General features: G+C 75.9%; 56 protein-coding genes (1 of these 56 running past the window's edge). 22 read left to right on the forward strand and 34 right to left on the reverse strand.

Features of this window, described 5'->3' with window-relative positions; genetic code table 11:
* Nucleotides 1-535 (reverse strand): ATP-binding cassette domain-containing protein (locus VEW93_01245; protein ID HYI60410.1); only part of this gene is annotated, 535 nt, incomplete at its 3' end.
* Nucleotides 536-617: 82 nt separating this feature from the next.
* On the opposite strand from VEW93_01245, the gene VEW93_01250 reads away from it, so the two are divergent.
* The gene (locus VEW93_01250; GenBank protein HYI60411.1) at nucleotides 618-3,842 is read left to right on the forward strand and encodes an AAA family ATPase; all 3,225 of its coding nucleotides are present in this window, start codon (nucleotides 618-620) and stop codon (nucleotides 3,840-3,842) included.
* A gap of 3 nt (nucleotides 3,843-3,845) precedes the next feature.
* Here VEW93_01250 and VEW93_01255 read toward each other — a convergent pair whose 3' ends face one another.
* Together VEW93_01255 and VEW93_01260 are read right to left on the reverse strand one after the other, a co-directional pair.
* Nucleotides 3,846-4,469, reverse strand: coding sequence for a hypothetical protein (locus VEW93_01255; GenBank protein ID HYI60412.1), 624 nt, complete (start codon nucleotides 4,467-4,469; stop codon nucleotides 3,846-3,848).
* Between the two features lie 52 nt (nucleotides 4,470-4,521).
* Complete coding sequence (locus VEW93_01260) at nucleotides 4,522-4,950, reverse strand: hypothetical protein (GenBank protein ID HYI60413.1); 429 nt, start codon at nucleotides 4,948-4,950, stop codon at nucleotides 4,522-4,524.
* 102 nt (nucleotides 4,951-5,052) lie between these two features.
* Between VEW93_01260 and VEW93_01265 the strand changes: the two genes are divergently transcribed.
* Nucleotides 5,053-5,775, forward strand: a complete 723-nt coding sequence (locus VEW93_01265) for a hypothetical protein (protein HYI60414.1) — start codon at nucleotides 5,053-5,055, stop codon at nucleotides 5,773-5,775.
* 28 nt (nucleotides 5,776-5,803) lie between these two features.
* Here VEW93_01265 and VEW93_01270 read toward each other — a convergent pair whose 3' ends face one another.
* Nucleotides 5,804-6,559: a ribonuclease HII gene (locus VEW93_01270; GenBank protein HYI60415.1), complete on the reverse strand. Its 756-nt coding sequence runs from the start codon at nucleotides 6,557-6,559 to the stop codon at nucleotides 5,804-5,806.
* A 22-nt stretch (nucleotides 6,560-6,581) separates the two neighbouring features.
* On the opposite strand from VEW93_01270, the gene VEW93_01275 reads away from it, so the two are divergent.
* Both VEW93_01275 and VEW93_01280 read left to right on the forward strand, forming a co-directional pair.
* Nucleotides 6,582-6,995, forward strand: a complete 414-nt coding sequence (locus VEW93_01275; GenBank protein HYI60416.1) for a hypothetical protein — start codon at nucleotides 6,582-6,584, stop codon at nucleotides 6,993-6,995.
* Complete coding sequence (locus VEW93_01280; GenBank protein HYI60417.1) at nucleotides 6,992-7,219, forward strand: hypothetical protein; 228 nt, start codon at nucleotides 6,992-6,994, stop codon at nucleotides 7,217-7,219. The genes VEW93_01275 and VEW93_01280 overlap by 4 nt, the downstream gene beginning before the upstream one ends.
* 4 nt (nucleotides 7,220-7,223) lie before the next feature.
* Here the strand turns inward: VEW93_01280 and VEW93_01285 are convergent, their stop codons facing one another.
* On the reverse strand, nucleotides 7,224-7,520 hold the full coding sequence (locus tag VEW93_01285; GenBank protein HYI60418.1) for a GYD domain-containing protein: 297 nt from the start codon (nucleotides 7,518-7,520) through the stop codon (nucleotides 7,224-7,226).
* 73 nt (nucleotides 7,521-7,593) lie between these two features.
* Between VEW93_01285 and VEW93_01290 the strand changes: the two genes are divergently transcribed.
* Complete coding sequence (locus VEW93_01290; GenBank protein ID HYI60419.1) at nucleotides 7,594-10,269, forward strand: hypothetical protein; 2,676 nt, start codon at nucleotides 7,594-7,596, stop codon at nucleotides 10,267-10,269.
* A 9-nt stretch (nucleotides 10,270-10,278) separates the two neighbouring features.
* Here VEW93_01290 and VEW93_01295 read toward each other — a convergent pair whose 3' ends face one another.
* The 4 genes from VEW93_01295 to VEW93_01310 all read right to left on the reverse strand — a co-directional run bounded on the left by VEW93_01295 (nucleotide 10,279) and on the right by VEW93_01310 (nucleotide 15,678).
* Nucleotides 10,279-11,070, reverse strand: coding sequence for a L,D-transpeptidase (locus tag VEW93_01295; protein ID HYI60420.1), 792 nt, complete (start codon nucleotides 11,068-11,070; stop codon nucleotides 10,279-10,281).
* 9 nt (nucleotides 11,071-11,079) lie between these two features.
* Nucleotides 11,080-12,303, reverse strand: coding sequence for an adenylate/guanylate cyclase domain-containing protein (locus VEW93_01300; GenBank protein HYI60421.1), 1,224 nt, complete (start codon nucleotides 12,301-12,303; stop codon nucleotides 11,080-11,082).
* A 118-nt stretch (nucleotides 12,304-12,421) separates the two neighbouring features.
* Complete coding sequence (locus tag VEW93_01305; protein HYI60422.1) at nucleotides 12,422-14,668, reverse strand: hypothetical protein; 2,247 nt, start codon at nucleotides 14,666-14,668, stop codon at nucleotides 12,422-12,424.
* Nucleotides 14,665-15,678, reverse strand: coding sequence for an NAD(P)H-dependent glycerol-3-phosphate dehydrogenase (locus VEW93_01310; GenBank protein ID HYI60423.1), 1,014 nt, complete (start codon nucleotides 15,676-15,678; stop codon nucleotides 14,665-14,667). The genes VEW93_01305 and VEW93_01310 overlap by 4 nt, the downstream gene beginning before the upstream one ends.
* A gap of 87 nt (nucleotides 15,679-15,765) precedes the next feature.
* Here VEW93_01310 and cofC point away from each other — a divergent pair, with 87 nt between their 5' ends.
* Genes cofC through VEW93_01325 form a run of 3 tightly spaced genes read left to right on the forward strand, consistent with a single transcriptional unit; the run spans nucleotide 15,766 to nucleotide 18,863 of the window.
* Nucleotides 15,766-16,365, forward strand: a complete 600-nt coding sequence (gene cofC / locus VEW93_01315; GenBank protein HYI60424.1) for a 2-phospho-L-lactate guanylyltransferase — start codon at nucleotides 15,766-15,768, stop codon at nucleotides 16,363-16,365.
* A complete protein-coding gene (locus VEW93_01320; GenBank protein HYI60425.1) occupies nucleotides 16,362-17,102 on the forward strand; it encodes a PIG-L deacetylase family protein in 741 nt (246 codons plus the stop codon). The genes cofC and VEW93_01320 overlap by 4 nt, the downstream gene beginning before the upstream one ends.
* A 51-nt stretch (nucleotides 17,103-17,153) precedes the next feature.
* A complete protein-coding gene (locus VEW93_01325; protein ID HYI60426.1) occupies nucleotides 17,154-18,863 on the forward strand; it encodes a CocE/NonD family hydrolase in 1,710 nt (569 codons plus the stop codon).
* A gap of 99 nt (nucleotides 18,864-18,962) precedes the next feature.
* Here VEW93_01325 and VEW93_01330 read toward each other — a convergent pair whose 3' ends face one another.
* Entirely contained in the window at nucleotides 18,963-19,268 is a 306-nt protein-coding gene (locus tag VEW93_01330) for an HU family DNA-binding protein (protein ID HYI60427.1), read from the reverse strand.
* A gap of 165 nt (nucleotides 19,269-19,433) precedes the next feature.
* Between VEW93_01330 and VEW93_01335 the strand changes: the two genes are divergently transcribed.
* A complete protein-coding gene (locus VEW93_01335) occupies nucleotides 19,434-19,679 on the forward strand; it encodes a hypothetical protein (GenBank protein ID HYI60428.1) in 246 nt (81 codons plus the stop codon).
* Between the two features lie 34 nt (nucleotides 19,680-19,713).
* Here VEW93_01335 and VEW93_01340 read toward each other — a convergent pair whose 3' ends face one another.
* The 3 genes from VEW93_01340 to VEW93_01350 are packed head-to-tail and all read right to left on the reverse strand — an operon-like array spanning nucleotide 19,714 to nucleotide 22,002.
* Nucleotides 19,714-20,349, reverse strand: coding sequence for a class I SAM-dependent methyltransferase (locus VEW93_01340; protein ID HYI60429.1), 636 nt, complete (start codon nucleotides 20,347-20,349; stop codon nucleotides 19,714-19,716).
* A gap of 46 nt (nucleotides 20,350-20,395) precedes the next feature.
* The gene (locus tag VEW93_01345; GenBank protein ID HYI60430.1) at nucleotides 20,396-20,833 is read right to left on the reverse strand and encodes an HIT family protein; all 438 of its coding nucleotides are present in this window, start codon (nucleotides 20,831-20,833) and stop codon (nucleotides 20,396-20,398) included.
* Nucleotides 20,830-22,002, reverse strand: coding sequence for an aminotransferase class V-fold PLP-dependent enzyme (locus tag VEW93_01350; GenBank protein ID HYI60431.1), 1,173 nt, complete (start codon nucleotides 22,000-22,002; stop codon nucleotides 20,830-20,832). The genes VEW93_01345 and VEW93_01350 overlap by 4 nt, the downstream gene beginning before the upstream one ends.
* A 239-nt stretch (nucleotides 22,003-22,241) precedes the next feature.
* On the opposite strand from VEW93_01350, the gene VEW93_01355 reads away from it, so the two are divergent.
* The 5 genes from VEW93_01355 (at nucleotide 22,242) to VEW93_01375 (ending at nucleotide 26,685) form a co-directional block, all read left to right on the forward strand.
* Complete coding sequence (locus VEW93_01355) at nucleotides 22,242-23,558, forward strand: PhoH family protein (GenBank protein ID HYI60432.1); 1,317 nt, start codon at nucleotides 22,242-22,244, stop codon at nucleotides 23,556-23,558.
* Nucleotides 23,559-23,666: 108 nt separating this feature from the next.
* The gene (locus VEW93_01360; protein ID HYI60433.1) at nucleotides 23,667-23,981 is read left to right on the forward strand and encodes a WhiB family transcriptional regulator; all 315 of its coding nucleotides are present in this window, start codon (nucleotides 23,667-23,669) and stop codon (nucleotides 23,979-23,981) included.
* A gap of 88 nt (nucleotides 23,982-24,069) precedes the next feature.
* Nucleotides 24,070-24,705, forward strand: coding sequence for a hypothetical protein (locus VEW93_01365; protein ID HYI60434.1), 636 nt, complete (start codon nucleotides 24,070-24,072; stop codon nucleotides 24,703-24,705).
* Nucleotides 24,706-24,829: 124 nt separating this feature from the next.
* Nucleotides 24,830-25,732, forward strand: a complete 903-nt coding sequence (locus VEW93_01370; GenBank protein HYI60435.1) for a hypothetical protein — start codon at nucleotides 24,830-24,832, stop codon at nucleotides 25,730-25,732.
* A gap of 23 nt (nucleotides 25,733-25,755) precedes the next feature.
* The gene (locus tag VEW93_01375) at nucleotides 25,756-26,685 is read left to right on the forward strand and encodes a hypothetical protein (protein HYI60436.1); all 930 of its coding nucleotides are present in this window, start codon (nucleotides 25,756-25,758) and stop codon (nucleotides 26,683-26,685) included.
* Nucleotides 26,686-26,698: 13 nt separating this feature from the next.
* On the opposite strand, the gene VEW93_01380 is transcribed toward VEW93_01375, so the two are convergent.
* The 5 genes from VEW93_01380 to VEW93_01400 form a co-directional block, all read right to left on the reverse strand.
* A complete protein-coding gene (locus tag VEW93_01380; protein ID HYI60437.1) occupies nucleotides 26,699-27,112 on the reverse strand; it encodes a hypothetical protein in 414 nt (137 codons plus the stop codon).
* Nucleotides 27,113-27,155: 43 nt separating this feature from the next.
* A complete protein-coding gene (locus VEW93_01385; GenBank protein ID HYI60438.1) occupies nucleotides 27,156-27,362 on the reverse strand; it encodes a hypothetical protein in 207 nt (68 codons plus the stop codon).
* Between the two features lie 17 nt (nucleotides 27,363-27,379).
* Complete coding sequence (gene bioB / locus VEW93_01390) at nucleotides 27,380-28,462, reverse strand: biotin synthase BioB (protein HYI60439.1); 1,083 nt, start codon at nucleotides 28,460-28,462, stop codon at nucleotides 27,380-27,382.
* Between the two features lie 52 nt (nucleotides 28,463-28,514).
* Complete coding sequence (locus VEW93_01395) at nucleotides 28,515-29,867, reverse strand: Fic family protein (GenBank protein ID HYI60440.1); 1,353 nt, start codon at nucleotides 29,865-29,867, stop codon at nucleotides 28,515-28,517.
* Between the two features lie 136 nt (nucleotides 29,868-30,003).
* Nucleotides 30,004-31,050: an LLM class F420-dependent oxidoreductase gene (locus tag VEW93_01400; GenBank protein ID HYI60441.1), complete on the reverse strand. Its 1,047-nt coding sequence runs from the start codon at nucleotides 31,048-31,050 to the stop codon at nucleotides 30,004-30,006.
* 73 nt (nucleotides 31,051-31,123) lie between these two features.
* Between VEW93_01400 and VEW93_01405 the strand changes: the two genes are divergently transcribed.
* Entirely contained in the window at nucleotides 31,124-32,173 is a 1,050-nt protein-coding gene (locus VEW93_01405; GenBank protein HYI60442.1) for a Rieske 2Fe-2S domain-containing protein, read from the forward strand.
* A gap of 29 nt (nucleotides 32,174-32,202) precedes the next feature.
* Here the strand turns inward: VEW93_01405 and VEW93_01410 are convergent, their stop codons facing one another.
* From VEW93_01410 to VEW93_01435, 6 genes are read right to left on the reverse strand one after another with little or no spacing between them, the layout of a single operon-like run.
* A complete protein-coding gene (locus VEW93_01410) occupies nucleotides 32,203-32,991 on the reverse strand; it encodes a glucose 1-dehydrogenase (protein HYI60443.1) in 789 nt (262 codons plus the stop codon).
* A gap of 11 nt (nucleotides 32,992-33,002) precedes the next feature.
* Nucleotides 33,003-34,172 (reverse strand): thiolase domain-containing protein, encoded by a 1,170-nt coding sequence (locus VEW93_01415; protein HYI60444.1) that lies wholly within the window; start codon nucleotides 34,170-34,172, stop codon nucleotides 33,003-33,005.
* Nucleotides 34,172-35,230, reverse strand: a complete 1,059-nt coding sequence (locus VEW93_01420; GenBank protein HYI60445.1) for a thiolase domain-containing protein — start codon at nucleotides 35,228-35,230, stop codon at nucleotides 34,172-34,174. The genes VEW93_01415 and VEW93_01420 overlap by 1 nt, the downstream gene beginning before the upstream one ends.
* Nucleotides 35,230-35,847 (reverse strand): Zn-ribbon domain-containing OB-fold protein, encoded by a 618-nt coding sequence (locus tag VEW93_01425; protein HYI60446.1) that lies wholly within the window; start codon nucleotides 35,845-35,847, stop codon nucleotides 35,230-35,232. Before VEW93_01425 ends, VEW93_01420 begins: the two co-directional genes overlap by 1 nt.
* Nucleotides 35,847-36,308 carry a DNA-binding protein gene (locus tag VEW93_01430; GenBank protein HYI60447.1) on the reverse strand — a complete coding sequence of 154 codons (462 nt, stop codon included), beginning with the start codon at nucleotides 36,306-36,308 and terminating at the stop codon, nucleotides 35,847-35,849. Before VEW93_01430 ends, VEW93_01425 begins: the two co-directional genes overlap by 1 nt.
* Nucleotides 36,309-36,364: 56 nt before the next feature.
* Nucleotides 36,365-37,447, reverse strand: coding sequence for a Zn-dependent alcohol dehydrogenase (locus tag VEW93_01435; GenBank protein HYI60448.1), 1,083 nt, complete (start codon nucleotides 37,445-37,447; stop codon nucleotides 36,365-36,367).
* 100 nt (nucleotides 37,448-37,547) lie between these two features.
* On the opposite strand from VEW93_01435, the gene VEW93_01440 reads away from it, so the two are divergent.
* Complete coding sequence (locus VEW93_01440) at nucleotides 37,548-39,095, forward strand: acyl-CoA synthetase (protein HYI60449.1); 1,548 nt, start codon at nucleotides 37,548-37,550, stop codon at nucleotides 39,093-39,095.
* Here the strand turns inward: VEW93_01440 and VEW93_01445 are convergent.
* The gene (locus tag VEW93_01445) at nucleotides 39,092-39,706 is read right to left on the reverse strand and encodes a DsbA family protein (GenBank protein ID HYI60450.1); all 615 of its coding nucleotides are present in this window, start codon (nucleotides 39,704-39,706) and stop codon (nucleotides 39,092-39,094) included. The genes VEW93_01440 and VEW93_01445 overlap by 4 nt on opposite strands.
* A gap of 147 nt (nucleotides 39,707-39,853) precedes the next feature.
* On the opposite strand from VEW93_01445, the gene VEW93_01450 reads away from it, so the two are divergent.
* Genes VEW93_01450 through VEW93_01460 form a run of 3 tightly spaced genes read left to right on the forward strand, consistent with a single transcriptional unit; the run spans nucleotide 39,854 to nucleotide 43,175 of the window.
* Nucleotides 39,854-40,399, forward strand: coding sequence for a sigma-70 family RNA polymerase sigma factor (locus VEW93_01450; GenBank protein HYI60451.1), 546 nt, complete (start codon nucleotides 39,854-39,856; stop codon nucleotides 40,397-40,399).
* Nucleotides 40,396-42,315, forward strand: coding sequence for a hypothetical protein (locus VEW93_01455; protein HYI60452.1), 1,920 nt, complete (start codon nucleotides 40,396-40,398; stop codon nucleotides 42,313-42,315). Before VEW93_01450 ends, VEW93_01455 begins: the two co-directional genes overlap by 4 nt.
* A 44-nt stretch (nucleotides 42,316-42,359) precedes the next feature.
* Nucleotides 42,360-43,175, forward strand: coding sequence for an aldo/keto reductase (locus tag VEW93_01460; GenBank protein HYI60453.1), 816 nt, complete (start codon nucleotides 42,360-42,362; stop codon nucleotides 43,173-43,175).
* A 12-nt stretch (nucleotides 43,176-43,187) separates the two neighbouring features.
* Here the strand turns inward: VEW93_01460 and VEW93_01465 are convergent, their stop codons facing one another.
* Genes VEW93_01465 through VEW93_01475 form a run of 3 tightly spaced genes read right to left on the reverse strand, consistent with a single transcriptional unit; the run spans nucleotide 43,188 to nucleotide 45,748 of the window.
* Nucleotides 43,188-43,874, reverse strand: coding sequence for a TIGR00266 family protein (locus VEW93_01465; protein HYI60454.1), 687 nt, complete (start codon nucleotides 43,872-43,874; stop codon nucleotides 43,188-43,190).
* A 31-nt stretch (nucleotides 43,875-43,905) separates the two neighbouring features.
* On the reverse strand, nucleotides 43,906-44,511 hold the full coding sequence (locus tag VEW93_01470; GenBank protein HYI60455.1) for a TetR family transcriptional regulator: 606 nt from the start codon (nucleotides 44,509-44,511) through the stop codon (nucleotides 43,906-43,908).
* 13 nt (nucleotides 44,512-44,524) lie between these two features.
* The gene (locus VEW93_01475) at nucleotides 44,525-45,748 is read right to left on the reverse strand and encodes an acyl-CoA dehydrogenase family protein (protein ID HYI60456.1); all 1,224 of its coding nucleotides are present in this window, start codon (nucleotides 45,746-45,748) and stop codon (nucleotides 44,525-44,527) included.
* 139 nt (nucleotides 45,749-45,887) lie between these two features.
* On the opposite strand from VEW93_01475, the gene VEW93_01480 reads away from it, so the two are divergent.
* Entirely contained in the window at nucleotides 45,888-47,306 is a 1,419-nt protein-coding gene (locus tag VEW93_01480; GenBank protein ID HYI60457.1) for a wax ester/triacylglycerol synthase family O-acyltransferase, read from the forward strand.
* Between the two features lie 73 nt (nucleotides 47,307-47,379).
* On the opposite strand, the gene VEW93_01485 is transcribed toward VEW93_01480, so the two are convergent.
* A complete protein-coding gene (locus VEW93_01485) occupies nucleotides 47,380-48,288 on the reverse strand; it encodes a DUF4190 domain-containing protein (GenBank protein HYI60458.1) in 909 nt (302 codons plus the stop codon).
* A gap of 139 nt (nucleotides 48,289-48,427) precedes the next feature.
* Between VEW93_01485 and VEW93_01490 the strand changes: the two genes are divergently transcribed.
* Nucleotides 48,428-50,092: an acyl-CoA synthetase gene (locus VEW93_01490; GenBank protein HYI60459.1), complete on the forward strand. Its 1,665-nt coding sequence runs from the start codon at nucleotides 48,428-48,430 to the stop codon at nucleotides 50,090-50,092.
* Nucleotides 50,089-50,775 carry a VOC family protein gene (locus VEW93_01495; protein ID HYI60460.1) on the forward strand — a complete coding sequence of 229 codons (687 nt, stop codon included), beginning with the start codon at nucleotides 50,089-50,091 and terminating at the stop codon, nucleotides 50,773-50,775. Before VEW93_01490 ends, VEW93_01495 begins: the two co-directional genes overlap by 4 nt.
* Nucleotides 50,776-50,822: 47 nt before the next feature.
* Here the strand turns inward: VEW93_01495 and VEW93_01500 are convergent, their stop codons facing one another.
* The 5 genes in view from VEW93_01500 to VEW93_01520 are tightly spaced (at most 54 nt apart) and all read right to left on the reverse strand, a layout consistent with a single transcriptional unit that may run on beyond the window.
* On the reverse strand, nucleotides 50,823-51,626 hold the full coding sequence (locus VEW93_01500; GenBank protein HYI60461.1) for a crotonase/enoyl-CoA hydratase family protein: 804 nt from the start codon (nucleotides 51,624-51,626) through the stop codon (nucleotides 50,823-50,825).
* Nucleotides 51,627-51,680: 54 nt separating this feature from the next.
* A complete protein-coding gene (locus VEW93_01505) occupies nucleotides 51,681-52,187 on the reverse strand; it encodes a hypothetical protein (GenBank protein HYI60462.1) in 507 nt (168 codons plus the stop codon).
* Nucleotides 52,184-52,894: an ABC transporter ATP-binding protein gene (locus VEW93_01510; protein ID HYI60463.1), complete on the reverse strand. Its 711-nt coding sequence runs from the start codon at nucleotides 52,892-52,894 to the stop codon at nucleotides 52,184-52,186. The genes VEW93_01505 and VEW93_01510 overlap by 4 nt, the downstream gene beginning before the upstream one ends.
* Nucleotides 52,891-53,676, reverse strand: coding sequence for an ABC transporter ATP-binding protein (locus VEW93_01515; GenBank protein ID HYI60464.1), 786 nt, complete (start codon nucleotides 53,674-53,676; stop codon nucleotides 52,891-52,893). Before VEW93_01515 ends, VEW93_01510 begins: the two co-directional genes overlap by 4 nt.
* A protein-coding gene (locus tag VEW93_01520) for an ABC transporter permease (GenBank protein ID HYI60465.1) crosses the window boundary here: on the reverse strand, nucleotides 53,673-55,520 show its 3' portion. It continues 222 nt past the right edge of the window; only the last 1,848 of its 2,070 coding nucleotides appear in the window; its start codon lies off the right edge, out of view; it ends in the stop codon at nucleotides 53,673-53,675. Before VEW93_01520 ends, VEW93_01515 begins: the two co-directional genes overlap by 4 nt.

Here is a 55,520-nt window from a genome sequence, read left to right on the forward strand (position 1 = left end):
TGACGACGATGCTCGCCGCGATGTCCAGCCGCCGGCGCATCCCGCCGGAGAAGTGCTTGACCAGCCGCCCGGACGCGTCGCTGATCCCGAACGCCTCGAGCAGCTCGTCGGCGCGTGTCCGCGCGCCCGCCCGGGTGAGCCCGAGCAGCCGGCCGAGCAGGACCAGGTTCTCCCGGCCGGTCAGCTCCTCGTCGACGGACGCCAGCTGGCCGGTGAGGCTCACCTCGCCCCGCACGGCGTCGCCCTCGGTGCGGATGTCGTGGCCCAGCACGCGGGCGCTGCCGGCGTCGGGCGGGATCAGGGTGGCCAGCATGCGGATCGTCGTCGTCTTGCCCGCCCCGTTGGGGCCGAGCACGCCGTAGACCCCCCCGGTGGGGACGACGAGGTCCAGGCCGTCGACGGCCCGGGTCTCCCCGAACGTCTTGACCAGGCCGCGGGCCTCGATGGCGGGTGGGGCCAGGGCCGCGGCCGGCCGGCCGCCCTGGGGTTGGGTGTCAGTGAGGGTCATCTCGGCCTCCGGATAGGGTCGGTCCACGCCCGGGAGGCGCCAGATCGGGCCTGGCACCCGCCAGGTCGCCCCCTGGCCGCCCCCTGACCAGGGACGGAGGCCACGGACGGTGTCGGAGCTGGTGGGTCGGGAGCAACCGGCGGCCGTCCTCGACGCCGAGCTGGACCGCACCCTGGCCAGCCACGGGGGCCTGGTCCTGGTGGCCGGGGAGGCCGGCATCGGCAAGTCGTCGCTGGTGGCCGGGGCGGTGGACCGGGCCCGCCACGGCGGCGCCGCGGTGGCCGTGGGCACGTGCTGGGACCGCGAGGGCGCCCCCGGGTACTGGCCCTGGGTCCAGGCCCTGCGCGCCCTCGAGCGCAGCGCCGGGCCCGAGACGTGGGCCGGGGCCCGGGCCGAGGCCGGCGGGGAGCTGGGCCTCCTGCTGGGCGAGGGGGGCGGGGCCCTGGGGCCGGCCGCGGGCGACGCCTTCGGCCTCCACGACGCGGTCACCACCCTGCTGGTGGCGCTGGCCCGGGCCCGCCCGGTGGTGGTGGTGCTCGAGGACCTCCACTGGGCCGATCCCCCCACCCTGCGGCTGCTGGAGTTCGCGGCCCGCCACGGCTGGTACGAGCGCCTCCTGCTGGTCGGCACCTACCGGGACGTCGAGGTCGAGGCCGGCGACCACCCCCTGGCCCCCCTGATCGCCCCGCTGGTGGCCAAGGCCCGGGCCGTGACCCTCACCGGGCTCTCCCCGGCCCAGGTGGGCGAGGTGGTGACCCGCACCACCGGCCGGACCGCGCCGCCGGAGGTGGTCGACGAGCTCCACCGCCGCACCGGCGGCAACCCCTTCTTCGTGGAGCAGACGGCCCGCCTGTGGCAGAGCACGGGCGTGGTGGACGGGGTCGCCCCCGGGGTGCGCGACGCCGTCGACCGGCGGCTGGCCCTCCTGCCCGAGCAGGTCCGCGACGCCCTGGCCACCGCCGCCCTGCTGGGCCGGGCCACCCACCGGCCGGTGCTGGGGGCGGTGCTGGGCCGGGCCGGGCCCGAGCTCGACGCCGTGCTGGGCGAGGCCCTGGCCGCCCGCCTCCTGGTGCTGGCCGAGGACGGCCGCCTGGCCTTCGTCCACGACCTGGTGCGCGAGGCGCTGGTGGCCGGGCTGGCCCCCGACGAGGCCCGCCGGCGCCACGCCGCGGTGGTGGCCGCCCTCGACCGCCCCGAGGCCGCCGAGGAGGTGGCCGCCCTGGTCGAGCCGGGCGACCTGGCCCACCACGCCCACCGGGCCGGGGACCGGGTCGACGCCGAGCGCACCGTCGGGCTGCTGCTGGCCGCGGCCCGGGCCGCGGCCAGCCGCATGGCCGTCGACGAGGAGGCCGGCCACCTGCGCCGGGCCCTGTCCGTCCTGCCCGCCGACCGGGCCCGCCCGCGGGCCTTCGTGTCGGTCGAGCTGGGTTGGGCGCTGTTGCGCACCGGTGACCTGGCCGCCAGTCGCCGGGCCTTCGAGGAGGCGGCGGCCACCGCCCTCGACCTGGACGACGCCGCCCTGCTGACCCGGGCCGCCCTGAGCCTGCGGGCCTCGGTGTGGCTGGTGGCCTCCGACGAGGACCGGCGCCGGGCGGCCGAGCTGGTCGACAGGGCCCACCGGCGCCTGGTGGTGGACCAGGGCCACCCGTCGGCCGCCACCAGTGCCCTCGGCCGCGAGCAGGAGCTGACCGCGGTGGCGCTGGAGATGTGCCGCCGGTCGGGCGACGAGCGGGCCCTGTGGGACGCCCTCGTGGCCCGGCACGACGCCCTGTGGGCCCCGGGGACGGCCGGGGACCGGATCGACCTGGCCGACGAGATGCTGGCCGTGGCCCACCGCACCGGCGACCTGTCCTCGGAGGTGGAGGCCAGCCAGCGCCGGGTGCTCGACCTGGTGGAGCTGGGCGACCCCCGGGCCCTGGACGAGCACGAGGCCTTCCAGGCCCGGGCCCGGCACCTGAGCTCGGGCATGTCCCGGGGCCTGGCCCGGTGGACGGGCGCCCTGGTGGCCGGTCTCCAGGGCCACTTCGACGAGGCCCGGGCCCTGCTCGACGAGGCCGCCGCCATCGACGCCCGGGCCGGCCACCAGCACGACGACGTGTTGGCCCTGGCCGTCCAGGTCCGGTGGTCGATCGAGCTCCAGCAGGGCCGCGACGACGCCATCGACACGCTGCTGGGCGCGGCCACCGAGGCCGGCCACCCCCACGCCGGCCTGCTGCGGGCCGTGACCGCCCTGGAGCGGGGGGCGGTCGACCGGGCCCGGGCCTACGCCGACGAGGTGGCCGGCACCGGGGCCGAGCCGGCCCGCTGGTTCGCCCCCCTGTGGCTGCGCTTCCGGGCCCAGCTGGCGGCGGCGACCGGCGACGCCGAGCGGCTCGACGGGGCCCGGGCCGCCCTGGCCCCGCTGCGGGGGTGCTGGGCCGCCATGGACCAGGGCCCGGTCGACGGGCCCTTCTCCCTGTGGGCCGGCCTGGTCGAGCTGGGGGCGGGCCGGTGGGACGAGGCCGCCGGGGCCTTCGAGGCGGCGGCGGCCGAGGCCGAGCGGCTGGGCGCCCGGCCCTGGGCGGTCGAGGCCCGGAGCCGCCTGGCCGAGGCCCGCCTGGCCCGCGACCCGGGCGACCCCGGCGCCGCCGCCCTCCTGCTTGCCGTGGAGGACGAGGCCCGGGCCCTGGGCATGGCCCGGGTGGTGGCCCGGGCCCAGGCCCTGGGCCGGGCCGCGGGCTCCCCCGGCCCGGTTCCCGCCCCCACCGCCGAGCCGGCGCCGCCGGGTGGCCCGCCGGCGACCGACGACGGCGGCCGCCCCACGTTCCGGCGCGACGGCGACGTGTGGGCCCTGGCCTACGCCGGCACCACCGCCCACGTCCCGCACGCCAAGGGGCTGGCCGACATCGACACGCTGCTGGCCCGGCCCGGCATGGGCGTCCGGGCCGTCGACCTGCTCCACCCCGAGGGCGGTGGGGCGGCCCGGGCCGCGCGCTCCCTGGGGGGTGACGCCGTGCTCGACGAGCAGGCCAAGGCCGCCTACCGGACCCGGCTGGGCCAGCTCGACGACGAGATCGACCGGGCCCTGGCCCGCCACGACGACACCCGGGCCGGGGCCCTCGACGCCGAGCGGGCCGCCCTCATCGACGAGCTGCGGCGGGCCACGGGGCTGGGCGGGCGCAGCCGCCGCCTGGGCGACGACGCCGAGCGCGCCCGCAAGGCCGTGACCGAGCGCATCCGCGACACCCTGCGGAAGCTGGACGCGGCCCACCCGGCCCTGGCCGCCCACCTGCGGGCCACCGTCCGCACCGGTGCCACCTGCGCCTATGAGCCCCCGGGCCGTCCCGGGGGCTGACGCTCAGCCGGGTCCCGGCTCGCTGGCGTCGTCGGGCGGGGCGGTGCCGGGGGCATCGACCGGGGACTGGTCGACGGTGGGGGCGTCGCCCTCGACCTGCTGGACGTCGGCATCGGCGACCTCGTCGGCCTCGACGGTGGCGCCGGCGGAGGGGGCAGCCGGCTCCCCGGTGTCGTCGGCCGCCGACGCCAGCTCCTCGGCCGCCACCTCGGCCGCGGGCCGGGCCGGCTCGTGCTGGGGGGCGGGGGCGTCGTCAGCCGCCTCGACCACCGTCTCGACCAGCTCGCCCTCGCTGGTGGGCTGGTCCCCGTCGGGCAGCACGGCCTCGTCACCATCGGCGGTCGGCGGGTAGTGGATGTAGAGGCCCTCGATGATCTCCCGGAGGCCGTCGGTGCCGTGGCCCTTGACCAGGTCGACGGTGACCACGCTGCCGTTGATGTGGATGGCGACGATGCCGCCCCGGGCCAGGAGCCGGCGGGCCAGCTCGTCGGGCGGCCGGTCGCCCCGCACCTCGCCGGGCACGTAGCGCTCGTGCCCCATGCCGGTGAGGGCCCGGTTGGTCTCGAATCTGACCATCCCCGGGTTGGCCACCGAGGGCTTCTCGACGACGACGATCGGCTGACCCATGGCTCGGCAACCTACTGCGTCGCCCCACGGGGCCGTCCAACGGCGGTGCCGCTCAGCCGGTGGCTCCCCGAGGGCCGGCCACCCGGGCCCACCGGGGCCGGGACCCGTCGCGCCCCAGGCCCCGGAGGGCCAGGACCGACAGCGCCCCGGCCACCACGGCCAGGGCGGTGTGGACCACCACGAAGCCCACCCGGTGCCCGTGGGCCACGATGAGGGGCAGGCGGACCAGCCAGTAGCCCAGCGACCAGGCGGCCAGGCCGGTCACCGCGGCGCCGGCCCGGTCCCAGCGGCGCAGCACCGCCACCGCGGCCAGGGCGGCCAGGGCCACGAAGGCCCCCACCGGCAGGGTGGCCAGGACCTTCTCCCCGGTCTCCAGCGCGTCGTCGCCCCAGGCCAGGGGGAGGCGCGTGGTCCAGGTCAGGAGGGTCCACCCGGCCAGGGCCAGGGCCAGGGCACGGGTCCGGGGGGAGAGCGGGCGCACGGCGGCCAGGGTACGGGAGGGTCCCCGAGCGGGCCCCACCGGAGCGGCGAGGGCGGCCGGCCGTCCCCGTAGGCTCACGGCGACCGCCACCGAGGACGACGCGTGCCCACCCGCCGAACGGCCCCCCACCCCCCTGAGCCCCCGGCGCCGCGTCCCGGGCGCCGGCCCCCGTCCCGCCCCGGGGCCCGGCCGGTCGTCCTCCTGGTGGCCCTGGGGCTGGTCCTCCTGGGCGCCTGCAGCACCATCCGGGTGTTCACCGACTTCGGCGCCGTGCTGCGTGACGCCGGCTTCGGCGACGTGACGGTGACCATCGACAGCCGCGGGCCCAGCACCCTGGTGGTCACGGCCTCGGCCCCGGGGGGCGACACCCTGACCGAGGCCCACGACCTGGCCGCCGAGCTGGCCTGGCAACGTTTCCCCCGTCGCTTCGAGGAGCTGCGCGTCACCCTCGACGGCGAGCGTCGGGAGCACACCCGGGCCCAGCTGGAGGAGGCCTACGGCCCCCGCCCCGCGGGCCTGGACGAGACCGACCTGGGCGACGAGGTCACCCGCTTCGGCGTGACCGCCCTGGTCTCGGTGATGGTCGTCGGCCTGGTGGTGATGGCCGGGGTGGCGGTGGCCGTGGTGCTGGTGATCCGGGCCCGGCGACGGCGCCGGCCGGCCCAGGGCGACCGGCCGGTCGACCCGCCGCCCCCGTGGCCCCCGCCCGGACCGGGGCCCGACGACGGACCCACCCCCGACGACGGCGAGACGCGCCACCTCGGCCGCCGGCCGCGGGGCCCGGTCCCGCCCGCGTCGCAGGTCCCGCCCGGCTGGGGCCCCTAGGCCAGACCGGGCCGGCCCGGGGCTGCGGTCAGGCGAACAGGCGGCCCTGGAGCCGCTGGGCCTGGAGGCGGGCCTCCTCCCGGGCCGCCTCGCGGGCCACCACCCGGTCGCGCGCCGCGGTCGACCAGGGCAGGTCGTCGACGAAGGCCCAGCTCATGCGGTGCACGGCAGTGGGGCCGTGGCCCCGGAGGGCCAGCTTGTGGCGGGGGCACGGGTAGCCCTTGTTGGCCGCGAACTCGAAGCCGGGGTGGTCACCGGCCAGCTCCCGCATCATGCGGTCGCGGGTGACCTTGGCCAGCACGGAGGCGGCGGCGATGGACAGGCAGCGGGCGTCGCCCTTGACGATCATGCGGGTGGTGGCGGCGCCCACGAAGTCCCACTTGCCGTCGATGAGGGCGGCCCCCACCTCCACCCCCAGGCCGGCCAGGGCCCGGCGGGCGGCCAGGCGCTGGGCCTCGGACATGCCCAGCGCGTCGCACTCGGCCGCCGACGCGTGGCCCACGCCCCACGCCGCGCACCAGCCGGCGACCCGGTCGTAGAGCCGCTCGCGCTCCACCGCGGTCAGGGCCTTGGAGTCCCGCACGCCGTTGACCCGCCGATCCGGGGGGAGGACGGCGGCGGCCACGGTCAGGGGCCCGGCCCAGGCGCCCCGGCCCACCTCGTCCAGGCCGACCACCACCTCGTGGCCGTCGGCCCACAGCTCGCGCTCGACGGCCAGGGACGGGGCCTTGCCCTGCAGGGCGCGGCGCATCCGGGGCCGGGCGGGCGCCGAGCGGGTGGGCACGCCGCGACGGTACCGTCCCCCCGTGCGCAGCGTGCTGTCGAGGTCGTCGGTCGACTCCCGCCTGTCCGTGCTCTCGGTCAGCTCCGACCTGTCGATGCTCTCGGCCGGGAGCATCCTCAGCGCGGCCTCGGCCGGGGCCATCCTGTCCCTGGCCTCGGCCGGCAGCATCCTCAGCGTCGGCTCCGCCGGCAGCATCCTCAGCGTCGGCTCGGCCGGCAGCATCCTCAGCGTGGGCTCCGTGGGCAGCATCCTGAGCGTGGGCTCGGCCTTCGGGGTCCGGGCCCGGGGCGCGGCGCCGGGCCGGGGCCGGGGTGATGGCGGGCGGGACGAGCAGGCCGCGGCCCGGGCGGTGGGCACCGCCGTGGCCCTGGCCGCCCTGGCCTCGCTGGCGGTCCCGTCGGGGCGGGGGTGGCCGGTCCGGGAGCTCCGCCGGTGATCGACCCCGACCCCTCCCCGGCCACCGACCGGGTGCTGGCCCCCGGCACCCGGGTCGAGGTGCGCGACGGGTTCGAGGGCCACTGGCACCGGGGCTACGTGGTGGCTGGCCACGACGAGGACGGCTACCGGCTGCGGCGGGCCTCCGACGACACCCTCCTGCCCCGGCCGCTGCCCCGCACGTCGATCCGCCGGGAGCGCCGCACATCCATGTGGTGGATCTAGCGTCTCAGCCGACGCCCCGGCCCAGGGACTCGATGTAGGTGTCCACGTCGATGGCGGTCAGGGTCAGGGTCTTGAGCGTGCCCCGGGCCCCCAGGGCGGTGGCCACCTTGGCCATGGTGACCTCGTCCGGCGCCTCCAGGACGTTGAGGAAGTCGTACTGGCCGAGCAGGGCGTACTGCTCCAGCACCTTGACCCCCATGGCCTCCAGCTCGCCGTTCACCGCCTTCAGCCGCTGCGGGTCGTCGCGCAGCCGGGCGGCGCCGTCGGGGCCGAGCGTCGACAGCATCACGTACTTGGGCATGGCGGCAACCTACCTGGTGCCCGCGCCCTCGACCCCGGCCTCGGCGGGAGGGCGGGGCTCCTAGCGTGGGGCCATGGCCCGATCAGTCGACATCGTCCCCCACACCCACTGGGACCGGGAGTGGTACCGGACCTTCCAGGCCTTCCGCATGCGCCTGGTCGACCTGGTCGACGGGCTGCTGGACCGGCTCGACACCGACCCCGGCTACGCCCACTTCATGCTCGACGGGCAGATGGCCGTGGTCGACGACTACCTGGCCATCAGGCCCCACGAGGCCGACCGCATCCGCCGCCTGGTCGCCGCCGGCCGCCTCAGCGTGGGGCCCTGGTACGTGCTCATGGACGAGTTCCTGGTCTCGGGCGAGACCATCGTGCGGGACCTGGAGATGGGCCTGGAGCGGGCCGCCTCCTTCGGGGGGGCCATGGAGGTCGGCTACCTGCCGGACATGTTCGGCCACATCGCCCAGATGCCCCAGGTCCTGGCCGGCTTCGGGCTGGACGAGGCCGTGGTGTGGCGGGGCATCCCGGCTGCCGTCGACGCCCCCGCCTTCCGGTGGCGCTCGCCGGACGGCAGCGAGGTGCTGGCCGAGTACCTGGCCGACGGGTACTCCAACGGCGCCGTCCTGCCCCCCGACGCCAAGGAGCTGCTGGCCCGGGTGGCCGACTGGGCCGACCGCCACGAGCCCCGCTCCGGCGACCCCCTGCTGTGGATGAACGGCACCGACCACCTCATGCCCCAGGCCGCCCTGGGGCGCCTGGTGGCCGAGGCCGACGCGCTCTCGGAGGAGTGGGACCTGCGGGTCTGCTCCCTGGCCGAGCACGTGGCGGCCCGGGCCGCGGCCCTCGACGACGCCCCCGGCGGGCGGGCCGCCCTGCCCACCTGGACCGGCGAGCTGCGCTCCGGGGCCCGGACCAACGTCCTCATGGGCGTCACCTCCAACCGGGTCGACGTCCGCCAGCGGGCGGCCCGGGCCGAGGCCGCGCTGGAGCGCCGGGCCGAGCCGCTCTGCGCCCTGTTCGCCCCGGCCGGGGCCTGGCCCGAGGCCTTCCTGGCCGAGGCCTGGGGCCTGGTGGTCCGCAACGCGGCCCACGACTCGATCTGCGCCTGCTCGGTGGACCCGGTGGTCGACGCCGTGCTCCACCGCTACGACGAGGCCATCGACGTGGCCGACGGCCTGGTGGCCCTGGCCCTGAGGGGCATCGGGGCCGCCGCCGGCGGCACCGGCCCGGTGGTGGTGAACCCCACGGCCCGGGCCCGCACCGGCGTGGTCGAGGTCACCGTGGACGACCCCGAGGGGGCCGGCGCCCCGGCCGGCACCCAGGTCCTGGCCCCCCTACCGGCCCGACGCCTGGTCGACGGCGGGAGCCGGGTCAACCTGGGCGAGGTGGTGACCCGGGTGCTGGCCACCGACCGCAGCCTGGTCCAGGTCGACCTGGACGAGGGACCCGACGGCATCACCGTCCTGGCCCGCGCCGCGGCCGTGGCCCCCGACGCCGAGATCGACCACGAGGAGCTGCGGGCCCGCGTCGCCGAGCTGGTGGCAGCCGGGCCCCCGGGCACGCCGGTGATGGCCTGGCGGGAGGGCCACCCGGGCCTGCGGCTGCTGGCCCGGGCCACGGTGGACGGCTTCTCCTGGCGGCGCTGGGACCCGGCCGGCGCCGCCCCCGTCGAGGCGGCCCGGGCCGCCGTCACCGAGGGCGGCGGCGCCCGGCTGGGCAACGGCGTGGTCGCGGTCGAGGTCGACCCCGGCACCGGGACGTGGTCGCTGGGCGGGCGGCCCGGCTACGGCCGCCTGGTCGACGGCGGCGACCACGGCGACACCTACAACTGGTGCCCGCCCCCGGCCGGCGACGTGCTGGTCGAGGCGCCCGACGCGGTGCGGGTGGCGGTGGTGGAGGACGGCCCGGTCCGGGCCCGGGTCCGCATCGAGGCCGACCACACCTGGCCCGAGGCCGTGGTGGACGGGGCCCGCTCCGGGGCCGTGGCCACCACGGTGGTGACCGAGCTGGCCGTCCACGCCGGCGAGGCCCTGCTGCGGGTCACCACCACCGTCGACAACCGCAGCCGCGACCATCGCCTGCGGGTGCACCACCCCCTCCCCCGCCGGGCCACGGCCTCAGCCGCCGGGTGCGCCTTTGCCACCGTCCCCCGGGGCCTGGAGGCCGAGGGCGGGCCCACCGAGGCGCCCCTGCCCACCTTTCCGGCCCGGGGCCACGTCACCGCCGGTGACCTGACCGCGGTGGTGGAGGGCGTGGTGGAGTACGAGCTGGTCGGCATCGAGGACGAGGAGGCCACCGAGCTGGCCCTCACCCTGCTGCGGGCCACCGGCCTGCTGTCGCAGGGCCCCATGGAGACCCGGCCCGTCCCGGCCGGGCCGGTGGTGGCCACGCCCGGGGCCCAGGTGCCCGGCCCCACCACCGTGCGCTACGGCCTGGCCGTCGACGCGGCCGACCCCCTGGCCCTGGCCGACGACCTGGTCGTCGGGCTGCTGGTGGCCTCGCCCCGGGGGCCGCACCGGGCCGACGGGCACACCGCCCTGGCCGTGGACGGGGCCGAGGTGTCCTCGGTGCGCCGCCGCCACGGCCGGCTGGAGGTGCGGGTCTGGAACCCGAGCGACGCCGAGACCGTGGTGCACGTCGACCGCCCGGGCTGGCAGGTCGACCTCCGGGGCCGCCCCCTGGACCGCCTGGACGGGCCCTTCACGCTCCGCCCCTGGGGGATCGCCACCCTGTCCCTCGACGACCGGTGAGGGCCCGGCTCAGGGGATGATCTCGACCGGGGTGCCGGTGGGGGCCAGCCACATGACCTGGATGACGGCCCCGTTGTCCATGCGGACGCAGCCGTTGCTGGTGGGCTCGCCCAGCAGGCCGGTGGCGAAGGTGCCGTGGAGGGCGATCTGGCCCACGCCCCCGCCGAAGCTCTCCAGGGTGGGGCTGAAGGCGCTGACGCTGAGCTGGCCCGCCCCGTAGGCCGGGTCCGGCGGCTCCAGGGGCCGGACCCCGTCGACGAAGTACGTGCCCAGCGGGGTGGGGGTGTCGTCGCGCCCCACGGCCACGGTGGTCGAGAGCAGGGGGGTGTCGCCGTGGAGCACGGTGAGGCGGCGGGCGGCCAGCTCGACCCGGATCCAGTTGGGGACCTCGCGCCGGGTCACCGCCTCGGCCCGCACCCATCCGGTGCGGCCGTTGGGGCGAGACGACACCTGGATCCGCAGCCAGCCGTCGAGGCGGTCCTCCAGCACCCGGAACACCACCGGCAGGCCCTCCCAGGTGGGGTTGGCCAGCACCTCCGGCTCGGCGGCGTCGGGGCTGTCGAACACCTCGACGAAGGGCCCGGCGGCGTCGGCCACCGGGAAGGCCAGCGGCCGGCTCGGGCCCTGGGGCAAGCCGCTGATGGGCCAGGCCCCCTCCACCAGCGCGGGGGCCGTCGCCACCGTCGGGCCCACCCGGCCGGCGACCACGGGCGCGTCGCGGCCCGTGGTGGCCAGCACGCCGCCCAGGGTGCCCAGGCAGGCGGCGACGAGCACGGGGCCGACCGCCCGGGCGACACGCATGACCGGACGCTACCGCGGCCGGGAGCGCCCGGAGCCCGAGCGGGTCCGGACCCGGGCCTCCTCCAGGGCGGCCAGGCGCTCCTCCCGGGCCTCGGTGCGGCGCTCGCGCACCACCGAGCGGGGCCCGGCCCGGTCGTCGTCGTCGGCCCGGCGCACCGACCACAGCGGCACCCGCCCGATGTCCTTGATGCGCCGGGGCTTGAGCGACTTCCAGGCCAACGCCTCGTCGTCGCCCACCGCGGTGCGGACCTCGTCGGTGGTCACCACCGAGCCCGGGAAGGCGATGTTGACGACGCGGCTGGCCAGGTTGACCACCGGGCCGTACAGGTCGGCCTCCCGCTCCAGCACCGGGCCGCAGGCGATGCCCACCCGCACGTCGGACAGGGCCTCGTCGGCGGCGTACTCCTCGGCCAGGGCCAGGCCCACCCGCACCGCCTCGGCCGGGTCGTCGACCACGTACATGACCTCGTCGCCGATCATCTTCACCACCCGGCCCTCGAAGCTGGTGACGGTGTCGTAGGCGATCTCCTCGAAGCGGCCCACGATGCTGGCCAGGGTGTGCTCGTCGACCTGTTGGCTGAGGGTGGTGAAGCCGACCAGGTCGGCGAAGCCCACCGCCTTCACGTCCCGCCCCTCGCCGGTGTCGAGCTCGCGGACGATGCGGCGCCGGGCCGCGATCTGCAGGTGGCGCCGCCACACGTGCTCGATGACCTGGGTCATGGTCGGGAGCATGGTGTTGGCCACCAGGGCCATCTGCGGGTCGTCGGCGGCCCGGGTGGCGGGGTCGGCCTCGAAGGAGTCGACCATGGCCGTGGCCACCCGGGCCAGCGACCAGCCGATGACCCGGCTCATCTGGACGGCCAGGTCCGGCTCGACCAGCCCCAGCTCCATGAGGCCGGCCACCGTGCCCAGCATCTCAGCGTCGACCTCGGTGAAGATCCGCCCGCCGGGCCGGGGCTCGGGCAGGCCCAGGGACCGCCAGATGAGGGTGATCTGCCGGGCCGGCATGCCGGTGACGGCGGCCAGCTCGTCGAGGTCGTACCGGGCCGGGTCGGGCACGGCGAAGCGCTCGACGGCCAGGAAGCCCAGGACCCCGGCGGCCTGGGCCCGGTCCAGGGTGGCGTCGTCGACGCCCTGCTCGGCCAGCAGGCCCCGCAGCGTGGGCCCGGCGCCGGCAGCCTCGCCCGACGGCGTGAGCTCGTCGCCCAGGGCCTCCTGCTCGCCATCGGTCACGCGCCGCATCCTCCCGCGTGGGCCTGCCTCACGCCACCCGTGGCCCGAGTGACCCTCCCCCCGCCCTCCGACTTTGGACCGGAGTCCGCCACGGAGGTCGTCACTGGTCCAAGGTTCGTCAGGTGAAGGAGGCGCCTCCCCCGTCGTCGGGAGCCCCGGGCGGCGGGTCCTCGGCCGGGGGCGGGGTGGTCGACGGGGGCGGGGCGTCGGGACCGGGGTCCTGGGGGCGCCACACCGAGCGGGGCGGGGCGGCGACGGCCACGGCCCGAGGGGTGCCGGCCGGGTCTCCCTCGGCCGACGAGCCCGAGTCGGAGGCTGAGGCCGAGTCGGGGTGGAGGCCGGCCTCGGCCGGGCGGGGCACCGGGTCCAGGAGGGCCTCGCCCCGGCGATCGCGACTGGACCACCCGGGGTCGAGCCCCGGGGCGGTGAGGACGGCGCCCGGCTCGCCGGGCGGGTCGGCCAGCTCCCACAGGACGGCGGGGCGGTCGCCGTGCCAGCGCACGGCGTAGGACAGGGTGCCCCAGCGCGTCGGCGCCCCGTGGAGCTCCCAGCCCTGCCCCCACCAGGCCGGCGGCAACCACGGGGTCAGGGCCGGGCCCTCGGGGCCGTCTGCGACCAGCAGGCGGGCCACCGCGTCGAGCAGCCGGGCCGGGGCCAGGCCGTCGTCGCCCACCCACCGCTCCGGGTCGGACCAGGTCCAGGTGGCCGAGGCCCGTCGCAGCAGGCCCCACAGCGCCCCCGACGGCTGGCCGGCCCGGGCCGCGGCCACCGCGGTGGCGGCCAGGGCTCGGGGCGTGGTCGACGGGGCGTCCAGGTCGAGCTCGGGAGCAGGCCCCGTGGGGTGCGCCCGGGCCCCGACCCGAGCGGCGTCGGCGGCCACCCGGGCCGCGGCGTCGGGCTGGTCGAGGCGGGCCAGCAGCAGGGCCCCGGCGTCGAGGCCCTCGGCCACCACCCGGGGGTCGGTGCCGGACGGCTTGCGCACGGCCCGGCCCAGGGCCTCGATGGCCCCGCCGACCTCGGGCAGCCAGGCCCGGGCCGGCCCGATGTCGCCCGAGGCCACGGCGTGGACGGCCAGGGCCCGGAGGGCGGCGGCGGTGGCCTCCGGGGAGCCGAACCCGCCTCCCCGCTGCTGGTCGTCGGGCCAGGCGGCCAGCAACCGGTCCACGGCATCGGCTTCGCCCCACCAGGCCAGGGTGGACAGGATCTCCATGCGGTCACCGACCGGGTCGTCCCCGGGCAGGGTCCCGGTGGTGACGGCGTGGGTGGCCGGCGGGGGGGCGGCGTCCGAGGCCGCCGGCTCCCGCACCACCCGGTGGGCCAGGGGGAGGGATCGGCGGGCGGCGGTCACCGCCTCGGCCAGCACCGGGTCGGGCAGCTCGAGGCGCGGTCCCCGGTCGGCCAGGGCCATCCACCCCCGGGCCACGGCCTCGGCGTCGGGCAGGTGGGCCGGCCACCCGATGCGGACGCCGCTGTCGTCGTCGGTGAGCATGCCACCGAGGTCGTAGCCGGACGGGAGGAGCAGGAGGCGGGCGGTGGCCGTGTGGGGCAGCGGGGTCAGGAAGGCGGCCGACACCAGGGCCAGGTCCTCCTCCCCCGACAGCTCGGCCCCCTCGCCCTGCAGGGGAGGCATGGGCCAGGGCTCGGCGTCGCCCGCCTCCACGTGGCGGAGGGGATCGGTGCCGTCGCAGGTGCGCGCCCATCGGGACGGGGCCCGGGGCAACAGGGCGATCGGGTCGTAGACCTCCAGGACCTGGACGCCGGTCCCGCTCCGGGGCTCACCGGCCACGGGCAGGAGGTCGATCCCCCGGTTGGAGACCAGGCCGACCGGCGAGAAGGGCCGCACCACCCAGGCCAGCACCACCGGGACGGCCGAGCGGTTCTCGACCTCGACCACCAGCCACTCGTCGCCCCCCGGGTAGTGCGAGCCCCGGGCCCCGAAGGCCCGGTGGACGACGTGGCCGCCCGGCACCCGCACCGTGGTCTCCACCACCGGCGCCCCGTCGATGCGGGCCTGGGTGACGTTGGCCTCCCGGGCCGGGTGGTACCAGCGGTCCTCGGCCCCGACGGCCCAGTCCACCGACACCGAGTCGTGGACGGTCACCAGGCCCCGGGGATCGACGGTGGAGGTGCGGCGGCCGTCGACCACCCCCAGCCGGGTCCAGGACGGCACGGCGTCGTCCCGAGCCAGCGACGGGGGGAGGACCCACCCCGACGCCCGCATGCGGGGCAGCCAGGCCCGGGTCAGCTCCCCGTCGGGCCGCTGCTCGACCCAGGGCGCGTCGCGGGGGGACCCCGGGTCCCGGTCAGGGCTCCGCCCGCCCCCCGCCACCCCGGCCAGCGCCCGGACGGCCTCCCGCCAGCTCACCGGCCGGGGCGGACGCCGGCCAGCTCGTGGCCCGAGTCGCGCTTGAGCAGGCCCCGGTAGGCCGCGTCGGCGGCGCGGCCGTCGTGGCACACCGCCTTGACCTGGGCGGCGATGGGCATGTCGATGTCCAGCTCGTCGGCCAGCTCGCACACCACCTTCGAGGTCCTGACCCCCTCGGCCACCATGTTCATGGCCGCGATGATCTCCTCGATGGTCTCGCCCCGGCCCAGGCGCTCGCCCACGTGGCGGTTGCGGCTCTGGGGGCTGATGCACGTGGCCACCAGGTCGCCCATGCCGGCCAGGCCCGAGAAGGTCAGGGCCTCGCCCCCCAGGGCCATGCCCAGGCGGGTCATCTCGTTGAGGCCCCGGGTGACCACCGCGGCCCGGGTGTTGTCGCCCGCCCCCAGCCCGTCGGCCATGCCGGCGGCGATGGCGATGACGTTCTTGAGCACGCCCCCCAGCTCGCAGCCGACCACGTCCTCGTTGGTGTAGACGCGGAACAGCTCGGTCCGGAACAGGGCCTGGAGGGCGCGGGCCACGTTGTGGTCGTCCATGGCCATCACCGCGGCGGCGGCGTGGCCGGCCAGGATCTCCCTGGCCAGGTTGGGCCCGGTCAGCACTCCGACGGGGTGGCCGGGGGTCACCTCGGTGATGATCTCGCTCATCCGCTGGCGGGTGCCGACCTCCAGGCCCTTGGCCAGGCTGACCACCGGCACCCAGGGCCGCAGGTGCTCGGCCACCTGCTCCAGGGTGGAGCGGAAGCCCAGCGACGGCACCCCCATGACCAGCACGTCGGCCTGGCTGACGGCCTCCTCCAGATCGGCGGTGGCGTGCAGCGAGGCGGGCAGCTGGTGGTCGGGGAGGTAGTCGCCGTTGCGGTGCTCGGTGCGGATCTGCTCGGCCAGCTCGGGCCGCCGGGACCACAGGGTGGTGGGCGTGTTGCCCGCGGCCAGGGCGGCGACGGTGGTCCCCCACGACCCGGACCCGATCACCGCCACCCTGATGTCCATGCGCGGACCGTACACCGGGTCGCCGAGCAGCCGTCAGGCCGCGGCCCGGCCGCGAGCCGACCGGCCGGCACCGGTAGCCTCGGGCTGGTGCCGGCCGCCGTCGTGGTCCCCGTGAAGGCGTTCCGCACCGCCAAGGTGCGCCTGGCCGCCGCCCTCGACCCGGCGGCCCGGGCCGAGCTGGCCCGGCAGATGGCCACCCTGGTGGTGGCGGCGGCCGCTCCCCTGCCGGTCACCGTGGTGTGCGACGACGAGGAGGTGGCGGCCTGGGCCCGGGGCCTCGGCGTCACCGTGGCCTGGACCCCGGGCCTGGGCCTGGACGGGGCGGTGGAGGCCGGGGTGGAGGCGGTGGCCGCGACCGGGGCCGACCGGGTGGTGGTGGCCCACGCCGACCTGCCCCTGGCCCGCGACCTGGCCCCCCTGGCCGACGGCCCCCGGGACGAGGTGACCCTGGTGCCGGACCGTCGCCAGGACGGCACCAACGTGATCGTCCTGCCGGCCCGGTGCGGGTTCCGCTTCGCCTACGGGCCCGGCTCCTTCGCCCGCCACCGGGCCGAGGCGGCCCGGCTGGGCCTGGCCGTGCGCACCATCCGCGACGCCCGGCTGGGCTGGGACGTCGACCTGCCCACCGACCTGGACCTGCCCACCGAGGCCGACCTGGCCCGGGCCGCGGTCGCCGACCCGACGTGACCGTCCGCTCCCGCGACCTGGACGTCCCCGAGCGGGCCCTGGCCGTGGGCGCCCACCCCGACGACGTCGAGTTCGGGGCCGGGGCCACCCTGGCCCGGTGGGCGGCCGTGGGGTGCGAGGTGTCGCTGCTGGTCTGCACCGACGGCTCCAAGGGCACGTGGGACCCCGACGCCGACCAGGCGGAGCTGGTGGCCACCCGCCAGGCCGAGCAGCGGGCCGCGGCCGAGGCCCTGGGGGCCCGGGGGGCGGTGGTGTTCCTGGGCCTCGTGGACGGTGAGCTGGCGGCCGACCGGGAGGCCACCGCGGCGGTGGCCCGCCACATCCGGGAGCTGCGGCCCGACGTGTTGCTGGGCCACGACCCGTGGCGGCGCCACCGCCTCCACCCCGACCACCGGGCCGCGGGACGGATCGTGGTCGACGCCCTGGTGGCGGCCCGCGACCCACACTTCTTCCCGGAGCACGGCGTGGCCCACCACCGGCCCGGGGCGCTGCTGCTGTTCGAGGCCGACGTCGCCGACCACGCCGAGGTGGCCCCCCCCGAGGCCCTGGAGGCCAAGCTGGCCGCCCTGGAGGCCCACCGCAGCCAGTTCCGCTCGACCATGTTCATCACCGACGAGGACGCCGGCGAGGAGCGCGACCGCTTCCGCCGCCGGGTCCGGGACGAGGCCGCGGTGGCCGGTCGCCGGGTGGGCCGGGCCGGGGCCGAGCTGTTCGCCCGGCTGCCCACCGATCGCTGACGGTCCGTCAGAACTAGCGTCGGGGCGCTGCGGCCACGACAGGGGACCACCATGCGCACCATCGACCTGCGGGCCCTGGCCCGCCGCGCCGCCCCGCTGGTGGTGGCCGGGAGCCTCCTGGCCACCGGGACGGCGTGCTCCGACGACGGCGGCGGCTCGGCCGGTGGCCCCACGACCGCCCCGACCACCGTGGCCCCGGGCGGCGCCCGGGGCGGCGCCGGGAACCCGTGCGACCAGGGGGCCACCGTCGACGCGGTGGGGTCGGTGCCGGTGGAGGGCACGCCCGGCGACGTGACCGTGACCTCCTTCGACGGCACCGAGATCCGGGCCCACTGGTTCCCGGTCGACGGCGCCTCGGCCGACCAGCCGGCCCCCACCGTGCTCATGGGGCCGGGCTGGTCGCTGGCCGGGGACACCTCCGTCGAGGGCGCGGCCCTGTTCGGGGCCCTGGGCATCGGCCCCCTCAACGAGGCCGGCTACAACGTGCTCACCTGGGACCCGCGGGGCTTCGGCGAGTCGACCGGGGCGGCCGCCGTCAACGCCCCCGACGCCGAGGGCCGCGACGTGCAGGTGCTGCTGGACTGGGTGGCCGAGCAGCCCGAGGCCCAGCTCGACGGCGAGGGCGACCCCCGCTCGGGCATGGTCGGCTTCTCCTACGGCGGGGGCATCCAGCTCACCGTGGGGGCCCAGGACTGCCGGGTCGACGCCCTGGTGCCCGGCCTGGCCTGGCACTCGTTGGAGAGCAGCCTGTTCAAGGCCGACACGGTGAAGACGGGCTGGTCCAAGATCCTGGTCGACGCGGCGGCCGGTGGCTCCCTGGACCCCCACATCCTGAGCGCCTCGACCTCGGGCCAGGCCGAGGGCGTGATCAGCGACGAGGACCGGGAGTGGTTCCGGTCCCGGGGCCCGGGCGACGCGGTGGACCGCATCACCGTGCCCACCCTGCTGGTGCAGGGCACGGTGGACACCCTGTTCACCCTGGACGAGGCCCTCACCGTCCACGCCTCGCTGGTGGAGCGGGACGTGCCGACCAAGATGCTGTGGTTCTGCGGGGGCCACGGCGCCTGCCTGACCGACGAGGGCGACCCCGAGCGGGTGGCCGAGGCGTCGTTCGCCTGGCTGGACCACTGGGTGAAGGGGGACGCCTCGGTCGACGTGGGTCCGGCCGTCGACCTGGTCGACCAGGACGGCACCCGATGGACCGGCGACGCCGTACCCACCGAGGACGGCACCGTCACCGGGGCCCTGGACGCCCCGGCGACGCTGGAGCTGGTGGCCGAGGGCGGCTCCGGGCCGTCCGCCGCCGCCCCCACCGACCCGGACGACATCCTGGCCGGGCTGGTGGCCGGCATCACCCCGGCCCCGGCCACCAACGCCGTCGAGGTGCCCGTGGACGTCGACGCCGCCGCCGACGGCCGCCTGGCGGTGGGCGCACCCCGCCTGCGGTTCACCTACGCCGGCACGGTGCCCGACGGCCCCCGGCCCACCCGGCTGTTCGCCCAGCTGGTGGATCGGGCCCGGGGCGTGGTGGTGGGCAACCAGGTCACCCCCATCGCCGTCACCCTGGACGGGGCCCGCCACACCGCCGAGGTCGACCTGGAGGTCGTCGCCCAGCGCCTGGCCGTCGGCGACGGGGCCGGCCTGGTCCTCCAGATCGTGGCCACCACCACCGCCTACGGCGCCCCCCGCCTGGGGGGTCGGGTCACCATCAGCGCCGCGGGGGTCGAGGTCCCGTTGGCCGCCGGCCTCACGGAGGGCTGACCGGCCCGGTGGGCCGACCGGCCGGTCACGGAGCCGGCCCGGGCGCGACGAAGGGGCCCCGGAGGGCCCCTTCGCACGGACGCCTTCAGAGCGTTCGGGTCAGGCCTTGGCCAGCTTGGGGGCCGGGCTCTCGTTGTTGACGATCTTCTTCAGCGAGGTGCCGGCGCTGACCTTGGGGTACTTCTTGGCCTTGGTCTTGACGGCCTCCCCGGTCTGCGGGTTCCGGGCGGTGCCGGCCTTGCGCTGGCCCTGCTCGAACTTGAGGAAACCGGTCAGGACGATCGAGTCGCCCCTCTTGACCGTGGCGGCCACGGTCTCCTCGAAGGCCTTGATCACCGCGGCGACGGTGGTCTTGTCAGTACCGGCCTGGGCGGCCACCTGAGCGATGAAATCGGCCTTGGTCACGTTGGCCACTGGCCAACCTCCTGGGATCGTGGGATGGGTCGAACGCTCTCCGTTCGGCGCGCATCTGAGCCGATGGCGTACCCCCAGGTCAAGCACCCTCCCCGAGCGGAGGCCTTGCGTCGCAAGGGCGTGACACGGGACGGGGCGGGGCGCGAGGCTCGGCCCGTGACCTCCGAGGCCAGTGCCGGACCCCTCCCCGACGGCACCTACGACGCCATCGTCATCGACGCCGACGACCGCGACGACGGCACCGTCGGCCTCCAGCTCACGGTGCTGGCCGGCCCGGCCAAGGGCGAGGTCGTCGACGTCCGGGGCCCGGCGCGGCCCGGCCGGGAAGCCGTGGACCTGCTGGGCCTGCCGGCCACCATCACCGTGGCCGGCGGCCGGCCCCGCGTCGTCCTCGAGCCCTGACCGGTCCCTGACCGGCCCCGGCCGGCGGCGCCGGTCAGGCCGGGGCCACGGCGGTGCCGCGCACCATGGTCCGCACCAGCGGTGAGGCCTTGCGGGCGCTCTCCCGCTGGACGTCCTCCAGGGTGAAGCCGGCCTCCTCGATGGCCTCCGCGGTGCGGCGGGTCAGGTGGCACCCCCCGCACAGGAAGGGCCACACGTGGTCGAACCGGCGCTGCCAGCGCAGCCGCGACGGCCGGTGGTCGGCGGCCACGTGCTCCATGAACACCAACCGGCCCCCGGGCCGCAGCACCCGGCGGAGCTCGGCCAGGGTCGCCGCCGGGTCCGGGACCGAACACAGGACCAGGGTCGACACCACGGCGTCGGCCTCGCCGTCGGCCAGGGGCAGGGAGGCGGAGGCCGCCCGCCGCACCTCGACGGGCACACCGGGGCGCACGGTGCCCAACCGGTCGCGCATCTGGGCCAACATGGCCGGCTCGGGCTCGGTCACCACCAGGCGCTCGACGGCCGGCGGGTAGTGGGCCAGGTTGGCGCCCGTCCCCGCCCCCACCTCGACCACGGTGCCCGAGAGATCGGCCAGCAGGTCGGCTCGCCAGGCCCGCAAGCCGGCCTCCTCCATGGGCGCCAGCACCCGGTCGTAGAGGGCGGCGAAGATCCGGTCGCGCAAGGCCATGCCCCCACCTTCGCGCCGCCGGACCGGGTCGGTCCGGCGGGACCGCTCAGGCCGGGCCCGGGTCGACGGCGGCTCGGAGGCGGCGGGCCACCTCCGCCGCCTCGTCGGGGTCGAGGCCCCGGAGGCGAGGCCAGAAGAAGCCCTTGAGGCCGTCGCCCCGGGTGCGGGGCACCACGTGGACGTGGAGGTGGGGGACGCTCTGGCTGACGACGTTGTTGACGGCCACGAACGAGCCCTGGGCGCCGAGCACCTCGGGCATGGCCGCGGCCAGCCGCCGGGCCCGGGCGAACAGGGGCTCGACGAGGGCCGGGGGCAGGTCGGGCAGGGCCTCGTGGTGGTCCCGGGGGACCAGCAGGGTGTGGCCCACGAACAAGGGCCGGATGTCGAGGAAGGCCAGGGCCACGTCGTCGTCCAGCACCACGTGGGCCGGGACCTCACCGGCCACGATGGCGCAGAACGTGCACCCGTCGGCCCGGATGGTCACCGGTGTGCCCCCTCGACGGCGGCGGCCAACGAGGCCAGCAGGCGGTCCACGTCGTCGTCGGAGTTCAGGCGGTGGGCCGACACCCGCAGCGACGGTCCCCGCACGCTGACGTGGACCCGGTCATCGGCCAGGTGGGCGGCCAGGCCGGCGGCGTCCAGGCCGGTGCCGGCCAGGCCCAGGCCCATCAGGTGGGGCGAGCGCAGCCGGGCCTCGGGGACGGCGAGCCCGAGGGCGGCGGCGCCCTCGGCGATGCGGGTGGTGAGGCGGGCGGCGTGGGCCGCGGTGCGGGCCGGGCCCCACCCGCTCACCAGGCGCAGGGAGGCGAGGGCGATGGCCATGAGCTGGTGGTGGGCCGCCTCGCCCACGTCGTAGCGGCGGGCGCCGGGCCGGTAGCCGGCGTCCAGGGCGGTGAGGGAGGTGAAGTCGTCGGCGCCGGCCTGGTTGGCCCAGGCGTGGTCGAGCGGGGGGCCGTGCCGCCATCGGGGGGCGAACCAGGCGAAGCCCATCCCGTAGGGCCCGAGCAGCCACTTGTACGTGGCCCCGGCCACCACGTCGGGCTGCACGGCGGAGACGTCGAAGGGCACCGCCCCCAGGCTCTGGCACACGTCGACGGCCAGGGCAGCCCCGACGCGGCGGGCGGCGGCGCCCACCGCCACCAGGTCGATGACGGTGCCGTCGGTCCAGTGGCACGGCGGGGCGGCCACCAGGGCGACCCGCTCCCCGTGGGCGTCCACCGCCGCCAGCAAGGCCGCGGTGTGGTCGCCGTCGGGGCCGGGGGCGACCCGCTCGACGGTGGCCCCGGCCCGGGCCGCGGCGGCCGTCCACGGCAGCAGGTTGGACGGGAACTCGCCCCCGGGCACCAGGACGACCTGCCCGGCGTCGAGGGGCAGGAGGGCGGCGAAGGTGGAGAGGCCGAAGCTGACCGACGGCGTGACCGCCACCCCGTCGGCGTCGGCCCCCAGCAGGCCGGCGACCAGGCCCCGGTACGTCTCCCCGGGCACGAAGAAGTCGTCGTCCACCACGGTCCAGGGCCGGGACTTGCGGTCCAGGGCCGACCAGCCCGCCTCCACCGCCACCCGGGGCAGCGGGCCCATGTAGGCCGTGTTGAGCCACACCACGCCCTCCGGCAGCAGGAACAGGTCCCGCACGTCGCCCTCGGGCTCGGTCATCGGGCCGCACCGCCATCCATCGCCGGATCATGCCACCGGGCGGCGCGGGGCGGTCCGCCGGTGCGTGGCCGCCGGCGCCCATCCCGGCCGGCCCATCCCCGCCCGCCCGGCCCCGGAGGTGTTGCATGGACGGCGGTGCGTCACCTCTCGCCGGCTCGTCCCCGACCTGTCGTGTCGGGCGGTGGAGCGGCACGGTGACGCGACCGGCCCACCCGTCGTCGACGTCCCCGGGAGCTCCCGTGCCCCACGCCCCCTCCTCCCCCTCCCGCCGCCGCACCCACGTGCTCGACACCTCGGTGCTGCTGGCCGACCCGCGCTGCCTGACCCGCTTCGCCGAGCACGAGGTGGTGCTCCCGGTCGTGGTCCTGACCGAGCTGGAGGGCAAGCGCCACCACCCGGAGTTGGGATGGGCGGCGCGGGAGGCGCTGCGGGTGCTGGAGCAGCTGCGGCTGGCGCACGGCTCGCTCACCGCCCCCCTGCCGGTCAACGACGACGGCGGCACCCTGCGGGTGGAGCTCAACCACCAGGCCACGGCCGGCCTCCCCCCGGGCCTGGCCACCGACAACAACGACCACCGCATCCTGGCCGTGGGCCACAACCTGGCCGCCGAGGGCCACGACGTGGTCATCGTCACCAAGGACCTGCCGTTGCGGCTGAAGGCCAGCATCGTGGGCCTCGACGCGGACGAGTACCGCAACGAGCAGGCCCGCGACACGGGGTGGACGGGCTACGTGGAGCTGGAGGTGGACCCGGCCGCCATCGACGAGCTGTTCGAGGAGCGGACCCTCGACCTGGCCGAGGCCCGGGACCTGCCGTGCCACGCCGGGGTGGCGCTGACCAGCGGCTCGCAATCGGCCCTGGGCCGGGTCCACGCCGACAAGCGGGTGCACCTGCTCTCGGGCGAGCGGACGCTCTTCGACGTGCGGGGCCGCAGCGCCGAGCAACGGGTGGCCATCGACCTCCTGTCGGATCCCAGCGTGGGCATCGTCAGCCTCGGGGGCCGGGCCGGCACCGGCAAGAGCGTCCTGGCCCTGGCCGCCGGGCTGGAGGCGGTGCTGGAGCGGGGCACCCACTCCCGGGTCCTGGTGTTCCGGCCCCTGTTCGCGGTGGGGGGCCAGGACCTCGGGTTCCTGCCCGGCGACCGGGAGGAGAAGATGGGCCCGTGGGGTGCGGCGGTGCTGGACGCCCTCCACGCCGTGGCCGGCCGGGAGGTGGTGGAGGAGGTGCTGGCTCGCGACCTGCTGGAGGTGCTGCCCCTCACCCACATCCGGGGCCGGAGCCTCACCGATGCCTTCGTGGTCATCGACGAGGCCCAGAACCTGGAGCGCCAGGTGCTGCTGACCGCCCTGTCCCGGCTGGGTGAGGGCAGCCGGGTGGTGCTGACCCACGACGTGGGCCAGCGCGACAACCTGCGGGTGGGGCGCCACGACGGCATCACCTCGGTGATCGAGGCCCTGACCGGGCACCCGCTCTTCGCCCACGTCACCCTGGCCCGGGCCGAGCGCAGCCCGGTGGCCGCCCTGGTGACCAGCGTGCTGGAGCGCAGCCCCGAGTAGCTCATCTCCGAAGGAGATGTGAAGTATCCCTACAATCTGTCCCGTAGAGGGGGACAGATCGAGGGCCCCTCCGTACCCTGGACCACCACCGACAGGGGAACGGAAGCCATGAGCGTGATCACGCCCGACTCGATCCGATCACTGGCCGATCTCGACCGGCCCGCCTGGCTGGACGATGCCATCTGCCACGGGCGCACCGAGCTCTTCTTCGCCCCGCACGCCGAGCGGCCCCCCGCCCGGCTGCGCCGGGAGGCCGCGGCCCGCCAGGTCTGCCTGCGGTGCCCGGTCCGGCTCCAGTGCCGGGACCACGCCCGGGGCCAGCTGGAGTACGGCTTCTGGGGCGGCGAGAGCGAGGGGGAGCGGGCGGCGGCCGGCTACGCCGTACCGGCGCCCATCGGCGGGCGGGTGGCTCACGCCGTCTGAGCGCCCCCGAGGGCCGGACCCACCGTCGCCGGGACCCTCCGTGACCATCCCCCCACAGGCCACGGGCCGGTCGTAGCCTGTCCCCTTGATGACGCGCCGCCCGGTCGTCTACGGACTCGACATCGAGACCGACACCACCGTCGATGGGCTCGACCCCCGGGTCGCCCCCGTGGTCACCGTCGCCCTGTCCCTGCCCGGGCACGACGAGATCTTCAGCGGCCGGGAGACCACGCTGCTCTTCGACCTGGCCGAGCGGCTGCGGTCCCTGCCCGCCGGGATCCTGGCCACCTGGAACGGGGCCGCCTTCGACCTGCCCTTCCTGGCCCACCGGGCCGACCTCCACCGGATGGACCTCGGCCTCCAACTCCGCCTCGACGCCTCGCTGGGTGACGACCGGGCGCCCCTGCCCGGGCACCGGGGCGCCTACCGCGGCGCCTGGCACCGCCACAGCCACCTCGACGCCTACCGCATGTACCGCGGTGACGTGGGGCCCGTCCTGCGGGTGTCGTGCTCGCTCAAGTCCATCGCCCGCCTGGTCGGGCTGGCCCCGGTGGAGGTCGACCGGGCCCGCATCCACGACCTGTCGCGGGAGGCGCTCCACGCCTACGCCTCCTCCGACGCCCGCCTGGCCCGGGTGCTGGCCGAGCGGCGCATGCCCGGCGCCCTGCGCTTCGTCGATCGCGTCGACGACCTGGCCACCGGCGGCTCAACGGCCATCGCCTGATCCCCCCGGCCGCTGTCGCGGGGGGTCCCCACACTTGGCCCCCCGGAGGTCGCGGTCCCCTCCTCCGGCTCCCCCGGACCTCCTCCGACCGCCGGCCGTGCCGCCTGTCCGGAGGTCCCCGTCCGTGCCCCACCCCAGTTGCTCCCACCCGCCCGACCCCCTGCGCCCCGGCGAGCTGGTCGAGGTCCTGGCCGAGCGCCTGCTCGAGGCCCACCTGGCCGGCGACGTGCCCGGCGCCGCCCTGGTCCGGGCCCGCCTCACCGCCGACGGGGTGGACCTGGCCGTCTGGCCCGTCGGCCCCGGCGACCACCCCCTGGCCGTCCTGGCCGGGACCGAGGTGGGGCGCCGGTGGTCGGTCTCCGGGCTGGTCACCGCGGCATCGGCCCGGCCCGCCGGCCACCCCGCCGGCGGCGCCTCGGACCGGCCCGTGGCCCTGGCCGTGCTGGCCGACCGGTCCGGCCACGTCGCCCACCGGGTGGCCGGCCCCGGCGGGCCCGGCCCCGCCGCCCCCGGGCCCCCGGAGGGCCGCCTGATCGACGGGCTGCTGCGCTCCCTGGGCCGGCCCACGCCGCCGCCGGCCGGGCCGCCCGGGCCGTGGTGGGCCACCCTGTGGCTCGACCGGGTGGTGGCCGAGGTGGCGTCCGAGCCGGCCCCCCGGCGCACCCTGCTGGGCCTGGCCGAGCTGCACCCGCTGGTGGGCGCCGGGCTCACCCCGCGGGACGTGACCCTCCTGCACCGCATCGCCCCCCGCCCGTCGGTGGCCGGGTGGGAGGTCATGCGGCGGGCCCTGGCCGAGCCCGGCGACCCCGCCTCGCCCCCGGAGCGAGCGCTGCGGCGGGCGCTCCTGCCCCTGGTGGCGCCGGAGGTGGCCCGGTGGTGCGACCACGGCAGCTTCGCCCGCTGGCTGGAGCAGGCCCTCCCCTCCCGGGCGGTGCTCCTGGCCGCCACCGACGCCCTGCTCGCCCCCCGCCTGGCCGGGGCCCTGCGGCGGGCCGTGGGGGCGCCGACGATCCCCGATCACCGCTGAGGTCACCGGTAGCCTCGGCCCCCGTGACCGCGCCGCTCCGCTCCCGCGCTCCGCGCCCGACCGGGACCCGGCGAGGCCCGGCGCCGGTGGTCGACCTGACCGACACGGCCAGCGCCCTGGCCGCCGTGTTCGACGCCACCCCGGCCCAGGCCCCAGCCCGAGCGACCGTCCGCCGCCCGGCGCCGGCGGAGGCCGCCGCCCCGCCCCCCCACCAGCTCGACCTGGCCCTCACCGACCTGGCCGAGGTGTTCGCCGTCTACCCGTACCGGGCCACCATGCCGGCCTGCGACCACTGCGTCACCGCCGAGGAGCGGCGGGCGCTGGGCCGGCCCCCGGAGCAGGTCCCCGGCCCGGTCCTGGACCGGTTCGTGACCAAGGCGCTGATCACCTGGGGCGAGGAGGCCGACCTGAAGCGCCTGCTGCCCGAGGTCCTGGCCCGCACCTGCGACGGCCGCCTGGGCCCGCCCCCGTCCCTGGTGGGCGCCCGCCTGCGCCGGGCCGGCTGGCGGGAGTGGCCGGCGGCCGAGACCCCTGCGGTGCGCCGGGTGTTCCGGGCCGCCTGGATGGCCACCCTGGCCGAGGCGCCGGGGCCGGGGCGGCTCCCGGTGGACCGGCTGCTGAGCCTGCTGGCCACGGCCGAGGAGGACCTGGTCCCGTACCTCGGCGTGTGGGAGGACCGGCTGGAGGCGCCGGGCAACCCCGGGGCCCGCCTGGCCGCCGTCCTCCACCTGGCCGACCTGCTGACCCCCTTGGCCGCCGGGGGCCGCCGGCGCCTGGCCCGCAGCCTGCCCCTGGCCCGCCGGGGCCCGGTGGGCCAGGTCGACCAGTGGCTGCGCCAGCCGGTGGTCGTCCAGCGCCTGGCCCACGCCGCGGAGTCGCTGCGGAGCACCCCGCACCGCCCGCGCATGGACCGGGCCCGCGAGGGCTTGGCCCGTCTCCGCACCGAGCGGTAGCGCCGGGGCCGGCTCAGGGGATCTCGTGGTCCCCGGGCCAGAACTCGCGCAGGTTGGAGGCGAACTCGGCGTGGGAGCCGCCGGCCTCCTCCATGGCGGTGAGCAGGCCGCCGACCAGGAGCCAGTAGAACGACGCCGCCTCGTCGGGCACCACGGGGGCGAGGCCGGCATCGTCGTTGACCTCCTTGGCCAGGCGCCAGAAGGCGTAGACCAGGTACTCGACCACCTCGGGCTCGGCCTCGGTGCGCCAGGTGACGTCGCCCCCCACCGAGGCGCCCGCCTCCCACTCGTCGATGTAGCCGAAGAAGGCGCGGGCGGCATCGGAGGGCACGTCCGCCCCCGGCCCGGCCCCTTCCAGCGTGGCCCGGGCGAAGGTGGCGAAGGCGCCCATGCTCAGGGCCGACACCGGACCCACGACGACCTCCATCACCGTGACCCTACGCCCGCCCGGTGCCGGGACGCGCCCCACCTCAGCGGTGGTGTCCGTGGGTGACGGGACCGTGGCGGGTGCACCGGCCCCGGTGGCCGGTGGGGGTCACGACGACGGCCAGGCGGGTGCCACAAGCCGGGCAGTAGCGGGGCGGGTCGTACTGCCACCGGCAGCCGGGGCACTCGGCCACCGGGCGGCCGCAGCCCACGCAGTGCGCCGGCGGGGCGGGCGGCACCGGCTCGTCCACGGGGCGCTCCCGGACGCTCAGATGACGGGGCCGAGGGCGCCGACGGGCATCTTCAGGTCGTCGAGCATCTTCAGGTCATCCGCCGGGCTGCGCCCCAGGTAGGTGAGGTAGTTGCCGATGATGAGGGCGTTGATGCCCGACGTCATGCCCATGGCCTGGAGGTCGCCGAGGGTGAACTCGCGGCCCCCGGCGTAGCGCAGGATGACCTCGGGGAGGCCGAGGCGGAACAGGGCGATCCAGCGGATGGCCTCCAGGGGCTCGACCGCCGGGAGGTGGGCGAAGGGCGTGCCGGCCATGGGCTTGAGGAAGTTGACGGGCACCTCGGCGGGGCCCACGGCCCGCAGCTCCTCCAGCAGCTCGAGCCGCTGGTCGACGGTCTCGCCCATGCCCAGCAGCACGCCGCAGCACAGCTCCATGCCGTGCTGGCGGACCAGGCGGCAGGTGTCGACCCGCTCGTCGAAGGTGTGGGTGGTGACCACCGAGCCGAAGTAGGAGCGGGCCGTCTCCAGGTTGTGGTTGTAGCGGTGGACCCCGCCCTCGGCCAGGCGCCGGGCCTGGTCGTCGGTGAGGATGCCGGCCGAGACGGCGACGTTGAGGCCGGTCTCGTCGCGCACCACGGGCACCAGGTCCAGGATGCGCTGGAGGGTGCGCTCGTCGGGGCCCCGCACGGCCAGCACGATGCAGAACTCGCTGGCCCCCAGGGCCGCCGTCTCGCGAGCCGCGGCCAGGACCTCGTCGGTGTCGAGGAACGGGGTGGCCTTGACCGGCGTGTCGAAGGCGGAGGACTGGCTGCAGAAGTGGCAGTCCTCGGGGCAGCCGCCGGTCTTGGCCGAGAGGATGCCCTCGACCTCGACCTCGGGGCCGCACCAGGCCAGTCGGACCTCGTGGGCCAGGGCGGCCAGGGAGGGCACCGACGTGTCGGGCACGTGGGCCAGGCCGGCCAGCTCCTCGGCGGTGAGCATGCGCCGCTCATCGAGCAGGGCGGTCTCGGCCGCCCGCAGCGCGGCCCGGGCCCGGTCCGCGGCGAGCGGCTCCCGGCTGGAGGCGGCGGGCCCCGGCTTGCGCCCCAGGGCGACCGGCTGCGACAGCGTGTCCGACATGCCCCGGAGGTTACGACCCGCCCCCACCCGCCCCGAAAGCCACCGAGGCCCCTCAGCCTGGTTCCGAGAGAGGCGGCCCATCCTGGCTGTCGGCCGCGCTGGCCACGGTGAAGGCGCGACGGGTGAGGCGGACGAGACGCCGCCGAGCCGCCGAGGACGGTTGCGGCACCATCTCGTCGGCCGCGAAGCGGTCCTGGCGCAGCAGCCGACCATCCCCGCGCCACGGGTCGTGGGTGAGCAGGCAGAAACGGTCCAGGCCGCCTGCTCGCCGGTCGATGCCCACGGAGACCACGCGCTCCCACCGGACGGCTCCCATGCCGCTCACCGCGACGACGGCACCAGCGGGGACGTCCACGCCGACCGGCAGGTCGCCGGGCCGCACGGGTGGCCGCGTCACCGACACATCGGTCCGTCGCGAGGCCAGCAGGGCCAGCTCCTCAGCCACCACATCGCTCGCTGTCGCCGCCGCCCGCTCGTCGCGGTCGGGCCCTCCGTAGGTCGGCCCACCTTCGATGACCAGGGCGAGCTCGCGGAGCAGGCTGAGACTGAGGGAGGTGATGAGGCGGAGGAAGGGTTGGCGGTCACCTCGGTCCGCGGCAGCGAGGGCGTCGAAGTAGCGCGTCCGGTCGGTGGTCTCGACCCAGAGGGGGATCGAGGCGGCGCGCAGCAGCCACACCGAGGCGAGGAGCCGGGCGACACGGCCGTTGCCGTCGGCGAAGGGGTGGATGGCCGTGAAGGCCTGGTGGGAGAAGGCGGCCTGCACGACGGCCGGGGCGGCCAGGAAGGCCTCGGACCGCATCTCGGTGACGAGGCGGTGCATCTCCTCGGGCACGCGATCGACGGGCGCGTACGAGTGGAACGAGCCATCGGCCAGCTGCACGTGGTTGGGGTCGGTCTTGTAGCTCCCCCGCGACAAGGCGCGCTCTTGGACGCCGACCGGCGTCAGGATCCGGTAGGTGTCCTGACCGGCGCAGGTGACGTCGTGCACCTCCCGCAGGGCGGCTTCGGTGACGACCTCGTCGCCGGTGGCCAGCTGGAGGGCGAGCTCGAAGCCGGCCAGCTGGGCCTCGAAGCTGCGACGGAAGCCGATGCCCGCCTCAACCTCGGCCTGGTCGAGCGAGATGACGTTGCGAGCCACCGACAAGGTGAAGCCCCGGTCGGCGGCGTAGAGGCCCTCGATGGCGCCGGTGTCGACCGCGGCCGCCCGGAGCACCTCGTCCAGCGCGGCCCGGACCTCGTCGACCGGCGTTCGGTGCCGCACCACGGCCAACCGTGCCGCGGCGTCGTCCCACGAGCCGAGCCCGAGCGGCTCCGCGGCCCAGTCGGCGAACGGCGCGAACGGTGGGTAGGCAGCGTCGGCCTGTTCCAGCCGATGGGTGACCTCGGCATCCGACGGGGTGTCCACACCTGCAGTCTGTCCGGTCACCCGCCCTCAGGCCCGGAGGTTCCCGGCGGGATGCCGATGCCAAGAGTCGCATCGCTGTTCTGAGGCGCCAGCACGCAGGCCCGTGTGCGGTGGCGCCTCAGAAGGGGAACCAGGGTCAGCCGCGGACGAGGTCGGTGATCTGGCGGAGCTGGTGGGGGGGGCCGGAGACCAGGAGGGTGGTGACGCAGGTGCGGCGCCAGCGCTCCAGGTCGTCGCGGATCTTGGCCTCGGGGCCGACCAGGGCCACGTCCTCCACCAGGGCCAGGGGCACCGAGGCGATGGCCTCTTCCTTGCGCCCACCCAGGAACAGGTCCTGGATGCGGGCCACGTCCTCGGCGTAGCCCATGCGGCTGAACAGCTCGGCGTGGAAGTTGACCTCCTTGGCCCCCATGCCGCCGATGTAGAAGCCGAGCGACATGCGGACCACGTCCGCGGCGCGCTCCACGTCGTCGTCGATGACCACCTGGACCAGGTTGGCCACCTCGAAGTCGTCGGGGCCGCGGCGGGCGCCGGGCCGGGCCCAGCCCTCCTCCAGGCAGGCCCGGTAGTGGTCGTCCAGGCCGGGCGACATGAACATGGGTAGCCAGCCGTCGGCGATCTCGGCCGCCATGGCCACGTTCTTGGGTCCCTCGGCCCCCAGGTAGATGGGCAGGTCGGCCCGCAGGGGGTGGGTGATGGAGCGCAGTGGCTTGCCCAGGCCGGTGGTGCCCTCGCCGGTGCGGGGGAGCTGGAAGTGGTCCCCGTCGTAGGCCAGGGGCTCGTCGCGGGCCAGGACCCGGCGGACGATCTCGACGTACTCGCGGGTCCGGGCCAGGGGCTTGGGGTAGGGCTGGCCGTACCAGCCCTCCACCACCTGGGGGCCCGAGGCGCCCAGGCCCAGGATGAACCGCCCACCGGTCAGGTGGTCGAGGGTGAGGGCGCTCATGGCCGTGGCCACCGGGGTGCGGGCCGCCATCTGGCACACCGCGGTGCCCAACCGGATGCGGGAGGTGGCGGCGCCGTGCCAGGCCAGGGGGGTGAAGCAGTCCGACCCGTAGGCCTCGGCCGTCCACACCGAGTCGAAGCCGAGATCCTCGGCCAGGGCGACCTGGTCGGCCACGCCGGTGGGGGGCTGGGCGAACCAGTAGCCCAGGACCAGGCCGAGCTGGAGGTCGTCGGTCATGCGGCCGCACCGTAGCCGGGCCCTCCTCCCTATACTGGAACACGTTCTAGTTTTCCGCGTCCGGAGCACGCCGATGAACCGCTACCCGTTCCCCCTCCCCTACGGCTGGTTCCAGGTCTGCGAGCCCGAGGAGGTGGCCGCGGGGGCGACGAAGGCCCTCTACTACTTCGACCGGCACCTGGTGGCCTGGCGCGACGACGGCGGCGAGCTGCACGTGATGGACGCCTTCTGCCCCCACCTGGGCGCCCACCTGGGCCACGGGGGCACTGTCGAGGGCTGCCAGATCCAGTGCCCGTTCCACGGCTGGCGCTTCGACACCGAGGGCACCAACGTCGACATCCCCTACTCCACCCGCACCAACAAGCGGGCCCGGGTCCGGGCCTACCCCACCTGCGAGGTGAACGGGAAGTCGCTGGCCTGGTTCCACCCCGACCCGGAGGTGGAGCCCCAGTGGCACGTGCCGGCCCTGCCCGAGCTGGCCGACGGCGAGGGGTGGTGGGGCCCGGTCCGCACCAGGCACACGGTGCAGGCCCACACCCAGGAGCTGGGCGAGAACGCAGTGGACTCGGCCCACTTCCGCTACGTGCACAACACGGCCGAGGTCCCGGAGATCACCTCGTACGTCACCGACGGGCCCCTGGCCGAGATGAAGTCGGTGCAGCGGTTCCCGACCCCCCGGGGCGTGGTCGACGGCTTCATCGAGTCCACCGGGTACGGGCCGGGGGTGGCCGTGGTCCGCTTCGGCGGCATCGTCGACACCCTGCTGGTCACCTCGACCACCCCCATCGACACCGGGAGCTGCGAGACCCGCTTCGACTTCTACACCCGGTCCCTGGGTGACGCCGAGGCCACCTCGAACGTGGCCCAGGCCTTCGTGGCCGAGGTCGACCGGCAGTTCCTGGAGGACATGCCGGTGTGGGAGCACAAGGCCCACCTGACCCGGCCGGCCCTGGCCGACACCGACGGGCCGTTCATGGCCTTCCGCAAGTGGTACGCCCAGTTCTACGCCGAGGGCACCGAGCCCGGCGACGAGCGGAGCCTGTTCCCCCCGCCGTACTGGCCCGACAAGATGGACGAGTCGCCGGCCAAGGCCACCGCCTCGGCCCGCCACGGAGGCGGCTGACCACCGCCGAGCTGCTCAGGCCCCAGGGCTCAGGCCCGGGGCTCAGGTCCGGGGACCTGGTCGAGGAGGGTGGCGTCGCCGGCCAGGTGGCCGCCGTCGACGGTGTACTCGGCCCCGGTGACGTAGCCGGCCTCGTCGGAGGCCAGGAACAGCACCACCGGAGCCACGTCGTCCACGGTGCCCACCCGCCGGATGGGCAGGTTGCGGTAGAAGGCGGCCTGGTCGTTGGCTGCCTCGCCGCCGAAGCGGGTCATGGGGGTGTCGATGCCGCCGGGGTGCACGGTGTTGACCCGGATGCCCCGGCGGCCCAGCTCGATGGCGGCCGAGCGGGACAGGCCCCGCAGGGCCCACTTGCTGGTGGAGTAGGCGGAGAGGAAGGGCAGGCCCTCCATGCCGCCGTTGGACGAGATGTTGACGATGGAGCCGCCGCCGGCCGTGGTCATGGAGCGGGCCACCGCCTTGATGCCCAGGAAGCACCCCATGACGTTGACCTCCAGCACCCGGCGGAAGCGCTCGGTGTCGTAGCGGTCGACGGCGTCGAAGTCGAGGATGCCGGCGTTGTTGACCAACGTGGTGACCGGCCCCCAGGCCTCCTCGGTCTCGGCCACCACCCGGGTCCAGGCCGCCTCGTCGGTGACGTCGAGGGCCGCGGCCCGGGCCGCGTCGCCGATGTCGGCCGCCACCGCCTCGGCCTCGGCGGCCAGCACGTCGGCCACCACCACCCGGGCCCCCTCGCGGGCGAACAGGCGGGCCTCGGCCTCGCCCTGGCCCCGGGCCGCGCCGGTGACGATGGCCACCTTGCCGTCCAGTCGTCCCACGGGTCCCCTCCTCAGGGCTTGTCGGCGCCGACGACCCACATGGCGAAGAACTGCGAGCCGCCGCCGTAGGCGTGGCCCACCGCGGTGCGGGCCCCGTCGACCTGGTGGTCGCCGGCCTGGCCCCGCACCTGGAGGGCCGCCTCGGCGAAGCGCAGCATGCCCGAGGCGCCGATGGGGTTGGTGCACAGCACCCCGCCGGACATGTTGACCGGCAGGTCGCCGTCGAGGGCGGTGGCCCCCGACTCGGTCATCTTCCAGCCCTGGCCCGGCTCGGCGAAGCCCAGGTTCTCCAGCCACATGGGCTCGAACCAGCTGAAGGGCACGTACATCTCGACACAGTCCACGTCCCGGCGGGGGTCGGTGATGCCGGCCTGGCGGTACACGTCGGCCGCGCACAGGGCCCCGCCCAGGGGGAGCACGGTGTCGCGCTCGGCCGACAGGGTGGGCTCGGAGCGCATGGCCGTGCCCGTGATCCAGGCCGGGGGGCGGCCGTCGGCCGCGGCCGCGTCGGCCACCGCTTCGGACCCCAGCACCAGGGCGCAGGCCCCGTCGCTGGACGGGCAGGTCTCGGCGTAGCGGATGGGGTCCCACAGCATCATCGACTCCTTGATGGAGTCGAAGCTGATGTCGGGCTCGTGCAGGTGGGCGTAGGGGTTCTTGAGCCCGTTCTGCCGGTCCTTGAGGGCCACCAGCATGCCGATGTGGTCGGGGGAGCCGGAGCGGCGGATGTAGCTGCGGATGTGGGGGGCGAAGTAGCCGCCGGCCCCGGCGTGGAGGGGCGGCGTGAAGGGGATGGGCAGGGAGAGGGCCCACATGGCCTCGCTCTCGGACTGCTTCTCGAAGGCCACGGTGAGGACCCGCTGGTGGATGCCGGCCTGGACCAGCTGGCTGGCCACGATGGCGGTGGACCCGCCCACCGACCCCGCCGTGTGCACCCGGAACAGGGGTTTTCCCACCGCCCCCAGGGCGTCGGCCAGGAACAGCTCCGGCATCATCACGCCCTCGAAGAAGTCGGGGGCCTTGCCGATGACCACGGCGTCGATGTCGGCCCAGGTCACCTGGGCGTCGGCCAGGGCCCGGGAGGCGGCCTCCCGCACCAGCCCGGCCATGGACACGTCGCCCCGGGTGGCCCGGTGCTCGGTCTGGCCCACGCCGATGACCGCCACCCGCTCCTTGCCCATCAGCCCTCTCCTTCCAGGACGCAGACCAGGTTCTGTTGCAGGCAGGGGCCGCTGGTGGCGTGGGCCACGCCCCGGTCGGCCTCCCCGGCGGCGATGCGGGTGGCCACCTCGCCGATGCGGATGAGGCCGGCGGTCATCATGGGGTTGGCGGCCAGGGCCCCGCCCGAGGGGTTGACGGCCACGTCGTCGGCCAGGCCCAGGGCGTGGCGCAGGATGAGCTCCTGGTGGGTGAAGGGAGCGTGGAGCTCGGCCACGTCGACGGGCCCATCGGCCACGCCGGCCCGCTGGGCCGCCAACCGGGTCGACTCGCTGACCGTCAGGTCCCGCAGGCCCAGGTGGATGGACTCGATGCGGTGGTCGATGCCCCGGATCCAGGCCGGGCGCTCGACCCGCTCCCGGGCCGCGTCGCCGGCGGCCAGGACCACCGCGGCGGCGCCGTCGCTGATGGGCGGGCAGTCGTGGCGCCGCAGGGGCCCGACCAACGGCTCGGCCTCCAGCAGCTCGGCCGCCGGGCGGTCCCAGGCCAGCTGGGCGTGGGGGTTGCCCAGGGCCGCGGCCCGGCTGCGGGCCGCCACCTCGGCCATCTGGGCCTCGGTGGCCTTGCCGGCGTCGATCAGGGCCTGGGCCTGGAGGGCGGCCAGGCTGATCGAGTCGGCCCACAGGGGGGCCACGGTGACGGGGTCGAGCTGGCGGGTCAGGACCATGGGCAGGTCGCCGGGGCTGGACTTGGCGTAGCTGTAGACCAGGGCCGTGTCGACCTCGCCGAGCTGGAGCTTGACCCAGGCCTCGTAGAGGGCCCAGGCCCCGTCCATCTCCACGTGGCTCTCCTGGATGGGGGGCCACGGGCCCACCGCGTCGAGGGTGGAGACGAAGCTGAACCCCACCCCGGCCAGGTAGTCGGTGGAGCCCGAGCAGGTGAAGCCGATGTCGTCGATGGTCATGCCCACCTGGTCGAGGGCGCCGTGCACGGCGGGCATGAGCATCTCGACCTCGTTGAGCTCCCGGACCCGGCGGCGATGGCGGGTCTGGGCCACGCTGATGACGGCCACGTCGCGCATCAGGTCGCTCCCCCGGGGCCGCCCTGGCCGGTGCGGGGGTTGCGGACCAGGGCCGCGGTGGGGGCCACACCGCCGACCCAGGAGCCCAGCCCGGTGCCGTGGTCCTCGCCGGGGATGCGGACATCGGCGTCGTCGGGCTCCCCGGTGGGCCGGAACCAGGTGATGGACTCCAGGGTGGGCTCGACCTCGGCGTCGGCGCGCCACACGGCCTCGACCCGCATGCCGATGCGGACCTCGTCGGCCGGCACCTCCTGGATGAGGTGCATGATCGACAGGTCGGCCCCGTCCAGGAGGATGAGGGCGCTGACGTAGGGGATCTCCATCACCGAGCCGTAGAACTGCAGGTTGACCACGCAGAACGAGGTGACGGTGCCCACCTGGGCCACCTCGACCTCCTCGGGGGTGGGCTGGCCCAGCTCGGGATCGGCGCCCCGGGGCGGCACGTAGACCCGCCCGCCGGGGGCCCGCTGGCCGACGATGCGCTTCCGGGCCACGTTGCGCAGGAAGCGCGACGTGGCGTCGCCGGCGGTGAACTGGTAGTCGAGCCGGGCCGGGGTGCGGACGCTGCGGACCGGCTCCACGTCGCGCAGGGAGGGGGGCAGGGTGACCTCGGCCATCAGGCGCTCCCCTCGGGGACGAAGCAGGCGATGTCGGAGATGTGGCCCTCGCGCTCCGCGGCCCAGCGGGGCACCACCCGGGTGCCGGGGCCGACGGCGCCGGGCCCCTCGGCGGCCACCGCGTGCAGCAGTGGCGTGTCGGCCCCGTCGAGGGTGATGAGGGCCCAGGCGAAGGGATCGCCCAGGGGGTGCTTGGCGTGCGGGGTGGCCACCCACGCCGCGGTGACCACGGTGCCGGCCGGGCCGACCTCGACGATCTCGGTCAGGTCCTCGCCGGTGGCCGGGTCGAACTCGACGGGGGGGACGATGACCCGCCCGTCGCCGGCCCGGATGCCGACCAGCACCCCCTCGCGCAGGCCGGTGAGGAAGGCGCCGACGACGGGGCCGGTGGTCCGGGTGAACGGGTACTCGATGGTGAGCGGTGCGCTCAGCACCTCGTCCGGATCGGGTGGGGGCGACACGCCGGCCAGACTAGAACAGGTTTCAGTTTCGTGGGCAACCTCTCACCGCCGCGCCGTCAGTCGAAGGTGACGACCTGGCGGATGACCTCGCCCCGCTTCATGGCCGCGAAGGCGTCGTTGATCTCGTCGATGCCGATGCGGCGGGTGATCATGGCCTCCAGGTCGAGCTGGCCGGCCTTCCACAGCCGCAGCAGGCGGTGGAAGTCGGAGCGCACGTCGGCCGAGCCGTAGTAGCTGCCCACCAGGGTCTTCTCGGAGAAGAACAGCTCGAAGCCGTTGAAGCTGACCTCGGAGTCCATGGCCCCGACCCCGATGATGACGGCCATGCCGCCCCGGCGGACGGCGTCGAAGGCGGCCCGCATGGTGACGGGCAGGCCGATGGCCTCGAAGGCGTAGTCGAAGCCGTCGCCGGTCAGCTCGGCCCGCAGGGCGGCCAGGTCGTCGGGGTGGCAGGCGTGGGTGGCACCGAAGCCCTTGGCCTGCTCCAGCTTCTCGGGCACCAGGTCGACGGCCACGATGGTGGCGGCCCCGGCCACCCGGGCGCCCATGATGGCGGAGATCCCCACGCCGCCGCAGCCGAACACCACCACCGACGAGCCGGGCACGACCTTGGCCGTGTTGATGACGGCGCCGACGCCGGTGGTGACGCCGCAGCCGATGAGGGAGGCGATCTCGAAGGGGACGTCGTCGTCGATCTTGACCGCCGCCTCCTGGGGCACGGTCAGCGACTCGGCGAAGGTGCCGGTGCCGGCCATGCCGAAGACGTCCTGGCCGTTCCGGGTGAAGCGCCGGCTGCCGGCCACCGCGAACTGGATCATCACGCACAGGTGGGGCGACTTGCGCTCGGTGCAGTTGTTGCACTTCCCGCAGGGCGGCGACCAGGCCACGATGACGTGGTCGCCCACGGCCAGGCCGGTGACGCCCTCCCCCAGCGCCGAGATGACCCCGGCCCCCTCGTGGCCGGGCACGAACGGGGCCGGCTGGGGCAGCGAGCCCTGCATGGCGTGCAGGTCGGAGTGGCACACGCCGGTGGCCTTGATGTCGATGGTGACCTCGCCCGGGCCGGGGGGCAGGGCCTCGATGTCGTCGACCAGCTCGAGCGTCTCGTCACCGATGGTCTGCAGCAGCGCGGCGCGCATGGCGGCCTCCTCGTGGGGTCGATCTGGTCGGGGTGCGATCCGCCGGCACCCTACCGGACCCGAACTAGAACGTGTTCTCGTTTCGCCCTAGGGTGCGGCCATGGGAGATCTCGGTTTCTGGAGGCTGGCGGAGGCGGATCCGACCTGGCTGGCGCTGGTCGACCCCGACGGCGGCGAGCACACCGCCGGCGACCTGCTGGCCCGGGCCAACCAGGCGGCCCACGCCCTGCGCGACCTGGGCCTGGAGGCCGGCGACACCCTGGCCGTGCTGCTGCCCAACGGGGTCGAGCTGATCGAGCTGTTCCTGGCCGCCCTCCAGGTGGGCGTGCGCATCACGCCCGTCAACTTCCACCTGGTGGGCCCCGAGGTGGCCTACATCGTGGGTGACAGCGAGGCCAAGGCCTTCGTGGCCCACGAGCGCTTCGCCCCCGCGGCCCGCGCCGCGGCGGCCGAGGCCGGCGTCCCGGCCCGGGCCCTGTTCGCGGTGGGGTCCGTCGAGGGCTTCCTGCCCTACGACGACCTGTTCGCCGGGCACCCCACCACCGCTCCCGAGGGTCGCACCACGGGGGCGGCCATGCACTACACCTCCGGCACCACCGGGCGGCCCAAGGGGGTGCGCCGGGCCCTGGCCCCCATCGGCCCCGACGACATGGCCGAGCTGATGTCGTACCTGCCCAACCTGTTCGGCATCGGGCCCCACGACGGCCACGTGCACCTCACCGTGTCGCCGCTCTACCACACCGCGGTGCTGATGTGGACGGGCAACGCCCTGGCCCTGGGCCACACCGTCGTCCTCGTGGACAAGTGGGGGGCCGAGGACATGCTGCGGCTGATCGAGGCCCACCGGGTGACCTACAGCCACATGGTGCCCACCCAGTTCGTGCGCCTGCTCGACCTGCCGGAGGAGGTGCGGGCCCGCTACGACGTGTCGTCGCTGCGCAACATGGTCCACGGCGCCGCCCCCTGCCCCCCCGAGGTCAAGCGCCACATGATCGAGTGGTGGGGCGACACCATCCAGGAGTACTACGCGGCCACCGAGGGCGGGGGCACGGTCATCGGGGCCACCGACTGGCTGGCCCACCCCGGCTCGGTGGGCACGGCCTGGCCCGGGGGCGAGGTCCGCATCTACGACGACGACGGGAACCGGCTGGGCCCCGGCCAGGTCGGCACCGTGTACATGTCGCTGATGGCCGACTTCGAGTACAAGGGCGACGAGGCCAAGACCCGGGCCAACCGCATCGAGAACTTCTTCACCGTGGGAGACCTGGGCGAGGTGGACGCCGAGGGCTACCTGTACCTCCGGGACCGCAAGAGCGACATGATCATCTCGGGCGGCGTCAACGTCTACCCGGCCGAGATCGAGGGCGAGCTCATCACCCACCCCAAGGTGGCCGACGTGGCCGTCTTCGGCATCCCCCACCCCGACTGGGGCGAGGAGATCAAGGCCGTGGTCGAGACGCCCGAGGGGGTGGAGGGCACGCCCGAGGTCGAGGCCGAGATCCTGGCCTGGGCGGCCACCCGCATGGCCCGGTTCAAGCTGCCCCGCTCGGTGGACTTCACCGACGCGCTGCCCCGGGAGCCCAACGGCAAGCTGCTCAAGCGCAAGCTGCGCGACCCCTACTGGGCCGACCGGGAGAGCCGCATCTAGTCGAACTGCGGGTCCTCGTGGCGGGTCCGCTTGAGCTCGAAGAAGTGGGGGAAGCCGGCCAGCAGCACGGCGCCGTCCCACATCTTGCCGGCCTCCTCGCCCCGGGGGATGCGGCTGAGCACCGGGCCGAAGAAGGCCACGCCGTTGACGTGGATGGTCGGGGTGCCGACGTCGTCGCCCACCGCGTCCATGCCGGCGTGGTGGCTGGCCCGCAGCGGCTGGTCCAGGCTCCCGTCGTCGAAGGCGTCGTTGAGCTCGGCCGGCAGGCCCACCTCCTCCAGGGCCGCCCGCACCACCTCGGGCAGGTCGTCGTGGCCCTCCCCCCGGTCGTGGATGCGGGTCCCGGTCGCGGTGTAGTAGGCGGCCAGCGCCTCCTGGCCGTGCTGCTGCTCGACGGCGACGGCCACCCGCACCGGGCCCCAGGCCCGCGTCATCATCTCCTGGTACTGCTCGGACAGGTCGCGGCCCTCGTTGAGCACGGCCAGGCTCATGACGTGGAAGGTGACGTCGATGTCCCGGATCTGCTCGGCCTCCAGGATCCACCGGGAGGTGATCCAGCACCACGGGCACAGCGGATCGAACCAGAAGTCGACGGCGTCGCGGTCGGGCATGGGGGCTCCTCTCGGGGCCGGGCCCTCGGCGGGGGCCCGGTGCGGCGGGCCCACGTCTACCGCCTCCGGCGCCCACTCCCACCCGGCGTGTGACCGATCGGGCCGATCCGCCCCTTTCTCCCGGGTGTGGACGAAGCTGGCGGCGCCATGACCGAGGACCGGGCCCAGCCCGGCGACGCCCCCACCGCGGAGCCTGACCCGACCGCCGAGGCCGCCTTCGACGCCTTCGTGGCCGAGGTCGAGGGCCGGGTCCGCCGGGCCCTGGTCCCGGTGGCCGGGGCCGAGGCGGCCCGGGACGCCACCGCCGATGCCCTGGTCCACGCCTGGCGCCACTGGCCCCGGGTCCGGGCCATGGCCAACCCGGCCGGCTACGTCTACACGGTGGCCCGCAGCCGGGTCCGGCTGCCGGATCGCCCGGTCGACGCGCTGCCCGCGGGCCTGGCCGACCCGGCCGCCGCCCCCGAGGTCGAGCCCCGCCTGGCCGCGCTGCTGGCCGCCCTGCCCGAGCGCCAGCGTGTCGCCCTCTACCTGCTCCACGGCTGCGGCTGGCCCACCCCCGAGGTGGCCGACCTGCTCGGCGTGTCGGTGTCGACGGTCCGCAACCACGTGGCCCGAGCCCTGGAGCGCCTCCGCCGGGAGTTGGGCGTGGACGCCCCTCCCCCCTCCCCACCGAAGGACGGTGAGCAGCCGTGAGCGACGAGATCGACGACGCGCTCCGGCGCTGGGCCCGGGCCACCGACCCGGCGGCCGACCCCCTGACCGGCGAGGAGGTCCGGGACGCCGCCGGCACCCGGTCCGGGCCGGACCGCCCCCGGGCCTGGCTGGCGGCCGCCGCCGTGGTGGCCGCCCTGGCCCTGGCCGGTGGCGCCCTGTGGGCCACCACCCGGAGCGGCGACGACCCCGGCCGGGTCACCACCGCCACCGACCCCCAGCCCTCGCCGCCCGTCCCCGCCGGGGAGCTGGTGGCCACCCAGGTGGTGGTGGTGGCCCCGGACCTCGGCCTGGAGGGGACGGTGCTCCACCAGGTGGGCCTGGAGCCGGACTGCGGGGCCGATCCCGGCGACGGGTGCGGAGAGCACCTGCCGTCGGCCACCGCCCGCCCCCTTCCGGTCGGCACGTCGTTGGCCTGGGCCGAGCCCCTGCCGGTCGGTTCCTCATGGCTCCTCAGCTACGCCCGCTGGGAGTGCCCGCCGCTCCCGGACGAAGCTCCCCTGGGGGCCAGCCCCGGCTCCCGGCGGGGCGGGGCTTGCGGCCGGATCACCCCGGAGGGCCGTCCCGACGGTGACGGTGACGGCCGAGCTGACCAGGACCCCTTCCTGCTGGCCGACTGCGGGATCACCTTCACCGTCGGCCCCCGGCCCGGCCGGGTGGTCCTGCGGATCACCGTCGACGGCGAGGGCGAGCCGACCTGCGCCCTGGCCCCCGGCGACCCCCCGCCGCTGACCGTGCCCCCCGCCTTCACCCTGCGCGACGAGCTGCCCTGGTCGTGCGGGACCGGGGCCTGGGACGTCGGCTGGTTCGCGGGCCCGTCCGACCCCGACGCGGCCGAGGCCGCGATGGCCTGCCTGGTGGAGGCGGCGCAACAGCGCACGGCCGCGGAGCTGCCCACCGCCGAGCTCCAGGCCAACGACGCCGTCCGCCGAGCCTGGTGGCGGGTCGCCCGAGGGGCCGAGGGCACCACCGTGGACATCGTCCGGGGGCCGGCGGGCCCCGAGGGCCCGTGGTCGGTCCAGCGGTGCACCGGCGTCGAGCGGCCCTTCGAGCAGCTCCAGGGGACGGGGTGCCAGCGGGAGGTGCCCATGAGCCTGGACCTCCCCCCGCTGGACGCCCCGTCCCCCGCCCTGCCCACCGACCCCGACCCCGGGGGCGAGCCGTTCGACCTCGTGGTCGAGGCCGGGGACCTGCCCTCCGGGGAGGAGGGCAGCGCCCACCGGGTGGCCGTGGTGGTGGACGGCCAGGTGGTGGCCAGCGGGCAGGTCGCCTCGTTCCAGTCCACCCTGGTGGCCCGGGACGTCGACGGGCCGCTGTCGAAGGTGGAGCTGCACTGGGAGCGCTACGACTGCCCGGGTTCCTGCCCCCCGGTGGACGCCGACGGCGTCCCGTTCCCCATGCCCGCCCCCGACCACACCTGCACGGCCACGGTGGAGGACCTGGCCCCGGGGGGGACGGTGGTGTTGACCCTGGACGGCGACGGGTGCCGGGCCACGGCCACCGCGCCACCGCCCCCGCTGACCGTCCCCCCGGCCTGGTCGCTGCGTGAGGCCCTGCCCATGGCGTGCGGGGTCGACCTGGCCGCCACCCTGTCGACGCCGGGCCACCCCGCCCGGCCCGACACCTCCGAGGGGCCCCGCACCTGCCTGCTCCAGGCCCACCGGGCCGGCCAGGAGGTCGAGCTGGTCAGCACCGAGCGGGGCGGGGCGGGGCGCGCCGTGGTGTGGCGGGTGGGGCCCGACGGGGTGGAGCTGACCTGGCCCGCCCCCCTCGCCGACGAGCCGGCCATCCCCTGGATGACCCAGTCCTGCACCGGCCTGGCCGAGGCCCCGGCCGGGGAGTGGATCCGGGCCACGGGGTGCGGCCCGCAGGAGGTCATGTCCACCGACCGGCCGTGAGCACCGGCGTTGGCAGGGGCCGCCGGCTGCGCTAGGCAGGGGCGATGCTGCGCACCATCCAGGGAACCCCCGTCCCCGCCGTCGGCTTCGGCACGTGGGAGCTGGTCGGCGACGACACCTTCCCGGGGGTCATGGCCGCCCTGGAGCTGGGCTACCGCCACGTCGACACGGCCCAGGTCTACGAGAACGAGGCCGAGGTGGGCCGGGCCCTGGCCGACTCCGGCCTCGACCGGGACGAGATCTTCCTGACCACCAAGGTGTGGAACGACCGCCTGACCCCGGACGGCATCCGGGAGTCCACCCGGGAGAGCCTGGAGAAGCTGCGCACCGACCACGTCGACCTGCTGCTGGTGCACTGGCCCGTGCGCCTGGACGACCTGGAGGCCAACCTGGCCGCCTTCGTGGAGCTGCAGGAGGCCGGGGCCACCAGCCACATCGGCGTCTCCAACTTCACGCCCGCCATGCTGGACCGGGCCCTGGAGATCGCCCCCCTGTTCGCCCTCCAGGTCGAGCACCACGCCTACCTGGCCCAGCCCCGGCTGCTGGAGATGTGCGCCCGGCACGACCTGCTGTTCACCGCCTACTCGCCCCTGGCCCGGGGCCAGCTCCTGAAGGACCCGGCGGTGGTGGCCATCGCCCGGGAGCGGGATGCCACCCCGGCCCAGGTCCTGCTGCGTTGGATCCTGGACGAGGACGAGCACACCGCGGTGATCCCCAAGGCCACGGCCCGGGAGCGCATCGCCGAGAACCTGGCCGCGGCCGACGTCGAGCTCACCCCGGGCGACCACGACGTGCTGGCCGCCCTGGACCGGGACCTGCGCACCGTCGACCCCGACTGGGCGCCGACCTGGTCCCGTTGACCGGAGCCCGGCTCAGGAGCGGGCGCCCAGGCCCTGGGACGCCAGGTAGCTGACCAGGCCGGCCGGGTTGCGGCTCTGCATCAGCACCTCGCCGGGGCCCACGAACTCGAACACGAAGCCCTCGCCCGACTTGGCCGACTGGATCAGGCCCCCGGCCGCGGCCCGCCGGAGCTGGTACTGGACGCTGGCGTGAGCGGCCACGAAGTGCCCGCTGTCGATGACGATGGCCTGCCCGGCCCCCAGGGTGACGCGGTCGACGGCGCCGAAGGCGGCCACCACCAGGAGCCCCTCACCGGCGGCCTGGACCAGGAAGGCGCCCTCCCCGCCGGCGAACATCCTGATCCCGGTGAACTGGGTGTCGATGGTGACCGACGGCGCCGAGCCCAGGAACGCCCCCTTGGACAGCAGCCAGGGCTGCCCGGCCTCGAGGGGCAGGACGGCCAGGTCCCCGGGGAGGTTGGCGGCCAGGTCCACCCAGCCGCCGCCGGGGCCGGCGGTGAGGGTGGTGACGAAGAACGACTCGCCCCCCAGCGCGGCCCGCTTGAGCGACTTCATGACCCCGCCCTGGGCCCGGGCCTCGATGTGGGTGTCGGCGGCCATGGCCATCATGGCCCCCGACTCGGCCCGGACCTGCTCCTGGGGGCCGAGCAGGAAGCGGGCCACCGAGAAGCTGGGCTGGTGGCGGATCTGGACGTCCATGGGTGTCCTTGGTGTCCTTGGGGCCGACGGGTCAGGCGTACTGGTCGAGGAGCAGGTGGGTGGCGTTGCCGATCTCCCGACCCACGTCGTCGGTGCCCGACCAGCCGTTGACCCAGCCCAGCAGGGCGCCGTACCAGACGAAGTTGAGCACCCGGGCCAGGTCGGCCTTCACCGCCGGGTCGAGGTCGTCGGGCATGGCCCGGTCGATGACCCGGGCCATGGAGGCGGCCACGTCGCCCTGGCACGACGCCGCCCCCTTGTCGGGGGAGGAGATGGCCAGGATGACCGCCTCGGTGAGCTTGGGCTGGCGCTTCATGGCCTCGGTGGCCCGGCCCAGCACGTCGCCCACCCGGTCCGCCGGGGTGGTCCCCCGGGGGGGCCGCTGGGCCACCCGGCGCTCCAGGTCGCCGGTCCAGGTGACGAGGGCGGCGGCCAGCAGGTGGTCCTTGGACGAGAAGTAGCGGTAGATGGTGCCCAGGGCCACCTCGGAGCGGGCGGCCACGGCCCGCATCTGCACGGCCTCGTAGCCCCCGTCGGCCCCCAGCTCCAGGGCGGCCCGGATCACCCGCTCCCGGCGGGCGGCCTGGGTGGGGGTGAGTGTCGAAGGGTCGGCTCCCGAGGGGGCGGCGCTGTCCATCCTGGGTCGCACGCTACCGGCGGGCGGCCAGCAGGTCGCGGAAGGGCACGTCGTCCACCGCCGGCTCCCGGGGCAGGCCCAGGACCCGTTCGCCGATGATGCCGCGCTGCACCTCGTTGGACCCGCCGGCGATGCCGATGGCCGGGGCGTGCAGGAAGCGGGCCTGCCAGTCGCCGCCGCCGGGACCGGCGCCGGCTCGCATGCCGTCCGGTCCCAGCGTCTCCAGGGCCGCGGCCCCGAGGCGCCGCAGGTACTCGGCCGCGAACAGCTTCATGATCGAGGTCTCGGGGCCGGGCTGGCGGCCCTGGCTGAGGGCGGTCTGGAGCCGGTAGCCGTGGTAGCCCTGGATCCGCTGGCGGATCCAGCAGTCGACCAGCTTCTGGCGCAGCACCGGGTCGTCGGCCCGGCCCAGCTCGGTGGCCAGCGCGCAGAGGGCGGCGGCGTCCGAGGCCCGGTTGCCCCCGGCGATGAGGCCCCGCTCGTTGGCCAGGGTGGTGGCGGTGACGGCCCAGCCGCCGTGGACCTGGCCCAGCACGTTGTCGTGGGGGACGAGCACGCCGTCCAGGAAGACCTCGCTGAAGTGGCTCGACCCCGTCATCTGCCGGAGGGGCCGGATGTCGATGCCCGGCGTCCGCATGTCGAGCAGGAAGTAGGTGATGCCCTTGCGCTTGGTGGCCTCGGGGTCGGTGCGGGCCAGGAGGATGCCCCAGTCCGACACCTCGGCCGACGAGGTCCACACCTTCTGGCCGTCCACCACCCACTGGTCGCCGTCCCGGACGGCCCGGGTCCGCAGCGAGGCCAGGTCGCTGCCGGCCTCGGGCTCGCTGAAGAGCTGGCACCAGATCTCCTCGCCCCGGAGCATGGGCCGGCAGAAGCGCTCCTTCTGGGCCTCGGTGCCGTGGCGGAGGATGGTGGGGCCGGCCATGCCGATGCCCACCGCGAAGGGGCCGACGGTGACGCCGTAGCGCCCCATCTCCTGGTTCCAGATCATGGCCTGAGCCGCGGTGCCGCCCCGGCCCCCGTAGGCCCGGGGCCAGGTGATGCCGGCCCAGCCGTGGTCGAACAGGGTGCGCTGCCAGCCCCGGGCCCGGGCCACGTGGGTGGCCACGTCCGCGGTGCCCTCCAGGAAGCCGCCGGAGAAGTCCTCGGGGCTGCCCCGGGCCGGGGCGTGGGCCTCCAGCCAGGCCCGGGCCTCGGCCCGGAAGGCGGCCTCGTCCGGCGTGTCGTCGAAGTCCACGGCGGCCCAGAGTAGAACAAGTTCTAGTTTCGGGCCGCCGGCGTGGCGGTCGGCGGGCCGCCGGTCGGCCGGGCGCCGGGGCGGCCATCCGTGGGAGGCTGGCCGGGATCGCCCGGCCACCGACGGAGAAGGGGCACCCATGGAACGGCTGACGGGACTGGACGCCGCCTTCCTGTACCTGGAGACGCCGACCCACCACATGCACGTGGCCATGACCATGGTGCTGGACCCGTCGACCATGCCGGGCGGCTACTCGTTCCAGGGCATCAAGGACTTCATCGCCAGTCGCACCGACCGCATCCCCCCGTTCCGCCGCCGGCTGGTGTCGGTGCCCCTCAACCTCCACCACCCGGTGTGGGTCGAGGACCCCGAGTTCGACATCGACCACCACATCCGCCGCATCGGTGCCCCCTCCCCCGGGGGGCGGCGGGAGCTGGGCGAGATGGCGGCCCAGATCGCCAGCGTCCCCCTGGACCGGTCCCGGCCCCTGTGGGAGATGTGGGTGGTCGAGGGGCTGAAGCAGGACCGCATCGCCGTGGTGTCCAAGGTCCACCACTGCGCCATCGACGGCGCCAGCGGGGCCGAGCTGATGGTGCACCTGTTCGACCTCGACCCGGCCGAGGCGGTGGTGGCCGGGCCTCCGCCCGACCTGCCGTCCGAGCGCATCCCCTCCGACGCCGAGCTCATCGGCCACGCCCTGACCTCCAAGGTGCGGCGCACCATGGGCCTGGCTCCGCTGCTGAGCCAGACCGCGGGCAGCATCAGGCGGGTGGTGCAGGGCCGCCGCGACCCGGAGGCGGGGGTGGGCGCCGTGCCCCTCACGGCCCCCCGGGTGCCGTGGAACGGCCCCACCTCGGGGCGGCGGGACGTCGGCTTCGCCCGGGTGTCCCTGGGCACGGTCAAGGAGGTGAAGGGCACCCTGGGCTGCACCGTCAACGACGTGGTGCTGGCCCTGTGCGCCGGCACCCTGCGCCGGTACCTGGAGGCCCACGACGCCCTGCCCGACGAGCCCCTGGTGGCGGTGTGCCCGGTGTCGGTGCGCACCGCGGACGACGCGCCCGGGTCGAACAAGGTGTCGGCCCTGTTCACGTCGCTGGCCACCCAGCTCGACGACCCGGTCGAGCGCCTGGAGGCCATCCGGGCCACGACCCGGGGGGCCAAGGAGGAGCACAACGCGGTGGGGGCCACCATGCTCCAGGACTGGGCCGAGTTCGCCGGCCCCAACGTGTTCAACCTGGCGTCGCGGCTCTACTCGAGCATGAACCTGGCCAACGCCCACCGGCCCATCCACAACGTGATCGTCTCCAACGTGCCCGGGCCCCCGTTCCCCCTCTACTTCGCCGGCGCCGAGACGGTGGCCGCCTACCCGATGGGGCCGGTGATGGAGGGCTGCGGGCTGAACATCACCGTGTTCAGCTACCTCGACTCCATCGACATCGGCTTCATGGTCGACCGGGAGCTGGTGCCCGACGTGTGGGCCATGGCCGAGGCGGTGGCGCCGGCGCTCGACGAGCTGGTGGCGGCGGCGGGCCGGCCGGGGGCGGCGGCCGCCTCCTGAGCTCCTGGTCCGGGCGGCGTGGCCGGATCGGCGGCGTGGCCGGATCGGCGGCGTGGCCGGACTGGCCCCGGCCTCAGGCGGCCAGCAGCACGGCGACCAGGATGCCCACGCCCAGCAGGAGCAGGCCGGTGCCGATCCAGCCCACGACGACCCCGGCCAGGGCCAGGCCCCGCCCCCCGTCGCCGCTCTCGGCGATGCGGCGCAGCGACATGTGTCCCATGACCGCCCCGACCGGGCAGGCCAGCACGGTGACGCCGCAGCCGAGGGCCAGCACCAGGCCGACGGCGGAGGTGACCAGGGCGGCGATGGCCAGCGAGTCGGTCCGCCGGGGCGGCACGTAGGCCGCCGGGGCCGACCACTGGCCGTACCCCTGAGCGGCCCCGTAGCCCTGGGCCGCACCGTGGCCCTGGTCGGTGCCGAACCCTTGGGCCGCGCCGTACCCCTGAGCACCGCCGTACCCCTGGGCGCCGCCGGGCCCCTGGGCGCCGAAGCCCCCGGCCGTGCCGTACCCCTGGGTGCCGTACCCCTGGGTGCCGTCCTCCTGGGTGCCGCCTCCCTGAGCACCGGAGCCCGGGGGGTGGCCGACGCTGGGGGCGCTGGGGGCGCCGGGCGCGGAGGGCGGCCAGGGCGACCCGGTCCCCGCCGGGGCCGGGGCCGGCGTGGGGAAGGGTCCGGTCACGGGGCCGACCGGGCCGTCGCCGCCGGCCGGCGGGGCGCCGGGGCCGGCGACCACGGGCGCGTCGGGCTGCTGGCCGGCGAAGGCGCTGAAGCTGTCCCCGGGGGGCACGCCGAAGGCGCCGGGGGCGTAGCCCGGCACCTCCTCGACCCGGGTGGGGTCCTCGCCGGCGGCTCCCGGTGGGGGCGTCGCCGGGGCCCCGTCCGGGGCGGTGGCGCCGGGGGGCGGTGGGGCGTCGCCGCGGCCCGCCTCGTCGATGTCCACCGCGCCACCGCAGTAGGGGCAGGTGAGGTCGTGCTCGCCCACCGGGCTCGCGCAGAGCATGCACCTGGCCATGGGTCCTCCGCGCCGCGGTCGACTGACGGCGGGCAGGCTACCCGCCCCCACCGAGCCGCCGACCCGGCTCTCTAGAACACGTTCTATTTCGGTCTGCTACACAGGGACGATGGCGTTCAACATCGCGGACCTCTTCGAGCGCACCGTCGACGCCGTGGGCGACCGGACCGCCCTCATCGTCGGCGACGACCGGCTCACCTTCGCCCAGGTCGAGGAGCGGGCCAACCGCCTGGCCCACCACCTGGCCGCCCAGGGTGTCGGCCCGGGTGACCACGTGGGCATCCACGGCCAGAACTCCACCGAGTGGATGGTGGCCATGATGGCCGCCTTCAAGCTCCGGGCCGTCCCCGTCAACATCAACTTCCGCTACGTGGCCGACGAGCTGGCCTACCTGTACGCCAACGCCGACCTGGTGGCCCTGGTCCACGACGTGGCCTACGCGCCCCGGGTGGCGGCGGTGGCGCCGGAGGTGCCCCACCTCCGCCACTTCGTGGCCGTGCCCGGGCCGCCCGACGCCGAGTCGGAGGCCGCGGCCGCCGATCCCGAGGTGCGGGCCGCCTTGGCCGACCTGGGGTCGGTGCCGGTGGCCGACGCCCTGGCCGCCGGGTCGCCCGACCGGGACTTCGGGCCCCGCTCCCCGGACGACCACTACGTGCTCTACACGGGGGGCACCACCGGCATGCCCAAGGGCGTGGTGTGGCGCCACGAGGACGTCTTCTACGCCCTGGGCGGCGGGGTCGACGCCTACACCCAGGAGCGGGCCACGTCCGACACCCAGCTGGCCGAGAAGGCGGCCGCGGCGGAGGTCCCGCTGGTCAGCGTGTCGATCCCGCCGCTGATGCACGGCGCGGCCCAGTGGTCGACCCTGCGCTTCTGGTTCGAGGGCGGCACGGTGGTGTTCGTGCCCCGCTTCTCCCCCGCCGCGGTGTGGGAGACGATCGAGCGGGAGCGGTGCAACGTGGCGCTCATCACCGGCGACGCCATGGGCCGTCCTCTCATCGAGGAGCTGGAACGGGACCCGTCCCGCTACGACCTGTCGTCCCTCATCACCATCTCGTCGAGCGCCGCGGTGTTCTCGCCCACGGTCAAGGACCGCTTCATCGAGCTGCTGCCCCACACGCTCATCATCGACGCCATCGGCTCCAGCGAGAGCGGCCACAACGGCATGGTCGTGCTCCAGAAGGGCGCCACCGCGATGAAGGGCGGCGGCCCGTCGGTGGCGCCGGGGCGCGACGCCACGGTGCTCGACGACGACCTGCGCCCCGTGGAGCCGGGCTCGGGGGTGATCGGCCGCCTGGCCCGGGGGGGCAACATCCCGCTCGGCTACCACAAGGACGAGGCCAAGACGGCGGCCACGTTCCTCACCGGCGCCGACGGGCGGCGCTACGTGGTGCCGGGCGACTTCGCCACCATCGAGGCCGACGGCTCCATCACCCTGCTGGGCCGGGGGTCGGTGTGCATCAACTCGGGCGGCGAGAAGATCTTCCCGGAGGAGGTGGAGGCCACCTTGAAGGCCCACCCCAAGGTGTTCGACGTGCTGGTGGTGGGCGTGCCCGACGAGCGGTGGGGCTCGCGGGTGGCGGCCGTGGTGGAGCCCCGGGACGCGGATGACCCGCCGGCCCTGGACGAGTTGGACGAGCACTGCCGGCCCCGCATCGCCGGCTACAAGGTGCCCCGCCAGCTCACCCTGGTCGAGCGCATCGTCCGCTCCCCCGCCGGCAAGGCCGACTACCCGTGGGCCCAGCGCGTGGTCCAGGACCCGGACGGCGTGTGACCGGCGACGTGCGGTTCAAGGAGCTCTGCCTGGCCGCGCACGACCCCCAGCGGGTGGCCCGCTTCTGGGCCGAAGTGCTGGGCCTGGAGGCCCGGCCGCACCCTCGTCCCGGGGTGGTGGGCCTGTGGCGGGACGACGGGCCGGTCCTGTGGGTCAACCCCGCCGACGACGACAAGGTCGAGAAGAACCGCGTCCACCCGGACCTGCTGGTGACCTCGACGGAGCGCCTGGTGGAGCTGGGGGCCCGGGCGGTGGCCGAGCACGAGGGGTGGACGGTGATGGCCGACCCCGAGGGCAACGAGCTGTGCGCCTTCCCCGCCCCCGAGCCCCCGCGCCCGGGCGACCCGCCCGCCCTCCTGTTCGCCCTGTGCGTCGACAGCGCCGAGCCCGAGCTCCTGGCCGCCTGGTGGGCGGAGCGCACCGGGGCCGACGTCGGCCCCGGCCCGGACCGGGCCCCCCGGTGGCTCCACGCCGTGCCCGGCCTGGGCGGCGTGATCTGGAAGTTCGTCCGGGTCGACGACGAGCGCCGGTCCGAGAACCGCCTGCACTGGGACGTGGAGGCCGACGTTGAGGTCCTCGTCGCCGCGGGCGCCACCGTGGCCCGCCGCCCCGACGACGAGATCGACTGGACCGTCCTGCACGACCCCCAGGGCAACGTCTTCTGCGCCTTCGACCCGGCCTGAGGGCAAGCCGCCGGACGCATCCCGCGATCCCTCCGCAGCTCGGCTCGTCACTCGCCGGTGAAGACGGGGGGGCGCTTCTCGGCGAAGGCCCGGGGGCCCTCCTTGGCGTCCTTGGTCTGGAAGATGATGGGCTCGCCGATGGTCAGCTCGTGGGCCAGCCCGTCGGCCTCGCTCATGGCTGCCGTCTCCCGCATGGAGCGCAGGACCGCCTTGACGGCCAGGGGCCCGTTGGCCGCGACCATGTCGGCCAGCTCCCGGGCCCTGGCCAGGGCCTGGCCGTCGGGGACGACGTGGCCGACCAGGCCGATCGCCTTGGCCTCGGCCGCGCTGACGAGCCGGCCGGTGAGAAGGAGGTCGGCGGCGTCGGTGTAGGGGATCTGCCGCTGCAGGCGCACCGTCGAGCCGCCCAGGGGGAACAGGCCCCGGCGCACCTCGGCCACCCCGAGCTGGGCGCCCTCCCCCGCCACCCGGATCTCGGTGGCTTGGAGGATCTCCATGCCCCCAGCCACGCACCAGCCCTCGACCGCGGCCACGATGGGCTTGGAGGGGCGTGAGTGGCGGAGCAGGGCCCGCCAGTGCATGTCCGGGTCCTCGGCCCAGCGGGCCTGGACCTCCTCGCTCATGCCGGTGGCCAGGGCTTTGAGGTCCATGCCGGAGCAGAAGCACCCGTCGGCCCCGGTGAGGATGCCGACCCGGAGCGCCGGGTCCTCGTCCAGCTGCTTCCAGGCGTCGGCGGCCCGGATGAGCATGTCGGGGCTGAAGGCGTTGCGGGCCTCGGGCCGGTTCAGGGTCACGGTCATCACCGGCCCGTCCACGTCGACGAGCAGGTCGGGCGAGGCGTCGTCACTCATGGGCCGAGCCTAGGCCCGCAGCTAGAACACGTTTCACTTTCTGGCGCCCCCCGGTCAGCTCTCCAGGGGCTCGGCCCGGAGGGGCTCGGTGTGGCGGCGAGGGGCGGGGCCGGCGCCGTCGGTCCCGGCGGCACCGGCCACGGGCGGGGGCACGGAGGACGATGAGGACGGCGACGCTGCGCCGTTGGTGAGGGCGGACTCGATGCGGCCCAGGGCCTCGATGGTGCGGTCGGTCTGGACCTGGTGCTCGTAGACGATGCGGGCCAGCCAGTAGCGGAACAGGCGGGCCAGGGAGAACCGGGTGATGAGGGCCGCACCGACCACGACGAGGCCCAGGCCGCCGGCGCCCCCGGAGATGGCGTAGGGGATCTGGACCGCGGGGTCGGTGGTGCCCGAGGCTCCGAACCACCCGGCCCCCACCAGGACCAGGCCGAGGACCACCAGGACGGCGCCGGCCCGCAGGAGCAGGGCCTCCCGGTCGGCGTTGGGCTCGGGGACGTGCACCTCCTGGACCCGGGCGGCGAAGCCGTCGGCGGCGTCAGTGGTCGGGGGGTCGGTCATGAGGACGCTCCCAGGTAGGCATCGGACAGCTCGGACTCGATCTCGGACGGTGACCCCACCGAGGTGATCCGGCCGTGGGACATGATGGCGGCCACGTCGGCCACGCTCAGGACGGTGCGGGCGAACTGCTCCACCACCAGCACCGACACGCCGTGGCGGGTGATGCGCCGCACCTGCCGGTAGAGCTCGTCCACCACCATGGGGGCCAGGCCCATGGACAGCTCGTCGAGGAGCAGCACCGCCGGGTCGGTGACCAGGGCCCGGGCCAGGGAGAGCATCTGCTGCTCGCCGCCGGAGAGGGTGCCGGCCACCTGGTCGCGCCGGGCGCCGAGCTTGGGGAAGAGGTCGTAGGTCCGCTCCTCCACCTCGGCCAGGGCCACGCCCCGGTAGGTGGCCATGCGCAGGTTCTCGCGGACGGTGAGCGACCGGAACACGCCCCGGCCCTCGGGCACGGTGCACAGGCCGGCCCCGGCCAGGCTGGCGGCCGAGGCGCCGGTGACGGTGCGCCCGGCCACCACGACCTCGCCGGCGGTGGGGGCCATCTGGCCGCTGGCCACGGCCAGGGTGGTGGTCTTGCCGGCGCCGTTGGGGCCCAGCAGGGCCACCACCGCCCCCCGGGGGACGACCAGGTCGACCCCGTGGAGGACCTCGATCTTGCCGTAGGCGGCGGTGATGCCCCGCAGCTCCAGCACGGGCGGCGCGGTCACGGCACCTCCCCCACGGGCGCCGCCCCCAGGTAGGCGTCGACCACTCGCCGGTCGGCCTGGACCTCTGCCGGGGTGCCGTGGGCCAGCACCCGACCCAGGTCCAGCACGTAGACGGTGGCGGCCAGGCGCATCACCAGGGGCACGTCGTGCTCGACCAGGAGGACGGCGAGGCCCCGGCCGGCCAGCTCCTCCAGCAGGGTGGCGAAGCGCTCGGTCTCGGTCTCGTCGAGGCCGGAGGCCGGTTCGTCGAGGAGCAGGAGACGGGGCCGGGTGCCCAGGGCCCGGGCCAGCTCGACCAGGCGGGCCAGCCCGGTGGGCAGCTCCTCGGCCCGGGTGGCGGCCACCTCGGCCAGACCCAGGTGCTCGAGCAGGAGGGCGGCCTCGTCCACCGCCGAGAGCCCGGCGGGATCCCCGTCGACGGCCACGGCCGGGGCTCGGCCGGCGCCCCCCTGGCGGCGGCACAGCTCGCAGGCCAGCAGGACGTTCTCGGCCACCGACAGGGAGCCGAACAGCTCCAGGCGCTGGAACGTACGGCCCATGCCCAGCCGGGCCCGGCGGTGGGCGGAGAGGCCGCTGATGTCGGTGCCGTCCCACAGGACCAGCCCGGCGCTGGGGCGTTGGAGGCCGGTGACCACGTTGAAGGCCGTGGTCTTGCCGGCCCCGTTGGGCCCGATGAGCCCGGTGACCTCCCCGGGCGGGACGCTGAGGCTGGTGTCGGCGACGGCGACGTTGCCGCCGAAGCGCACCGTCACCGAGCGCAGCTCCAGCAGGGGGCTGCTCACCGCCGCCCCCAGCTCAGGCCGAGCACGTGGTCGAGGTGGGCGGCGTCGGCGGCGGTGACGGGCCCGGCGGCCACCATGGCCTCGGGCCCCCGGGGCCGGGCCGGGCCCGATCCGTCGGCCGATCCGTCCACCGCTTCGTCGGTCGCCCGGCGGCGGCCGTCGCGGACCCGGGCGAGGGCCTCGACCACCTCGGCGGTGCCGTCGGCGGCCTGGCGCACGGCCCCCTCCGGGGTGCGGGCCAGGCCGATGCCGGCCAGCCCAGGGGCCAGGTTCATGACGTGCTTCAACCACGACACCTTGGCCCCGAGCAGGGGCATGCCCACGAACAGCACCGCCCCGAACAGGGCGCCGGCCACCGACGTGACGCCCCCGATGACCGCCACCAGGACGAGGGGCAGGCCTCCGAGGGCCCCGCCCTCCAGGAGGGCGTAGTCGGAGCGACCCACGTTGCTGGAGCTCCACATGGCCAGCAGCCCGCCGCCCAGGCCGGCGATGGCCGAGGCCAGGGCGAAGACCTGGAGCTTGGTGGCGGTGAGGTCCAGGCCCAGGGTGGCGCAGGCCGCCGGGGAGTCCTTCATGGCCGCCAGGCGGCGGCCGAAGGGGCCGTTGCGGATGAGCGTGAGCCCCAGGGCGACCAGGGCGAAGGCCACGGCCAGGGCCACGAAGAAGGCGGTGTCGCTGCCCAGGCCGGGCAGCCGGCGGGCGTCGGCCCGGTCGGTGGCGAAGGGGGCGAAGGCCGCGATGACGGTGTCGTTGCCGTAGACCACGGTCTCCATCAGCAGGGCGAAGGCCATGGTGGTGAGGGCCAGGTACAGGCTGCGCATGCGCAGGGCGGGCAGGGCCACCAGGGCGCCGACGGCGGCGCACACCACCACGCCCAGGATCAGCCCCCCCACCGGCCCCACCTTCCAGATGGCCACCGCGGCCAGGCCCGACAGGCCGAGCTGGGCCAGCGACACCTGGCCCGCCCAGCCGGTGAGCAGCACCAGGGACAGCATGACGATGCCCAGGGCCAGGCCCTTGCCCAGGTTCAACCGGGTGGTGACGGTGAACAGCTCGAGCTGGCCGATGGCCAGGCAGGCCACCACCAGGCCACCCATCCAGGTGGCCACGGTGCGCAGCGACGGCCGCGGCACCCGGAACCCGAGGCTCTCGGAGCGCAGGGCGCTGCGGTCGTCCCGCAGCACGATCAGGACGACCAGCAGCATGAGCACCGGCACCGCCGAGGACAGCGTGCCCAGGGAGTCGCTGAACCCGCCGGCCCAGCCCCGCACCTCGGCCAGGGCCAGGAGCTGCTCGACCTCGGCCAGGATCAGGGCGCCGAGGAAGGTGAGGGGCAGGCTGCGCAACCGCCCGACCATGGCCGCGGCGTAGGCCTGGACCACCAGCAGGGTCAGGGCGATGGCGGTGAACTGGGACAGGCTGGGGGCGATGAGGATGCCGGCCAGGCCGGCCAGGGAGCAGCCCAGCATCCACGCCACCGATGAGACCCGGTCGGGCTCGGCCCCGTTGAGGGCGGTCAGCTCCCGGCTGTCGACCACGGCCCGCATGGCGGTGCCCAGCCGGGTGCCGAACAGCAGGGCCCGCAGCCCGAAGGCCACGGCCACGGCTACCGCCAGGGCCAGGGCCCGGTGGTAGGTGACGTTCACGTCGAAGAGCGAGAAGCTCTCCCCGGCGAAGAACTCGGGGATGCGCCGGCTGTCGTCCTGGGGCCAGACGATGCCGGCCCCCTGCACCAGGGCGAACAGGAGCCCGATGGTGGCCACGATGGTGGCGATGGTCGACGCCCCGGCCAGGCGGCGCATGAGAGCCCAGTCCAGGAGCAGGCCGATGGCGGGGGCCAC

This window comes from Acidimicrobiales bacterium, assembly GCA_035630295.1.
Classification (GTDB): Bacteria; Actinomycetota; Acidimicrobiia; order Acidimicrobiales; family Iamiaceae; genus Iamia.

Excerpts from the sequence above, each read along its gene's own strand:
- VEW93_01255 (HYI60412.1), bottom strand. The coding sequence starts at position 4,469 with ATGGGTCAGCCGATCGTCGTCGTCGAGAAGCCCTCGGTGGCCAACCCG.
- VEW93_01285 (HYI60418.1), bottom strand. The coding sequence starts at position 7,520 with ATGCCCAAGTACGTGATGCTGTCGACGCTCGGCCCCGACGGCGCCGCC.
- VEW93_01290 (HYI60419.1), top strand. The coding sequence starts at position 7,594 with ATGGCCCGATCAGTCGACATCGTCCCCCACACCCACTGGGACCGGGAG.
- VEW93_01295 (HYI60420.1), bottom strand. The coding sequence starts at position 11,070 with ATGCGTGTCGCCCGGGCGGTCGGCCCCGTGCTCGTCGCCGCCTGCCTG.
- VEW93_01310 (HYI60423.1), bottom strand. The coding sequence starts at position 15,678 with ATGGACATCAGGGTGGCGGTGATCGGGTCCGGGTCGTGGGGGACCACC.
- VEW93_01325 (HYI60426.1), top strand. The coding sequence starts at position 17,154 with ATGCGCACCATCGACCTGCGGGCCCTGGCCCGCCGCGCCGCCCCGCTG.
- VEW93_01340 (HYI60429.1), bottom strand. The coding sequence starts at position 20,349 with ATGGCCTTGCGCGACCGGATCTTCGCCGCCCTCTACGACCGGGTGCTG.
- VEW93_01350 (HYI60431.1), bottom strand. The coding sequence starts at position 22,002 with ATGACCGAGCCCGAGGGCGACGTGCGGGACCTGTTCCTGCTGCCGGAG.
- VEW93_01360 (HYI60433.1), top strand. The coding sequence starts at position 23,667 with ATGAGCGTGATCACGCCCGACTCGATCCGATCACTGGCCGATCTCGAC.
- VEW93_01365 (HYI60434.1), top strand. The coding sequence starts at position 24,070 with ATGACGCGCCGCCCGGTCGTCTACGGACTCGACATCGAGACCGACACC.
- VEW93_01380 (HYI60437.1), bottom strand. The coding sequence starts at position 27,112 with ATGGAGGTCGTCGTGGGTCCGGTGTCGGCCCTGAGCATGGGCGCCTTC.
- bioB (HYI60439.1), bottom strand. The coding sequence starts at position 28,462 with ATGTCGGACACGCTGTCGCAGCCGGTCGCCCTGGGGCGCAAGCCGGGG.
- VEW93_01400 (HYI60441.1), bottom strand. The coding sequence starts at position 31,050 with ATGACCGACGACCTCCAGCTCGGCCTGGTCCTGGGCTACTGGTTCGCC.
- VEW93_01405 (HYI60442.1), top strand. The coding sequence starts at position 31,124 with ATGAACCGCTACCCGTTCCCCCTCCCCTACGGCTGGTTCCAGGTCTGC.
- VEW93_01415 (HYI60444.1), bottom strand. The coding sequence starts at position 34,172 with ATGGGCAAGGAGCGGGTGGCGGTCATCGGCGTGGGCCAGACCGAGCAC.
- VEW93_01420 (HYI60445.1), bottom strand. The coding sequence starts at position 35,230 with ATGCGCGACGTGGCCGTCATCAGCGTGGCCCAGACCCGCCATCGCCGC.
- VEW93_01425 (HYI60446.1), bottom strand. The coding sequence starts at position 35,847 with ATGGCCGAGGTCACCCTGCCCCCCTCCCTGCGCGACGTGGAGCCGGTC.
- VEW93_01435 (HYI60448.1), bottom strand. The coding sequence starts at position 37,447 with ATGCGCGCCGCGCTGCTGCAGACCATCGGTGACGAGACGCTCGAGCTG.
- VEW93_01440 (HYI60449.1), top strand. The coding sequence starts at position 37,548 with ATGGGAGATCTCGGTTTCTGGAGGCTGGCGGAGGCGGATCCGACCTGG.
- VEW93_01445 (HYI60450.1), bottom strand. The coding sequence starts at position 39,706 with ATGCCCGACCGCGACGCCGTCGACTTCTGGTTCGATCCGCTGTGCCCG.
- VEW93_01450 (HYI60451.1), top strand. The coding sequence starts at position 39,854 with ATGACCGAGGACCGGGCCCAGCCCGGCGACGCCCCCACCGCGGAGCCT.
- VEW93_01460 (HYI60453.1), top strand. The coding sequence starts at position 42,360 with ATGCTGCGCACCATCCAGGGAACCCCCGTCCCCGCCGTCGGCTTCGGC.
- VEW93_01465 (HYI60454.1), bottom strand. The coding sequence starts at position 43,874 with ATGGACGTCCAGATCCGCCACCAGCCCAGCTTCTCGGTGGCCCGCTTC.
- VEW93_01470 (HYI60455.1), bottom strand. The coding sequence starts at position 44,511 with ATGGACAGCGCCGCCCCCTCGGGAGCCGACCCTTCGACACTCACCCCC.
- VEW93_01480 (HYI60457.1), top strand. The coding sequence starts at position 45,888 with ATGGAACGGCTGACGGGACTGGACGCCGCCTTCCTGTACCTGGAGACG.
- VEW93_01490 (HYI60459.1), top strand. The coding sequence starts at position 48,428 with ATGGCGTTCAACATCGCGGACCTCTTCGAGCGCACCGTCGACGCCGTG.
- VEW93_01500 (HYI60461.1), bottom strand. The coding sequence starts at position 51,626 with ATGAGTGACGACGCCTCGCCCGACCTGCTCGTCGACGTGGACGGGCCG.
- VEW93_01505 (HYI60462.1), bottom strand. The coding sequence starts at position 52,187 with ATGACCGACCCCCCGACCACTGACGCCGCCGACGGCTTCGCCGCCCGG.